Raw genomic sequence first — 55,485 nt, forward strand, 5'->3', positions numbered from 1 at the left:
CCCGTCGATCAGGCTCATCCGCTCATTCCTTGTTGCCAGATATGGGAAAGGGTCTCAATCACCGCTGCCCGGTCCCGGCTGATGCGGGCCAGATCGGAGTCCGATCCGAAATGCAGCATGATCAGGTATTGATCGACCATCCCGCCAAGCGCATGGGCGCGGCGCAGCAGTTCATCGCGCGGCGCATCGCTGCGCCGGACCCAGGCGGCGACCACGGTTTCGGTCCATTCGCGGTTCAGACGCTCGAAGGCGGCGCTGGCCTCGGGGAAGGGCTCCATCCGCGTCACGAGACAGCGCATGAGACCCCGGTTCTCCTCGAAAAGCCGCACATAGGCCGCCGTTGCCTGCCGCGCCCGGTCCTCTTGCGTCTCTCCCGCCCGCGCGGCGTCGCGCATCTGCGCTTGCAGAAAGCCCACGAAGCCGGTCAGCGTCTCGGCCAGGGCGGCCCGGATGTCGGGGAAATAGGTGTAGAACGTGCCATGGGCGCTGCCCGCCGCGCGGGCGATATCGGCCACTTTCAGATCGGCGGGCGCGGTTTCGTCCAGAAGCACGCAGATGGCAGATTGCAGCCTGGCGCGGGTGCGCTCTGCCTTTGGTGCCGTGCGCGTTCCATGGATCAGCGCATCGCCAAAACGGGCGCTTTCGGGGGGGCGGTCGGGGGCAGGGGCAGTCAGGGTCATTTATGAAAATGATATCATAATCAAAAATGAGTCAAGCGATTTCGCTTTGCATCGAGCCCCCTAGCTTTCGGGGCGCTGTGCCGCCACCGGATCCCAGACCGCTAGCCCCAACAGCCTTGCGCCCGCCAGGGACAGAACCCCCGAATCCAGCCCTTGTGGTTCCTGAAATTCCCGGATCGCCCGTTCGGTGCGCCGGTCCATGACGCCGGTGACCGGCCCTGTATACTGCCCGCGCGCGGCGAGCGCCCGTTGCAGCGTGGCGATGAAGTCGGGGTCGGTTTGCGCCTCACAGGGGGTTTCGAACCAGATCTCCTGACGTTCCTGCACGATGCGCTGGCGCGTGTCGGTGCGGAAGATCGCAGGTGCGCGCACGGTGCCGTCGGTCGCAATCTCCGGCGGCTGGACGATCACCTGTTCGGTCACGGTCTCGATCACGGCGGGCGTCACGTCCTGCGCGTAACAGGCATCGGGGCGGGCATCCTCCGGCCCTTCGCCCCGCGTCACGATGGTGCCGTCGCGTTCCAGCAGGCGGGCCACTTCGGCCCCCGGCATCGGTCCGCAGGCGGCAAGGCTCAGGACGCCCGCGATCAAGGGAAAGGTCGGTTTCATCGAAATGCCTGTTCTGCTGGCCCCGTTTCGGGCCTTGTTCGCGTCAGGATACAGGGTTTTGGCGCGCAGGCAAAGCGCTCAGGCGTCGCGCGTCTCTGGCCGGGTCAGAAGCGCATCCAGCATGGGCGAGATATCCTCCACCTCCTCGGCGATCACATTGACCACCCCATGGCCATGCTGCACCCGCCCCGTGACCCGCAAGAGCCGGCCCGAGATCACCGCCCGGCGGAAGCGGTCATAGATCTTGCGCCAGACGATGACGTTGCAGGTGCCGGTCTCATCCTCCAGCGTCAGGAAGATCACCCCGTTCGCGGTGCCGGGCCGCTGGCGGATCAGAACCAGCCCCGCCACGGTGACGCGGGCCCCCTGCGGTGGCCGGGTCAGCCAGGCATGCGGCAGGGCCACGGGCGGGCGTGGCCAGTTGGGGGGGCGGACATCGGGCTCCATGGAAACAAATATAGAACATTCACGCCTCACGGCAAGCTGACGGATTCGCTTTGCAAAAGTGACGCATTCAGACTGGCAAAGCCGGGATGGGATCGCTACGTAATGGCCCGACAAGTGAATGAGGACAGGCTGACCATGGCTAAGATCACCTATATCGAGTTCGGCGGCACCGAGCATGTCGTTGATGTTCCCAACGGGCTGACCGTGATGGAAGGCGCGCGCGACAACAACATCCCCGGCATCGAGGCCGATTGTGGCGGCGCCTGCGCCTGCTCCACCTGCCACGTGCATGTGGATGCCAGCTGGAAAGACAAGCTGCCCGCCATGGACGCGATGGAAGAGGACATGCTGGAATTCGCCTATGAACCCGATGAGAATTCGCGCCTGACCTGCCAGCTGAAGGTCACGGATGATCTCGACGGTCTGATCGTGCGGATGCCCGAAAAGCAGATCTGATGATCCGGGGGCTGGCATATGCGCTGGCCCTTGCGATCTGGGCCGGCGGGGCAGGGGCCTGCACGGTCGATCTCGCCAGCACCACGGCCTATCCCGGCAGCGTGACCGTTGACGGCACGACGCAAGGCGCCATCGCGCGCGCCTGGTTCGATGACCCGGTCACGCGCTATCGCCATTTCGTGCTGGGGCGACGCCATGAGCCTGAAACGCTCCGGGTCGATGCCCTCGGCAATCAGGGGCTCTGCGGCCACGCGCTGACGCTCGGTGCCGATCATGTCTTCGAGGATGTGGCCCCGCATCTCGCCGATCTCGACGGGGATGGAACCAATGAGGTCATCGTGGCCCGCAGCCATCACAGGCTCGGCGCGCAGCTTGCCGTCTACCGCTGGACCGGCACGGATCTGATCCTCGCGGCCACCACCCCCTATATCGGCCGCAGCAATCGCTGGCTGGCCATCATCGGGGCGGCGGATCTCGATGGCGACGGGGCGATGGAGATCGCCTTTATCGACCGCCCGCATCTGGCCCGCACCCTGCGTATCTGGCGCTATGCGGACGGATCGCTCACCGAAGTGGCGGCGGCCACCGGCCTCACCAATCACCGCATCGGCGAGGGCCACATATCCTCCGGCATCCGCGATTGCGATGGCGGCCCGGAGCTTCTGACCGCGGACACCGACTGGACCCGCCTCATTGCCACCCGCTTCGACGGTCCAGGCCTCACCGCCCGCGATCTCGGCCCCTGGTCACCACAGATGCTCGACGCGGCCCTGAGCTGCTCCTGACCCTTTCATCTTGGCAACAAATACCTCCGCCGGAGGCATCCCGCCCGTGCCACAACAGCAGAGGCCGGGGTTGGCGCGCCGCTACCGGGTTGACGCCGGCAGGCGGCGAAACCGCAATTTCGTCTGCACGGGGGGCGTATGGGGGGTGCACGCAGGGTGTACGGGCGGTGACAGGCGACAAACCCCGACATCGCGTCCGCGTCAGCGGACGCGCCGGTCGACGTGGCGCAGCCACGGCGAAACCACCGATGCCCCTTGCAGCCAGCCCCGATCCCCCCTAGTCCGGGCCCGCACGGAAAGGACGACGGCCATGGGCGAGGTTGCACAATTCTGGATCGTGGCGGGGCTGGCGGCCTACCTGATGGGGCTGTCCAAGGGCGGCGTTCCGATGATCGCGATCCTCTCGGTGCCGCTTCTGTCGCTGTTCATGGATCCGGCGCTGGCGGCGGGTCTTTTGCTGCCGATCTACATCACCACGGACATGTATGCGGTCTATCTCTTCCGCAAGGCCTTCTCGGTCCGCAACCTGAAGATCCTTCTGCCCGCCGGGGCCTGCGGGGTCGGGCTGGGGTTTCTTGCCGTTTCCTACGTGCCGGGCGACGCGATCAAGCTGCTGGTGGCGGGGATCGCCATGTCCTACCTGCTTTACTCGCTGCGTCGGCGCGTCTCGAAACGGGAATTTCCGCCCAAACCCGCCGACATGCCGCGCGGACTGATCTGGGGGGCGCTCTCGGGCCTGACCAGCTATATCAGCCATGCGGGCGGCCCGCCCTACCAGGCCTATGTCCTGCCGCAGCGGCTCGACAAGCTGACCTATCTGGGCACCACCACGATCTTCTTCTCGGCCGTCAACCTGTTGAAAGTCCCGCCCTATATCGTCGCGGGCCAGATCACCTGGGACAGCGTCGGGCAGGCGGTCTGGCTGATCCCCTGCGCGCTGGCCGGAGCCTGGAGCGGCGCGAAGATCGCCCGCCTTCTGCCCGAGCGCGTCTTTTTCCTGCTGGTCGAAATCGCGCTGGCCGGGGTGTCGGTCAAGCTCGTCTGGGAAGTGCTGGCGGGCTGACCTCAGCCCTCCTGGAAGCCACCCAGAACGCTGGTCAGGTTCGCTCCCAACCCGTCGCAGATATAGCCGCCCTCCTGCACGAACAGAACGGGAAGTCCGAGTGCCGCGATTGCCGCGCCGATGCGGGCGAAGCCCGGTGTGGAGACGGCAAGCCCTTGAAACGGATCGCCTTCATAGGCGTCCAGACCAAGCGCCACGACGATCACATCGGCCCCGAAACAAGCTACCCGGTCCATCGCCGTATCCAGCGTGTTCAGAAAAGCCTCATCCCCCGTGCCGCGCGGCAGCGGCAGGTTCAGGTTGGCCCCCAATCCCTCGCCTTCCCCGCGTTCCTGCGCATGGCCCCAGAAGAACGGGTAGAACCGCTCCGGGTCGGCGTGGATCGACACGGTCAGCACGTCGCCGCGCCTGTAGAACATGCCTTGCGTGCCATTGCCGTGATGCACGTCCACGTCGAGGATCGCGGGGCGCAACCCCTTGGCGCGCAGGCGTTCTGCCGCGATGCCGGAATTGTTGAGAAAGCAGAACCCGCCCGCGAGATCGGCAAAGGCGTGGTGCCCCGGAGGGCGCGACAAGACGTAGGCCGCGCGCTCCCCGCCTGCGATCAGATCGGCCCCGGTGATGGCGGATTGCGCCGACCAATAGGCGGCGTCCCAGGTGCCTTCCGCGATCGGGCAGGCGGTGTCGGCCTGGTGGTAGCCTGCCTGCCCCACGGCGGATTTCGGGTAGCCGTCGGTCCGGTTCGCCGGGTGGATGTTCGGGATCACCTCCTCGCCCGCGCCCTCGATGCGCTGCCAGCGGGGATAGATGTGGCGCAGGAATGTCAGGTATTCCGCTGTGTGGACGGCGGCAATCGGCCCGAGCCCGGCATCGCCCGGTGCCTCGAACACGCAGCCCGCCGCCTCTGCTCCCGCTTTCAGGATGTCGATCCGGGCGGGCTGTTCGGGGTTGGGCAGAATCGCCCCATTGGCCATGAAATGCTTGGGGTCGTGCCGCCATTGCCGCTTGTCGAAAACCGCTTTCATGCCTCACCTTTCAGTTTGTCGAACCCCGCGCCCGACAGGGCCAGCGTGCGCTGTCCCTCCAACGGGGCGAGGCCGAGTTTCGTGTAGAATCCAAGGGCCTCCGGGCTGCTGTCATAGACATCGAGCCGCAGGTAGCCCGCCCCCCACAGTGCCCCGGCCCGCGCCGTGGCCGCCGCCAGCAACCGCCGCCCGAGCCCTGTGCCACGCGCCGCGTCAGAGACCCACAGATCGGAGACATAGAGCCCCGGCATGCCCCGCACCGTAGAAAAGACCGGCGAGAACATCACCACGCCCCGCGCCCTGTCCCCCGACAGGGCGAGCAACGCGTGAAACGCGGGGCAGGGGCCGAACCCGGCCTGTCGCAGCGCGTCCACATGCGCGCGATGCGTATCACCCAGATCGCCTGATAGCGTGCGAAGCGCCGTGTCCAGCATCGGTATGTCGGCCGTGTCCACGGGCCGGATCGTCACATCATCCATCGCTCAGATCGCCGTCCGGTCCGCGCCCTTGAGGTCCAGCATCGCGCGGGCCTCGGCGGGTGTGGCGACCTCTCGGCCCAGATGCTCGACGATGCGACGGATCTTGGCGACCTGTTCGGCGTTCGACTTGGCCAACTGTCCCCGCGCGATCATCAAACTGTCCTCCAGCCCGACGCGCACATGCCCGCCCATGGTGGCCCCCATGGTGATCAGCGGCATCTGGTGACGCCCGGCTGCCAGCACCGAAAAGGCATAGTCCGATCCGAAGAGCTTGTCGGCGATCAGCTTCATATGCATCAGGTTTTCCGGGTCCGGGCCGATGCCGCCAAGCACACCGAAGACGAACTGGACGAAGACAGGCGCCTTCACCAGCCCGCGATCCATGAAATGGCGGAGCATATAGAGGTGGCTCACGTCATAGCATTCGAACTCGAACCGCGCGCCACGCTCTTCGCCCATCTCGGTCAGGATGCGGGCGATGTCGCGGGGGGTGTTCTTGAACACCAGATCGTCAGAATTGCGCAGGAAGGGCTCTTCCCAGTCATGTATCCACTCGCTGATCCGGTTGGCGGCGGGGTAGAGCGCGAAATTCATCGTGCCCATGTTGAGGCTGCACATCTCGGGTTCCGCCCGTTTCGGCGCGGCAAGGCGCTGATCGAGCGTCATCACCGCGCTGCCGCCGGTGGAGATGTTGAGAACCGCGTCGGTGGCCTGCTTGATGCGCGGCAGGAACCCCATGAAATGATCTACCTCGGCAGAGGGCTGCCCGGTCTTGGGATCGCGGGCATGGAGGTGCAGGATAGACGCCCCGGCTTCTGCCGCATCAACGGCTTGCGTGGTGATTTCCTCTGCCGTGACAGGCAGGTAGGGCGACATGGAGGGGGTGTGGATCGACCCCGTAACCGCGCAGGTGATGATGATCTTGGACATGGGGCCTCAGGCGGTTTTCGGCAGCTTGTGGTGGATTTCCTCCATGAACTGCCGGAGCGATGCGTCAAGCATGTGGGTGATTTCATCCAGATGCGTTTCCGTCACGATCATCGGCGGGCAGACGAGGATATGGTCGCCCTCGGTCCCGTCACGGGTGCGGCGGGAATAGACAATAAGGCCATTCTCGTAGGCGATCTGCACGAAGCGGTCGAAGGCGCGCAGGTCGGTCGGCAAGGGGGCTTTGGTGCTGCGGTCCGCCATGAACTCAAACGCCAGAAGCAGCCCCTTGCCGCGCACATCGCCGATGATCGGGTAACGGTCCATCAACCCCTTGAGCCGCGCTTTCAGGCCCATGCCCATCACCTCGGCATTGTGACACAGGTTGAGCCGCTCGATTTCCGACAGCACGGCCACGCCTGCGGCACAGGCCAGCGGGTTGCCGGCATAGGTAAACCCGTGCTGGAACCCGCCATCGTCCAGCACCGGTTCCACCAGACGTTCATGGGCGACCATGGCACCGAGGGGCACGTAGCCCGCCGCATACCCCTTTGACATGACGATGATATCGGGGGTGATCCCCCAGTGATCCCCCGCCAGGAACTTGCCGGTCCGCCCTGCGCCGGTCATGACCTCGTCCAGGATCAGCAGCACACCATGGCGCGTGCAGATCTCGCGCACCCTCTCCATATAGCCTGCGGGCGGAACAAGCGCGCCGGTGGAGGCGCCGCCGACCGGTTCGACGATGAAGGCCAGCACGGTTTCGGGGCCTTCCTCAAGGATCTTCGCCTCCAGCATGTCGGCGTAATGGTGGCCGGTCGCCTCCTCCTCCGGGTCCAGCCCGTCGAGATAGGCGCGCGGGGCCGGAACCTTGGGCATCGGCTGCATCATCGGCTCGAACGGCCTCGTCAGAGGCGTGTAACTGGTGATCGCCAAAGCCCCCAGGGTGCAGCCGTGGTAACAGGGCGCGCGGCTGATCACCTTCCAGCGGCTGGCCTCGCCCGTTGCCACCGCGTATTGCCGCGCTAGTTTCATGGCACTTTCCACGGCCTCTGACCCGCCCGAGACGAAGAACACCCGGTCCAGCCCCTCTGGTGTCAGTTCCGCCGTCTTGGCGGCCAGAGCCTCCGACGCTTCGGTTTCGAAATGCAGCCGATAGCCGAAGGTGGACCGTTCCATCTGGCGGCGCATGGCGTCGAGCACATTGTCATTGGAATGGCCGATATTACAGACCATAGCGCCGGAAGACCCGTCGAGATAGCGCTTGCCCTCCGTATCCCACATGTAGACGCCGCGCGCCTGATCCAGAACGGGCTTGCGGCCGCGACCCTGGTAGAACAGGTGGCTCTTGCCTCTTTCGGTCATGGGGTCATGTCCCCGGCAGGGCCGCGCAATCGCGCGGTTTGAACTGGATGGAAACGTTGTCGCCCTCGGCGAAGGGTCTCGTGTCGATCATGTTGATGGCCTGAAGCTGGGTGTCGCCTGCGCGTACGAAGTAACGCACGGCTTGCCCCTGATAGTCCACGGTTTCGACAACCGCCTCGATGTTCATCTGGTCGGGGTCGGTCTGACCTGTCTGAACGAGTTGAAGTTTCTCGGCCCGCAGCACCAGCTTCGCGGGGCCGGTGCCGGGCACGTTCGGGGCCTTCTCGGCGGGAACGGGGACGGTGCCGAACAGGGGCGTATCCACAGCCACGGTGCCTGCTTCGCGACGGATGCACTGGCCCGGCAGGATATTCGACGCGCCGAGGAAATTCGCCACGAATTCGCTGGCGGGGGCGTTGTAGACCTCCTCCGGCGGGCCGACCTGTTCGACGCGGCCATCGGACATCACGACGATCTGGTCGGACATGGCCAGCGCCTCGGCCTGGTCATGGGTGACGAAAATCGACGTCACGCCGATGCGATGCTGAATGCGCTTCAGCTCCACCCGCATATCCTCGCGCAGGTTGGCGTCGAGGGCTGACAGCGGTTCATCGAGCAGCAGGACATCCGGCTCGATCACGATGGCGCGGGCCAATGCGATGCGCTGCTGTTGCCCGCCTGACAGGGCCGACGGGTAGCGGTCGCCGACATGGGGCAGTTGGACAAGCTCCAGCGCCTCGCGCACGCGGCGGGCGGCGTCGTCCTTGGAAACATTGCGGTAGCGCAGGCCGAAACCGACATTGTCGGCAATCGTCTTATGGGGAAACAGAGCGTAGTTCTGAAAGACAATGCCCAGATTGCGCTTGTGAATGGGCAGGTCGTTCACACGGCGGCCCTTGATGGTGATCTCGCCGCCCGAGGGGTCCAGAAGCCCCGCGATCATGCGCAGCGTCGTGGTCTTGCCGCAGCCCGAGGGGCCCAGAAGCGTCACGAACTGGCCTTCGGGAACGTCCAGCGACATCGGCTCGACGGCGGTGAAACTGCCGAACGTCTTGGAGATATTGCTCAGGGTGACGGCGCTCACGGGGGGGATCCTTTCGGGAAAGGGGGCGAGACGGCGCAGGCAGCGCCGCCCCGAGTGTCAGGCTCAGTATCCGCGTTGCACGCGGCTGAAGGTCTCGGACCATTCCTGTTCGTTGCCGTTCCAGTACTCCGGGTTGGCAAAGGTCAGGCCCGACAGGGTGCCGGTCGGATCGAAGGCCGGCAGGGTCGGGATCTTGTCGCCAAGGTCCACCTGAGTGGGGTCCAGCGCGGGCGGATAGTTCTGCCCCTCGGCCACGGCGATGGAGGTTGCGGGTTCCAGCATGAAGTTCAGCAATTCCTCGCAGGCCTCCATCGGCGATCCTGCCAGCACGAACAGGCATTCCTGCCAGCCGAACCCGTTTGGCGGGTCGATATAGCCGATGTCGTGGCCCTGTTCCTGAAGCGCGAAGATGCGGCCCGACCAGGCCTCGGTCACGTGGATTTCCTCTTCGGCCAGCAGGCTCATCAGTTCCGCGCCCGACGTCCAGTAGCGCAGCGCAAGGTCGCGGTGCTGACGCACGGCGTCCCAGACGGCCTCGATATCGGTGATGTTGTTGGGGTCCTGCCCGGTCTGCAACGCGCCGTACCAGATGCGCGTGCGCCAGTCGGCCCATCCGCCGATCTTGCCGGAGTAATCGGGGTTGATCAGCAGACCCGCGCCCTGTGCCTGAGCCTCTTCATCCGAGATATAGGCACGGTTATAGGCGATGCCGGTGGTGCCGTAGTCATAGGGCACGCAGGACAGCGTCCCGCTGCTGATCGCGCGGAAGGCGTTGGACAGGGCCGGGATGCAGAGCCCGAGATTGGGAATGTTGGCCTCGTTCAGTTCCACCGACAGGCCAAGGTTGTGATAGCGCGCGTAGTCGAAGACGCCGGACAGGTGGGCGATGTTGTATTCGCCGGGCTGGCTGGTGCGCACACGGGCGAGGTATTCGTCGCCGCCGCCGAAAGTGCCGTCGACAACGTTGATGCCGGTCGCGGCGGTGTAGGGGTCGAAGGCGTGTTCACGGAAGGCCTCGGACACGATCCCGCCCCAGCCGTCGAAACGCACCTGCGTCACCTCCTGCGCGCTGGCAAAGCGGGCGAAGGGGGTCTGAACGCCGTAGGCCAGACCGGCCGCGCCGATCAGGCCGAGAAAGCTGCGCCGTTCAAGGTCGCCGTTCTGATAGCGCTCCAGAAGTCTTTGATAACGAGTGGTATTGTCCATTTTTCGATCTCCCTGTTGGTGAGGTCTGGTTGGCTTGGTGGTGGTTGGTGGATCACTCTGCCCGGTCCCGCCGCATGGCGAGCTTTCGGGAAATGGCCAGCCCGATCAGGGGCAGGCCGGCGGTGATCAGGATCATCAGCGTGCCGAGCGCGTTGATCTCGGGGCTGATGGAATTGCGCAGCATGGCGAAAATCTGGGTCGGCACGGTTTCCACGCCGCCCGGCTTCCAGAACAGCGTGCCGGTGATGTCGTCAAAGCTGATGGTGAAGGCAAAGAGCGCGCCTGCGGCCACGGCGGGCATCAGCAGCGGCAGCGTTATGGTGAAAAACGTCTGAATGGGCGAGGCGCCAAGGCTCATCGCCGCTTCCTCCACGTCGCGTCGGATGCCGACAAGGCGGGCCTGCACCACGAGGATCACGAAGGGCAGGGTGAAGATGACATGACCGAAGAGCAGCAGGGTAAAGCTCTTGTGGATACCGAGGAATTGCAGGAACAGCAGCAGCGCCACCGCCAGCACCACCTCCGGCACCAGAATGGGCGCGATCAGGATGGTGGAGATCGTGTTGCGGAACGGAATGTCGTAGCGCACCAGCGCGAGGCTCGCCAGCACGCCCAGAGTTGTGGAAATCAGCGCCGTCAGCGCGCCAAGCGTCAGCGAGGTGCGCAGCGCCCTCAGGATCGCGTCATTGTCAAACAGTTCCCCGAACCAGCGAAGGGAAAATCCGGTCATCGGGAAAGACCCGAACTGGTTGGCGTTGAACGACAGCAGCACCACGACCGCAATCGGCAGGAACATGAACAGGTAGACCAGGACGGTCCAGAAGCGGATCAGATGCCAGCCCATCAGCCCAGTCCCTTCATCAATTGGGCCATGCCCAGGAAGTGGTTGTAGAGCATCACCAGAATGCCGAGCACCGCCAGCAGCAGCAGCGACAGCGCGGCGCCAAGGGGCCAGTTGAGCTGGGTGATGATTGCCTCGAACACCAGATTGGCGAACATCGCATCGCGCGGCCCGCCAAGCACGGCGGGGGTGATATAGGTGCCCGCCCCAAGGACGAAACACAGAAGGCCCCCGGCGGCCAGACCCGGCAGCGACAGGGGCAGGGTGACCTGCAGAAAGCTTTGCCACTTGGTCGCGCCGAGCGAGCCTGCCGCGTCCTCCAGCGTTTCGTCCACGCCATCAAGGCTGACATAGACATTCAGCACCATGAAGGGCAGCAGGAAGTGGACGAGGCCGAGGATGACCGTCGTCTCGTTATACAGCATCTGGATCGGTTCCGACGTGATCCCCAGCCATTGCAGCGCCGTGTTGAGCGCGCCATTGGTGCCGAGGATGTAGATCCAGCTCATCGTGCGGATGATGTAGCTGATCCAGAACGGCAGCATCAGCAGCAGCAAAAGCAGCGCCTTGTTGCCCTTGGCCCGCGCGATGAAATAGGCGGCCGGATAGCCCATCAACGCACAGACCAGGGTGGTGATCGCGGCAATGCGCAGCGTGGTCAGCAGGATGTCGCGAAAGAAGCGGTCGGTCAGCACGTCCTGCCAGTTATCCGTGTAAAATCCCGGCTGCACGTCCCCGACCGAGGTTCTCAGCCAGAAGGAATAGACGAGGATGAACAGCACCGGCACGATCAGAAGCAGCGTGATCACCACAAGCGAGGGTGACAGCAGGATCCAGGGCTGGCGGGCCTCTCGGGCTTCGATGGACATGCGCTTCCTCGGTTGCGGGATTGGCTTGAGGATGCGAATGCTTTAAGCATAGATCAAATAGATAATTGGTATTCTAAAAATAGGCTGAATCTATTGTCTGGTGAAGACAGGCTCTCCCCCGACCGCATTCTCAGGGAACTGGACTGGAACCTGCTGCGGACTTTCGTGGTTCTGGCGCGCTCGCGCTCCATTACCGACGCGGCCCGCAGGCTCAACCTTGCACAGCCCTCGGTCTCGGCGGCGCTTCAGCGGCTGGAGGACCGGTTGGGGCGGCGGCTGATCGACCGAAAGCCGGGGCATTTTCAACTGACAGAAGCGGGCGAGCGGCTGTTTGCCGAGGCGTTGGACATTCAGGGGTCCATCCTGCGGCTGACGACGCTCATGCGCGACATGACCGACGAGGTGCGGGGCCATGTGCAGGTGGCGCTGGCCAGCCATGTCGTGTGCCCGCTGCTCGATCAGGCCTTGGCAGAGTTTCACGCGGCCCACCCCAAGGCGACGCTGTCCTTCGACGTCAGTACAAGCGTGGAAACCGTCGCTGCCGTCAGTGCCCGCAGTGCCAGTTTTGCCATCTGCCTTGTGCGCGATCGCGATCCCAAGCTGGAATACCGCAGGCTCTACCGGGAATTTTTCGGCCTGTTCTGCGGCCCGCCCCATCCGCTGTTCGGCAAGCGCGGCCTGACGCGCGGCGACCTGTCGGGGCACAACACGGTCAGCTTCCAGACCGACCGCCTGCAGGACGTGCTGAAACCCGTGGCCCTGCTGCGGGCGGAATCGGACATCGGCGAACAGGTTGTCGGCACCTCCAGTCACCTCGAAGAGGTGCGGCGGATGATTGTCGCGGGGCTTGGCATCGGGCCATTGCCCGTGCATGTGGCGGCGCGCGATGTGCAGGACGGGCTGTTGTGGCGGCTTCCGCCCTATGACAATCCGCCCGCCGTTGATGTTCATGTGGTCTGGAACCCCCGGACCCGGATGAACCGGGCCGAGGAATCCCTGTTGCAGCGCATTCTCGACAAGATCGAGGAGACCCCGATCGAAGATCGCACCTATCGCTGATCGGCCTCAGCCGACAACCGCCTGAATGCCGAAGAACAGGACGGCCGACATGATTGCTGCCGCCGGCACCGTGATCACCCAGGCCGCGATAATAGTCATGAAATGCGACCGGCGCACCAGCTTGCGGCGGCGGCGTTCCTCGGGCGCGATGCGGTTTGCATCGGGCATGCTGCCGCGCGCCAGGCGCAGGCGGCGTTCAGCGTCCCATTCCCGGAAGAACCCCACACCGAACACGCCGCCCACGGCGATATGGGTGGAGCTGACGGGCAGGCCGAGCCAGCTGGCCACGATCACCGTGATCGCTGCCGACAGCGCCACGCAATAGGCGCGCATCGGGTTCAGCTTGGTGATCTGGCTGCCGACCATGCGGATCAGCTTGGGCCCGAACAGGAACAGCCCGAAGGAAATGCCGAACGCGCCGATGATCATCACCCAGGTCGGAATGCTGACCGCATGGGTGAAATCGCCGGACTGAGAGGCCTGAACGATGGCTGCCAGCGGGCCGACCGCATTGGCCACGTCATTGGCGCCATGCGCGAAGCTGAGCAGCGCGGCAGAGACCACGAGCGGAATGCCGAACAGGACCTTCAGCGACTTGTTGCGATTTTCCAGCCCTTCAGACTGCTTGCGGATGACCGGGATCATGCCAAGCCAGGTCACGATGGCCACGCCGACCCCGATGGACAGCGCCAGCCCGAGTGACACCCGCATCAGGTGTTTCAGGCCCTTGAGCGCCAGGTAGGCGGCGAAGGTGCCCGCCATGATACCGACCAGCACCGGCACCCATTTGCGGGCGGCGGCGATCTTGTCGGGGGTGTAGATGATGTTGGCCTTGATGAACCACAGGAACAGCGCCGCGATGCCCCCGCCGAGGACCGGCGAGATCACCCAACTTGCGGCAATCGCGCTCATCGTGGGCCAGTTCACGGCGGTGAAACCCGCCGCCGCAATGCCCGCGCCCATCACGCCGCCGACGACGGAATGGGTGGTGGAGACCGGTGCGCCGACCCAGGTGGCGAGGTTCACCCAAAGGGCGGAGGACAGAAGTGCTGCCAGCATCGCCCAGATGAAGATCTCGGCGGTGACCATGGATTCGGGTTCGATAATTCCCTTGGCGATGGTCGAGACAACGTCGCCGCCCGCAATCAAGGCGCCCGCGCTTTCGAAGACGGCGGCAATGGCGATGGCGCCACCCATGGTCAGCGCGTTGGCGCCCACGGCGGGGCCCATGTTGTTGGCGACATCATTGGCGCCGATATTGATCGCCATATAGGCGCCGAACCCGGCGGCCACGACGACAATCATGCCGTTGGTATCCTGCCCGAAGAAGATCGCAGCCAGCAGCCCCGCCAGCACGATGAAGATCAGGGCGACACCCGGCCCGACCATCGGACGCGCCACATAGCTGGTGGCGGATTCCAGGTAGGACAGGCGATGGAGGTCGCGGTCCAGTGTTTCAAGATGGCGTCTGTCGCCGGACTCGTTGCTCATGCCTCAGGCTCCCCTCGCTCTGCGGGACGGGCCTAGGCAAGAGCGTGTCGCAAATCAACCGCCCTTGTTACAAATTCTTCACAAAAGGGTTACAAATCCCTCAGGATCGACTGAAGCTCCGGCTCGCGGACCATGTTGGCCGCCTCCGATGGCTCTACCCAGGTTCGTTTGCGCTGATGCGCCTCGGGGAAGTCCTTGCGCATATCCTCGACCTCGACCGGGTAGACCAGCGTTTCGATCTCGATGCTCCAGCCCTCGTCCAAGGCCTTGTCGTAGGTGTAGGTGCCGATCGCCTTGCCCTCGACCGCGCCCTTGCGCACCCCGGCCTCTTCCCAGGCTTCCTGAAGCGCGGCTTGGCCTGCATTCAGGCCGCTGATCGGCCAGCCCTTGGGCAGGATCCAGCGCCCGGTGCCACGGCTGGTGACCAGAAGAACCTTTTTCCCTTGTTCGTCCGTGCGATAGCACAACGCAGCCACTTGCAATCGCTTGGGGCGCTGCAGCATGGGATGGAGCACTTCGCTCCAGGCTTTCTTCAAAAAATCGACCATAGTGGTTAAACGACTGCTCTGGCTTTTGTTTTTCTTGGGCTCGAAACCTTTACATAGGATAAAGCTATGGGGATTGCAAATCGCGCCCCCCGGGGATGTGGCTTAAAAGAGTCAGACCTACCAGCACAAACCACAGGATTGCCCCGAGGCCGAAAAGGGCTCCGGCCAGTTCGCCCAGGGCCGGAATGACGGTCAACAGGCCCGCCACCCCGACCAGAACCGCCAACAGCGCCGTCACCCGGGGCAGGGCACCGGCGCGCAAGGCTGCCAGCCCGACGCATAGCAGCCAGACGCCGCCTGCTATCTCGTTGCCGCCGCCAAGCCCAAGCTCGACCGCATGCAGCAGCGCCCAGGCCTGTGCGGCGGCCTCTGTGTCGGTCTGCGACAGGGTCAGGGCCGTCTCGACCGAGACATTCGCGATCATGCCTGCGCCAAGCACGAGCGCCGCCCAGATCAGCCCGAAGGCGCGGCTCGCTTCTGCCCATCCGGGGGTCGCTTTTCGCAACAGGTCGTGGACAGCCAGAACCAGAAGCACCAGCGCAAGGGCATTGGCAATGTAGATCGTGCTGTTCCAGGCGATCAGCAGGTGCGGTCGTTCGGCGATGAAGGACACAACCGCCACCGGGTCGATCTGGTTGCTGCCAAAGCCAAGCGGGGCCAGCAGCGTCAGCAGCAGGGCAAACCCCGCGATATAGGTCAGGGCGCAGACAAGGGCGGCGAAGCCTCCGGTCTTGATCAGGGTCATTGGGTCATCCTTTCGCTATTCGCCGAGAGGGTCAGAAAGTGGTCAGCCAGCCGTTTCGTGCCGTGGCACTCGCCCACCATGTCGCCGCCCATGGCGGTCAGGAAGAACTGCGCTGGCCCGTGGATGCGGGCGGGTGTCACCCAGGGCAGCAGGCGAAGTGCGATCCGGCGCAGGGCATCCGGCAGGCGGGTGATGCGTGCGGGCCGGTCCAGCGCCTCGAAGGCCAGCCGCGCCAGCGCCTCATGCGTGAAGACCTCGGGTCCGCCCACGTCAAGCCAGTCGCGCCCCGCCTCGATCGCTTCGGCCGTCGCGGTGGCAAGGTCGGCTCCGTGGATCGGATTGAGCCGGTGCTGACCGTCCCCGAACAGCCACGCCCGCCCGGCCTGCGCCATCGACAGGAAATCGCCCATGTCCGAGAAATAGCCGGAGGGCGCGATCACGGTCGAGGCTATGGGGCTGGCCCGAAGCCGGTCCACGAAGGCCGATTTCGCCGCGACAAGCGGCACATCCGCCATGCGGTCGGCGTTCAGCACGTGGATATATGCGAAGCGGCCCACGCCCGCGCGCAGCGCCTCCTCCAGCAGGTTTACATTGGCTTGATAGTCCACGTCGCGATAAGTCAGCCCGTCGGTCTGGCGGGTGATACCGAGGGCAGAGATCACCAGATCGACGCCCTCCATGCAGCCCGTCAGCGTCTCGGGCCGGGTGGCTTCGGCATGGATCAGCTCGGCAGGAAGGTCGGTGTCGCGGCGCACGAGGGCGCGCACACGCCAGCCACGGCGCGCGTATTCGGCGGTAAGGTGCCGCCCGAGATAGCCGGTCGCACCTGCGATGAGGACGGTTTTCGGGGCAAGGGCTTCGGTCATGGGACGCTCTTCTCTGGCTTGGTCGGGATTCAACCTAGTCAGGATGGGTGCGTATCGCCATGGCCGCTCGTATCAGCCTCATGTCCATTCGTTTCACACGGGTCCGTTTTGGCGGCCTGTCAGGGGCGAAGCCCCCTGATGACCGCCCGCGCGGCCTCGCATAGCGGGTCGTGAAGGGCTGAGAGGATGGCGATGCGGTCGTAGACCTCCGGGTCCGTGGCCAGCGTCTGGCGGATGGCCGCGCCGAAGACCTGCCTCAGTTCCGTGCCGATATTGAACTTGCAGATGCTGGTGCCGGTGGCGAGGCGGCGGCGCTGATCATGCGGCACGCCCGATCCGCCATGGATGACCAGCGGAGTTTCGGTTAGTGCAGCGATCTCGGCGATCCGTGCCTCGTCCAGCCCGTCGCCCGCTGTGGTCTGCAAATGGGTGTTGCCCACGGAAATGGCCATGGCATCAACGCCAGTTTCCCGCGCGAACCGCGCCGCGTCCTGTGGGTCGGTGCCGCGAGAGGCCTCCCCCGCCGCATAGCCCACGAAACCGATTTCCCCCTCGCAGCTGATGCCTGCGGCATGGGCCATATCCGCGATGCGGGCGGTGGCGGCGATGTTGTCCTCCAGCGACAGGCGCGAGCCGTCATACATGACCGAGGTGAAGCCTTCTTGAATCGCAATCCGGCAGTCTTCCGGATCGGTGCCATGGTCTAGATGGGTGACCACGGGAACCGAAGCCCCCTCCGCCAAGTCCCGGAACATCGCGCCCCAAACGGGCAGGGGGGTATGCGCCCGCGCGCCGGGACCGGCTTGCAGGATCAGCGGCGCGCCCTCGGCCTCCGCCGCGGCCACATAGGCGCGGGCGTCTTCCCAGCCAAGGCAGACCACCCCCGCCACCGCGTAGCCCCCCGCCAATGCCGGTTGCAGAACCTCTGACAGCGTGGCGCGGGTCATTTGAACTTCGCCACCATGTCCATGATGCCGGGGATCGTGTGCAGCTGCTCCGCATGGGTGGGCTGGAAGTATTGCTTGAGACCGCGCTGGCTCAGCCCGCCGAGAATGGTGAAATAATACATCTCATAGCCCGGCAGCGCGCAACAGGGGTGATAGCCCTTGTCGATCAGCACGGTCGAGCCATCCATGATGTGATAGGCGTCGCCCGGCTCGTTATCGACCCTTTGCAACATCTGCAGGCCGGAACCGTAATTGGGCTTGAAGCGGAAGTTGTAGCATTCATCGTGGCGGGTTTCGATCAGTTCGTCGCTGTCGTCGCGCCGGTCGGTGTCGTGCTTGTGGCTGGGAAAACCCGACCATCCGCCCGCACCGACGGTAAAAAGCTCGCTGACCAGCAGCCGCCCGACCCGGTCATGATGGCCCGCGCCGAGGATATGCTTGATCTTGCGATGCGTCTTGGTGTCGTCCGATCCGTATTGAACGAGGTCCAGGTCGCCCTTGCGCACGGCAAAGGGTTTCAGCGTCTGGGCGTATTTCGCGCCCGCGATGAAGGTCTCCGTATCGGTCCGGGCGGTGATCCGGCAGCCGGTGTCGGTGGGGACATAGACGCCCTCCGGCTCCCCATCCCAGACATCCGCGCCCCGGTTGCCGATTTCGGTGAAGGTCTCGCCACCACATTCCACGGTCACCGTTCCGGTCGCGGGAACGACGCAGGTCTCATAGCCTGCCAGCCGATAGTCGAATGTCTCACCCGCCTTAAGCTTGACGATGTTGAAATAGGTCAGCGGCACGTTGGCGTCGTCCACGTCCACGATGGCTTTATTGTGATTGTCGAACGGGGGGATGTGCATTGCGGTATCCTCTTAAGAATCGGCGTTGGCCATGAAATGGGCCAGCTCGTCAGGGGTAGGCATGGCGGGGGCGCAGCCAACGCGAGAGACCACGATGGCGGCGGCGGCGGACCCGGTTTGAACGGCGGTTCTGACATCGCTGCCAGCGGCTAGAGTGGCCAGGAATCCGGCCATGAAACTGTCACCCGCGCCGGTGGGTTTGAGGGCCTTGGTCTCGTAGATGCCGGTTTGCACCTCGCCCTCTGCGGTGATCGTGATCGCCCCGTGTTCGCCCATCTTGTAGACGACGATCTGTGCGCCATCCCCGATCAGAGACCGGGCTTTGTCGAGCCCCTTTTCAATACCACCCGCCATGAAGCCGAATTCCACGTCATTACCGATGATGATGTCGCAGATCGCGGCGGCGCGGGAATAGACCTCTTCCGCTTCCCGGGCAGAGGCCCAGGAATAGGGGCGGTAATCCACGTCGAAGATCAGTGGCAGACCGGCGGTGCGGGCAAGCTCGAAGGCGCGGAAACAGGCGCTGCGGGAGGGCTCTGCCGCCAGAACGGTGCCGGTCGTGACGAGGGCGGAATAGGCGCTGTAGTCCACCGCCTCTACATCCGCCAAGGTCATCGCGAAATCCGCCGCGCCGTTGCGGTAGATCACCGATTGGGTGTTTTCCAGCCGCGTTTCCACAAGCGCCAGTGAATTGCGCGCCTCGCCGCCTTCGCTGTGCACATGGGTCCGGTCGATGCCATAGAAATCCAGCTGGTTCACGCAGAAGCGGCCAATCGCATCATCCGAGACCCGCGTGACCAGCGCCGCCTTGCATCCAAGACGACACAGACCGGCGGCGATGTTTGCGGAGGATCCGCCAAGGGCTGTGGTGAAGGCGGTGGCCTCTTCCGTGCGCGCGCCGGGTGGATCGGCATAGAGATCCATTCCCGCTCGCCCGATCACGAGGAAGGACTTGCTGGAAAGCCGCGCCAGATCTGCCATTTTCACCACCCTTCCGGAATTCTCTGTTGCAAGAAGCCTGCTCCGAGGATAACAATTTTGCAACCGGTTGCAATATGCGAATATGGGAGGTCCGAAGCGATGAGCGAGATCGGGATCGGAATTGTCGGGGGCGGCTATATGGGCAAGGCCCATTCCGTGGCTTTTGCCTCGGTCGGGGCGGTGTTCGAAACCCGCCTGAAACCGCGTCTTGCGGCCATCGCAGCCTCGACCCCCGCCAGCGCAAACCGCTACGCAAAGGCCTTCGGCTTCGCCCGCGCGGCGCAGGATTGGCAGGATCTGGTTGCCGACCCCGCGGTTCAGGCCGTTGTCATCGCCGCGCCGCAAAACACGCATCTGGACATTGCAAAGGCCGCGCTGGCGCTGGGCAAACCGGTGCTGTGCGAAAAGCCCATGGGGCTGGATGTGGCCGAGGCGCGGGCCATGGTGGCCGCGGCCAAGGCAGCAGGTGTCGCCAATATGGTGGCCTATAACTACATCCGCACGCCCGCGTCCCAATATGTGCGGCAGTTGCTGGCAGAGGGCGCACTTGGCCCGATCACCGGGTTTCGCTGTGTCCATGACGAAGATTTCCACATCGCGCAGAAAACCCCAGCCTGGCGCTGCGAGGGCGAGGCGAATGGCTGTTTGGGCGATCTTGCCCCCCATGCGATCAACGCGGCGCTGGCGCTGATGGGTCCGATTGCGGAGCTGAACGCAGTGATCGAGACGGTCTATCCGGATCGCAATGGCATCCCGGTGACGAATGACGATCAGGTGCAGATGATGGTGCGGTTCGAGAGCGGTGTGATGGGCCATATCAGCGCCTCTCGCGTCGCCACGGGCCGAAAGATGGGCTATGCCTACGAGATCACCGGAACCGACGGCGCGATCCGCTTCGATCAGGAGGATCAGAATGCGGTCTGGCTCTATCGCAAGGATGATGCGACCGGCCAGAAGGGCTTTCGCAAGATCCTGACCGGCCCCGATCACCCCGATTACCTGCCCTTCTGCCAAGGTGCGGGCCATGGCACCGGCTATCAGGACCAGATCATTATCGAGGCGCATGATTTCCTGACCGCCATCGACACCGGCAAACCCGTCTGGCCCACCTTCGAGGCCGGGCTGGAGGTGCATCAGGTCATTGCCGCGGCGCGGGCATCGAACGCCGCGCGCAGCTGGCAATCCCCGTCAGGGTTCTGAGGTCCGCTGATGATCCAGATCGGCAATGCGCCCTGTTCATGGGGCGTCGAGTTTCCGAACGATCCACGCAACCCGTCCTGGCGGCAGGTGCTTCAGGACTGCGCCGCCGCCGGATACAAGGGCATCGAACTGGGTCCCGTCGGCTTTATGCCCGAAAACCCCGAGGTGCTGGCCGAGGCGCTGGATGAACATGGACTGACCCTGATCGGCGGGGTGGTGTATCGGCCCTTTCATGACCCGGACAAATGGATGGACGTGGTCGACGGGGCCGAGCGGACCTGCAAGGCCCTGGCGTCGCACGGGGCAAAGCACCTCGTTCTGATCGACGCGATATCCCCCCGGCGCGCGTCTGCGGCAGGTCGGGCTGCCGAGGCCGAACAGATGGACGGGGCGGAATGGACCGCCTTCCGCAACCGGATCGTGACCATCGCCAAGATGGGGGCGGAGGTCTATGGGCTGGATGTGTCAATCCACGCTCATGCGGGCGGGTTCATCGAGTTCGAACCGGAACTGGAGCGGCTGCTGGACGAGGTCGCCCCGGAGGTTCTGAAAATCTGTTTCGACACCGGTCACCACGCCTACGCGGGCTATGACCCGGTGGCCTTCATGAAGCGGCATCTGGACCGGATCAGCTATCTCCACTTCAAGGATATCGACCCGGGCGTTAAGGCTGAAGTGATCGCAAGGCGCACCGGGTTCTATGAGGCGTGCGGGCAGGGGATCTTCTGCAACCTGGGCAAGGGCGAGGTGAATTTCCATGCGGTGCGGCGCCTCCTGCTGGAACGGGGCTATCGCGGCTGGTGCACGGTCGAACAGGATTGCGACCCGACGCTGGACATTTCCCCGATTGCCGATGCAAAGGCGAACCGGGACTATCTGACATCCATTGGCTTTGATTGAGGGAGACCTGCCATGGGAAAACTGAACTGGGGCATGATTGGCGGCGGTGAAGGCAGCCAGATTGGCCCGGCGCACCGGCTTGGGGCGGGGCTCGACGGGGAATTTGTCTTTGTCGCGGGCGCGTTGGATCACCGTCGGGAGGCGGGTCGAGACTATGGCAAACGGCTCGGGCTGGCGGCGGACCGCGCCTATGGCGACTGGCGCGAGATGCTGGAGGGCGAGCGGACCCGCGACGACCGCATCGACCTGGTGACCGTGGCCACGCCCAATGCCACCCATTTCGAGATCACCAAGGCCTATCTGGAAGCGGGCTTTCACGTGCTCTGCGAAAAGCCGATGACCATGACCGTGGAGGAAGGCGAAGAGATCGTGAAGATCGCGCGCGCCACAGGCCGGATCTGCGCGGTGAATTACGGCTATACCGGCTATCCGCTGGTCCGGCACATGCGCGCGATGGTGGCGCGCGGCGATCTGGGGGCGATCCGCTTGGTGAAGGCAGAGTTCGCCCATGGCCACCACGCCGACGCCGCCGATGCCGACAACCCTCGGGTGCGCTGGCGCTATGACCCGGCGCAGGCGGGCGTGTCCGCGCAATTCGCCGATTGCGGCATCCACGCGCTGCATATGGCGAGCTTCGTGATCGGGCAGGAGGCGGAGCGGCTGTCCGCCGACACCGTCAGCTGCATCGCCAGCCGCGAGCTGGAGGATGACGCGATGGTCAACCTGCGCTTTGATGGCGGGGCCGTGGGGCGGCTCTGGACCTCTTCCGTGGCGCTTGGGCGTCAGCACGGGCTGACCCTCCAGGTCTTCGGCGAAAACGGCGGTCTCCGCTGGAGCCAGGAACAACCGAACCAGCTCTACTGGATGCCGCTGCGGGGGCGCTTGCAGGTGATCGAACGCGGGGAAGGGGGGCTTTCGCCCGAGGCCGACCGGTCGAGCCGCGTGACCGTGGGCCATGCCGAGGGGATGCCCTTGGCCTTCGCCAATATCTACCGCGATCTGGCCGAGGCGATCCGGGCCGGGAAAGAAGGCCGCGCGATGGACCCCGCCGCCGATCTCTATCCGCGTGCGGAGGATGGGCTGCGGTCGATGGCAGCGGTGTTCGCCGTGGCCGAAAGCGGCAAGGCGGATGGCGTCTGGGTCGATGCCCGCCCGCCAATGTTTCGCTAGGGTCGCGTGATGCGCGGGGACGCGTTTTCGAAAACGCGTTGAAAAGGCCCTTCGAAGGGCCTTCCCCCGCTCACATCCTCGGGCGGAGCGTGCCACGTTCAATGAGGGTCAGGGGCAGCAGGGTCTGCGTTACAGGGGTCTCGGGCCGTTCCGACAGAGCAATGGCCTGCCCCACCGAGACCTCAATGATCTCATCCAGAGGCTGGCGAATGGTGGTCAGGGTCACCAATCCCCAGGAGGCCGCCTCCATATCGTTGAAGCCGATCAATCCCACATCTCCGGGCACGTCACGACCGGCCTTTCGCAAAACCCCCAGCGCGCCGATGGCAATCACGTCATCGCCGCAGAAATAGGCGTCGGCCAGGGGGCCGGTGTCAATCAGTCGTGACATCTCGGCCGCCCCGGCGTCATGCGAATAGGTGCTGGCAAAGCTTTCTCGCAGACGGCAACCGGGATGCCGGGCCAGTTCCTGACGAAAGCCCGCAAGCCGGTCTTGCGTGGTTGTCGCCCCGGCGGGGCCACCCAGAAACCCGATGTCGCGATACCCCCGCGCCAGCAGCGCCCGCGCCGCCATGCGGCCTGCCTCGACATTGTCGATGCACACCACCGGCACCTCAGGGTGTTGAGTCGCCCGTCCGAACGCGTGGACCACGGGTAGCCCTGCGGCCTTGCAATCTGCCGCGAAGGCAGGCGACAGGGTTGAGGACGCCACAATCACCGCATCCACCGAATATTGCCGAAGCATGCGAATGGCGGCTTCCGGGTCAGTATCCTCCGACAGGTTCACCAGCAGCGGGCGCAATCCCCGGTCCTGGATGGCGCGGGTAAACAGGTCGAAGACCTCCAGAAACACCGGATTGTGGAAGTTGTTGGACACCAGCCCGATCAGCTTGGTGCGCCCGGTGGACAGGCCCGAGGCCAGCGCGCTTGGCGCATATCCAAGCTCTGCCGCGGCCTGTTCCACCTTGGCGCGGGTCTTGGCCGACACCGAGGCCCCGGGCGTGAAGCTACGCGACACGGCCGAGCGCGAGACACCCGCCCGCTCTGCCACGTCCTTCAGGGTTACCGTCATTCCGGCCCGCTGCCTTCCGTTTTACATCGTTCGGGAAATCAGACAGCGGGACGGGGCAAATTGCAACCGGTTCCTAAACCGGTCAGCCGACCGATTGTTCGGAGACGATCTCGCCGAAGCGGGTGAAGAACTTGCCCGACAGTTTCTTGGCGGTGCCCGCGATCAGCCGGCTGCCAAGCTGCGCGATCTTGCCGCCGATATCGACCGTGGCGGTGTAGGCGAGGATGGTCTCGTCGCCGTCCTCGGTCAGGGTTACCTCTGCCCCGCCCTTGGCGAAGCCCGCCGCACCGCCCTTGCCTTCGCCGCTCAGCGTGAAGCCATCCGGCGCGTTCGACGTGTCCAATGTCACCTCTCCTGCAAAGCGCGCCTTCACCGGGCCGATCTTCAGCACTACCTTGGCTTCGAGGTTTTCCGGCGAATGCTGGATCAATTCCTCGCAACCGGGGATGCATTCACGCAGGATCTCGGGGTCATTGAGCGCGCGGTAGACCACGTCGCGGGGGGCTTGGATACGAATTTCGTCACTCAGGTCCATCCTGGGGTTCCTCTTGTCAGCAACATCTGGGGTAGGCGCGAAGGGTGGCCTCGGCCTGTTCTTCGGGGGTCATGTCGGGTGGCGCTGGCCAGCGGGCCCTAAGCCAGTCACGCAAGCTTTTCATCATGGCTGCTTTCCCTTTCGCTATCGGTATTTCGCCACAGCACGATCTCGGCAAGGATCGACAGCGCGATCTCCTGAGGGTCGATGGCGCGGATATCGAGCCCGGCGGGGGATTTGAGCCGCGCAGCGCAGGCGGGGTCCATGCCCGCATCCACGAGCTTGGCCAAAAGTACCTCGGCCTTGCGGCGACTGGCCACCATCGACACGCGCCGCGCGGGCGTGTCGAGCGCCGCCTTCAACGCCACGCCATCGCCCTTGCCCTGCGAGGCCACGACGACGAAATCGCGCGGTTCGATGCCCAGACTGTGGATCTCTTCGGGATCGAAGCGCGTCATGTTCGCCCCCTCGATAGCCCCCGACACGAAGACGCGCAGCCCGGTCAGGGCCGCATGGGCCGCGAGCGCCTCTGCAATCGGGCTCTCGCCAAAGATCACCAGCCGGGGCGCGTGCTGGTAGGGTTCGATCAACAAATCCACCGTGCCGCCCGAGGGGCAGCCGCTCTTGTAGGTCTGCACGCCGTCGGGGTCGGTCATGGCCACCACCTTGCTGGAGGGTTTTACACGGATCATGCGGGGGGCGCCCTCGGCCAGCGCCTCGCCCGCCGCCGTGCGCACCGCGCGCTGCACGCAGGCCCCGCCAAGATGCCCGAGGATGTCGCCACCCCGCGTCACGGCGGCCTTTGCCCCGGCCTTGGCACTGGTCGCATCGGCGGTGCGCAGCACGGTTGCAACGCAGAAGGCATCGCCTTCCTTGCGCAGCCGCTCTACCGTGTCGAAGATGTCGAAACCTGCCATGGGATGTCCTTTCACAGCTTCCGGAATTCGGGTTCCAGCGCGGCCAGCGCGTCGAGCGTATTGGCCGGCAGATGGGCGTCGAGATGGGGCAGGGCGGCCTGCATGGCGGCAGCCACCGGGGCGTAATCCTTCCAGCCTTTCAGCGGGTTGAGCCAGACGATGCGGCGGGCCTTGCGGCGGATGCGGGCCAGCACATCGGCCAGCGCCTGCGGCTCTCGCGTGCAGTAGCCGTCGGAGAGGATCAGAACCACCGTCCGGCCATTGAGCGCCCGTGCGCCGTAGCCAGCGAGGAAGCTTTCAAGGCTGCCGGAGATATCCGTGCCGCCGCCGAACCCCTCGGCCATCAGCGACAACCGCCCGGCGGCGCGGATGCTGTCATGATCGCGCAGCGCGTCCGTCACCCGCATCAGGCGGGTGTGGAAGAGGTAGGCATCCGCCTCGCAGCCGCTACCGACAAGCCCTTTCAGAAACGCCAGGAACACTCGGGAATAGACGGTCATCGAGCCGCTGACATCGCATAGTGCCACGATCCGCATGGGCCGGGGCGGGCGCGCGCGGCGGAAAAGGTCCAGCGGCTCGCCGCCCCGCGCGAGGCTCGCCCGCTGGATGCGCCGCATGTCGAGCGCCGGGCCACGCAGCGCCTGCTTGCGGCGGCGCGACCGCCGGTCACGGATGGCGCGAGCGATGGAGAGGGCTGCGGCTTCTGCCTGCCTTAACGCCTCCTCGTCCATCAGCTCGCGCAGGTCCCGGCGATTGAGGTTGGCCGTCCGGGTCGCGATGAGCTTCCCGTCTGTCCCTTCGGCCTCTCCCTCGCCGGGATCGGGGGTGGTGGCATCGTCGTTCCGTGAGTGACGATCCTCAGCCCCGTCCCCCTGTTCACTGTCCTGCCAGATTTTCGGCTTGGCGGATTGCACCCGCACATGCGCGTTCTGTGCCGTCCCAGCACGCTGTTTGCCTGCGTTGAACCAGTAGGAATCAAAGAGCTTGTCGAACCTGCGCCAGTCCTCCGCATCGCCCGCCAGAAGCGAGCAAAGCGCCTGACGGGCCTCGTCCCGATCCGTGGCGTCCACGGCGGCAAGCGCCGCCAGCGCATCGCCGGTTTCGCGCGGGCCGACGCGCAGCCCGTTCATCCGCAGATGGGCGATGAAGCCCGACATGCGGTCGGCCAGCCCGTCCGCGCGGGAAGGGAAGCGCGTGACCTGCATCACGCGACTTTCCCGATCAGCCGATCCATCACCTCGGGCGGCGCGGCGTCGTAGTCGGCGGCGGTTTTCAGCAGGCACACGAGCGTCGCCCGCACCTCGTCGCGAGATTTGGCAAGGTCATTGACCCCGAGGCCGGACAGCGCCGCCGCCCAATCCAGCATCTCGGCGATGCCCGGCGTCTTTTCCAGGTCTTCCTTGCGCAGCGCCTGCACAACGCCCACGATCTGGCGGGCGAGCAATCCTTCAACTGCGGGCATCCGGGCCTTGAGGATCGCCAGTTCGGTCGCTTTGTCGGGGTAGTCGAGGAAGGAATACAGACACCGCCGCCGCAGCGCGTCGGACAGGTCGCGGGTGCCGTTCGCGGTCAGGATCACGATGGGTTTGGACCGCGCCTTGATCGTCCCGAGCTCGGGGATCGTGATCTGGAAATCGGACAGGATTTCGAGAAGGTAAGCCTCGAATTCCTCATCCGCCCGGTCGATCTCGTCGATCAGCAGAACCGGCGGAGTGTCCTGGCTGATTGCCTCCAAGAGCGGGCGTTTCAGCAGGTATTTGTCGGCGAAAAGCTGGTCCTCGCTCGCGTTGCCCTCGGCGGCGCGAATGGCCAGCAACTGCCGCTGATAGTTCCATTCATAGATCGAGTGGGAGGCATCGAGCCCTTCGTAGCATTGCAGCCGGATCAGCCGCGTGTCGCGCAGGGCGGCCAGGGCCTTGGCCACCTCGGTCTTGCCAACGCCTGCCGGGCCTTCCAGAAGCAAGGGCCGCCCCAACACCTGCGCCAGATGCAGCGCCATCGCCAGACGGTCGTCGGCAACATAGCCCTCGCGGGCGAGACCCTGCTGAAGCTCCGAAACACTCATGAAACCCTCCCCGGTGCGGGCCGCCGCAAGTTCCCCCGCGGCGGCCCCGATCACGATCAGCCGTGCAGGCCGAGCCCGTTGGCGATCTTCCAGATGCGCCAATGGTCATGCGGCATATGGCTTTGCACCAGACCGAAAGGCCGGAAGGCATCGTGCACCGCGTTCGAGAAGGCAGGCACGCCGCCCACGTTGGGGCTTTCGCCCACGCCCTTTGCGCCGATCGGGTGATGCGGGCTTGGCGTTACCGTGTGGTCGGTGGTGTAGTTGGGCGTTTCCCACGCGGTCGGGATGAAGAAATCCATCAGCGTGCCGGTCTTGACGTTGCCCATCTCGTCATAGGCGATCTCCTGCCCCATGGCGATGGCCAGCGCCTCGGTCACGCCACCATGGACCTGCCCCTCGATGATCATCGGGTTGATCCGGGTGCCGCAATCGTCCAGCGCGTAGAACTGCCGGATCTCCCATTCGCCGGTGTCCACGTCGATTTCCATCACGCAGATATAGGCCCCGAACGGGTAGGTCATGTTCGGCGGATCGTAGTAGCTGACCGCCTCCAGCCCCGGTTCCAGTCCGGGAATGGCCTGGTTGTAGGCGGCGAAGGCGATTTCCTTCATGGTCTTGAAGCGCTCGGGCGCGCCCTTGACCGCGAAACGATCCACGTCCCATTCAACGTCGTTGTCATGGACCTCCAGCAGATAGGCTGCGATCATCTGCGCCTTGGCGCGGATCTTGCGGGCGGCCATGGCGGTTGCCGCCCCTGCGACCGGGGTCGAGCGCGAGCCATAGGTGCCCAGACCATAGGGCGCGGTATCGGTGTCGCCCTCCTCCAGCGTGATGTCATCGGCGGGAAGGCCGATCTCGCTGGCGATGATCTGCGCGAAGGTCGTGGCATGGCCCTGACCCTGGCTGATGGTGCCAAGCCGCGCGATGGCCGATCCGGTGGGGTGGATGCGGATCTCGCAGCTGTCGAACATGCCAAGCCCGAGGATATCGCAGTTCTTGACCGGCCCCGCCCCGACGATTTCCGTGAAGTGCGTGAGGCCGATGCCGAGGAGCTTGCGCGTCTTGCCGGCCTTGAAGTCCTCGACCCGCTGCGCCTGTTCCTTGCGCAGGTCCTCATACCCCACGGCCTTCAGCGCCTTGTCCCAGGCGGTGTGGTAATCGCCCGAGTCATATTCCCAGCCAAGCGCCGACTGGTAGGGGAACTGGTCCTTGCGGATGAAGTTGATCCGGCGCAGCTCGGCCGCGTCCATGTTCAGCTTGATCGCCAGAACCTCGATCATCCGTTCGATGAAATAGGCCGCTTCCGTCACCCGGAAGGAACAGCGATAGGCCACGCCCCCCGGTGCCTTGTTGGTATAGACCCCGTCCACCGCCAGATAGGCGGTCGGGATGTCATAAGACCCGGTGCAGATGTTCATGAACCCGGCCGGGAACTTGGTGGGGTCGGCGCAGGCGTCGAACCCGCCATGGTCCGCCGTGGTGTGACACCAGAGCCCGGTGATCTTGCCCTCTTTCGTGGCGGCGATCTTGCCGTGCATCCAGTAGTCGCGGGCGAAGGCGGTGGACATCAGGTTTTCCATCCGGTCCTCGACCCATTTCACCGGCTTGCCGGTCACGATGGAGGCCACAACTGAACAGACATAGCCCGGATAGGCGCCCACCTTGTTGCCGAAGCCGCCGCCGATATCGGGGCTGATCACGCGGATGTTGTGTTCCGCGATGCCGGAGATCAGCGAGACAACCGTGCGGATCGCATGCGGGGCCTGGAAGGTGCCGTAAAGCGTCAGCTTGCCGGTGACCTTGTCCATGCTGGCCACGCAGCCGCAGGTTTCCAGCGGACAGGGATGGGTGCGGTGGTAGTAGACCATCTCCTCTGCCACCACGTCGGCGCCGTCGATCACCGCCTCGGTCGCGTCCTTTTCCCCGGCTTCCCAGGTGAAGATGTGGTTGTGATGCTTGCGCGGGCCATGGGCACCCTCGGTCTGACCGGCAAGGTCTTCGCGCAGCACCACGTCCGATTTCAGCGCTTCGAACGGGTCGGTCAGAACGGGCAGTTCCTCGTAGTCCACTTCGACCAGTTCCACCGCGTCCGCCGCGATATAGCGGTCCTCGGCCACCACATAGGCGACCTCCTGGCCCTGGAACAGCACCTTGCCATCGGCCAGCACCATCTGCTTGTCGCCCGCAAGCGTCGGCATCCAGTGCAGGCCAAGCGGCGCAAGATCCTCGGCGGTCAGAACCGCGATCACGCCGGGCAGCGCCAGCGCGGCCTCCTTGTTCACGCTCTTGATCCGCGCATGGGCGTAGGGCGAACGGACGAAATCGCCGAACAGCATCCCGTCCATCTTTATGTCGTCGACATAATTGCCCTTGCCTTGGGTAAAGCGCACGTCCTCCACCCGCTTGCGCGAGCAGCCCATGCCCTTGAGATTTGCGGTGCGTTCTTCGGGGGTAAGAGTCTGGTCGTTCATTCCGCAGCCTCCTTCTGGGCGTTCAGCATGTCGGCCGACGCGAGGATTGCCTTGACGATGTTCTGGTAGCCCGTGCAGCGGCAGAGGTTCCCGGCCATGCCGAACCGCACCTCTTCCTCGGTCGGGCTCGGGTTTTCCTGCAGCAGGCGATGCGCGCGGGTGATCATCCCCGGCGTGCAGAAGCCGCATTGCAGCCCGTGATGTTCGCGGAACATCTCCTGGATCACGCCGAGGCTGCCATCCTCGTTCACCAGACCTTCAACGGTGGTCACATCCGCGCCATTGGCCTGCGCCACGAAGACCGTGCAGGATTTTACCGACTTGCCGTCGATATCGACGGTACAGGCGCCGCAATGGCTGGTTTCACAGCCGATATGCGGGCCGGTGATGCGCAGGTTTTCCCGAAGGAAGTGGATCAGCAGCGTGCGCGGTTCCGCAAGGCCTTCAACCTCGCGCCCGTTCACGGTCAGTTTTACGTGCATCTTTGACATCTGTGTTCTCCTCAGCCCGCGCGGCTCACGGCGCGCGCGATGGCGCGGCGCAGCATGACGGCGGCGACATGTTTCTTGAATTCGACCGGGCCGCGATTGTCCTCGACCGGGTCGATGGCGTCGAGCATGGCGGCAACGCAGCCCTCCACGTCGCCACCCGCAAGCGCGGCGCTGGCCTCTGCCGACCAGATCGGCGTGTCGGCAAGGTTGGTCATGGCGACCGAAGCAGCGCCGTTCCCCACCATCACGGCGGCGGCAGCGGTGGCGTAGTCGCCGATCTTGCGCTTCTGCTTTTCATAGGCCTGACCGGTTCCGGCGATTGGCACCGGGATCATGATCCGGGTCAGGATCTCTTCATCGTCGCGGGCGGTGAAATAGGCGGCCTCGTAAAACTCACGCGCGGCCACGGTCCGGGTGCCATCAGGGCCCACCAGTTCGAAGGACGCATCGAGGCACTGCATCAGCCCCGGCATGTCATTGCCCGGATCGCCATTGGCGACATTGCCGCCGATGGTGCCCACATAGCGCACCTGAGGGTCGGCGATCTGCAAGGCGGCCTCGCGGATGATCGGCACCGCTGCCGCCAGCCCGTCATGGGTGATCAGCTCGTGCTGGGTGACCATGGCGCCGAGCGTGACGCTGTCCGCGCCGATCTCGATCCCCTTCATCTCTTGGATATCCTGAAGGTCGATAACATGGGCCAGATCGGCCATGCGCAGTTTCATCATCGGGATCAGGCTGTGCCCGCCCGCGATGACCCGCGCTTCATCTCCATGTTCCTGCAAGATGCTGATGGCCGACGCCGTATCGGTCGGCCGGTGATACTCGAAACCGGCTGGTATCATATCTGTTTTCCTCCCTGCGTCCGTGGCCTTGGCCAATCGGATCTGGGAACAGGGATTGATCAGTATGCGGTTGCATTCCAGCAGCCGGGAACAGGCCGCGCCATCTGTTTCACGAAATGCGAATAGGCTGCACGAGTTGCGATCAGAGCCCGAGCGCGTCTCGGATGTCGCTCAGGCGTGACCGGCTGACGGGCACCTTGGGCAGCGAGGCGACTCCCTCGAAATAACAGGTGCCATTGTCCTTGTGCCGCTCGAAGCTGGAGACATGCGCGGGGTTCACGAGGTAGCTGCGATGAACACGCAGGAAGCCCGCAGGTGCCAGACGCTCTTCCGCCTCGGATATGGTCCACGGGCAGAAAAGCTTCTCGGCATCTACATAGAGCACCGTGTAATGCCCTTCCGCACGAATGGCGGCGATGCGGGTCGGGGTGGCAAAGACCGTCTTTCCGTCGCGCTCATAGGGAACGCCCGCCGTAGCGCTTGCGGTTGCGCGTGGTGCCGGGGAAGGCGACGGGGCGGACGGGGCAGGCATCGTGGCAACGGGGGCAGGCTCTATGAAGGTGATGCCGGTCAGCAGGAAGGCCCCGCAGATCAGGAAGGCCGAGACCGTGACGCCCATGGCCAGTACCTGGTTGCTCAGCGTCGGCCCGGCCCCGCCGCCCGCATCCGTGGCAGTGAACCCGGTCAGTCCCGTCGCCACGAAATGCATGGTGAACACCGCCAGCCCGAAGCAGGCGGTGCCAAGCAGGATATTGCGATGCGTGCGGCTGTCATAGGCGACCCAGATCGCCAGCACCGACAGCACGACCGACGCCAAGGTCGCTATAGCGACATCCAGAGCCGTGTAGACCGGTCTGCACAGCTGCATCCCGGCCATGCCCACGTAATGCATCACCACGATACCAAGCCCCACGATCGTGCCCGCACCGACAATGACCGGTAAAGACCGGGCGCGGAAATGCAGCAACAGCAGCGCCAGCCCCACCATCAGGATCGCGATCAGGGCCGAGGCGAGCGTGATCAGCGCGTCATAATAGAACAGGATCGGCAGTTGCAGCCCCAGCATCGCCACGAAATGCATCGACCAGATGCCGCCGCCCAGAACCACTGCCGCCAGCGCCACGATGATCTTGCGCCTTGGCCGGTCCAGCCGCGAGGCGCCATGGGTCAGGGACAGCCCAGTGAAGCCTGCCATCAGGGCCACGGCCAGAGAGGCTGCAACAAGCCAGCCATTATGTGTGTAGTCGAGCATGATGTCCCTGCACCCTCCCCGGTGCTGGCTGCAGGCTAGCAAACTGGTGGGGGGCGCGCAATTTGCCAGATGGAGTCAGTCTTGCGCAAATGCTTCGGCGATCCAATCCCAGGTGCCTTTCGCGGCCTCGGGCATCAAAAGATAGCTGCCAAGGGAGAAGAGCGGGGCATCGGCGATGTCATACAGCCCCGCGGCATCGGCTCGGGCCGTGACCAGCGACCGGGGCAGATAGACCGATCCGCCCACTTCCAGCAGGTAATCCAGCGCTGCGCTGGCGGCGTTGAAGGTGGTGCGTGCAGTGCCTGCGTCGTGATATTCCTCGCCATGGCTGCGGCGGAAATCCTCTCCGTAATCCACGAAGATATAGTTCGATCCGCTGCGCACAGGCGTATCGGGCCGGTCGGAATAGAGCGCCAACTCGTCGGCAGGCAGCGCCAGCACAGTCTGCCCTTTGCGGGCAACCGGTTCACGGGTCAGGCACAGGTCGATCTGCCCCGCCGCCATCCATCTGTCCAGCACCTCGGGGCTGCCGTGATAGACCGAGAGGGCAATATCTGGCTGACGCGCGCGGATCATGTCGAAGATGCGCTTGCCGCCAATGGGCCAAAGCTCTGGCGTGCAGCCGAAATTGCAGATCATGTTGACGCCCGTGGGCAGACCCGCCTCCAGCTTGGCCTGACGCCACAGCCCGATCATGATCTGGGCGTAGTTCAGCAGCTTGGTGCCGGCGGGCGTCAGGGTGACTCCGGATTTCTGCCGGTTCAGCACCGTCTGGCCCAGGTCGGCTTCCAGTGCCTTCAGGCGCATGGTCACGGTCGATTGCGTGACATGCAGCCGTTCCGAGGCACGAACCAGCGACCCGGTTTCGACGATGGCGACGAAGGTTTGCAGGGCGGCGAGGTTCATGGCACTTCACTTCAAGAAAGTTGAATTTATCGCTTAAAATAATTCGTTATACAGATATGTCAGAATCTGCAACTCTCCCCTTACGCGAAACAGCAGAGCAAGGGAGGTTGCGATGCAGGGAACGCCCCCAACATCCGCCGTCGCGCGGTCCGATTTCATCACCGCCATGCGCCGCGTGGCGTCGAGCGTGACCGTGGTCACCACCGACGGCACCGCAGGCCGCCACGGCGCGACCGTCAGCGCCTTTTCCTCGGTCTCCGCCGATCCGCCGACAGTTCTGGTTTGCCTTCACGCCAAAAGCCGCATTGCAGCGGCGGTCGAGGGCAACGGGCGCTTCTGCGTCAACGTTTTGCCCGATCACAGCGACAGCATTGCCGACCGCTTCGCCGGGGCCCATGATCGAGAGATCGCGGATCGCTTCACGGGCATCCCCTGCCAGGGTGCCAAGGGCATGCCGCCGCAGATCGAGGGCGCGACCAGCTTTGCCTGCACTGTCGACAACGTGGTGCAATCGGGCAGTCATCTGGTGGTCTTTGGCCGGGTCGAGGCCGTGGGGCAGGGCGACCGGGAGCCGCTGACCTATCTGGACGGGGCTTATCACCGCGTCACACCGAAAACCGTTCAAACCATGGGGGCCGTGAACTGATGGGCGAGTTGCAGCGATATGACATGCTGATCGGCGGGGACTGGGTGCAGGCATCGGACGGCACCCGCTTCACCACGTTTGATCCCGCCACTGGCACCGACTGGTGCGAGGTGCCGGAGGCGAGCCCCGAGGACGTGGATCGCGCCGTCCGGGCGGCCCATGCGGCGCTGGATGGTCCCTGGGGGCAGATGACGCCGACCGAGCGCGGCAAATGCCTCGGACGGCTGGCGGATCTTCTGGCGGCGAATTCAGAACATATCGGCCGGATCGAGACCCGCGACACCGGCAAGATGTTCAAGGAAACCCGCTGGCAGGCAAACTACATCGCGGAATTCCTGCGCTTCTATGCGGGGGCTGCCGACAAGATCCATGGCGAGACCCTGCCAATCGATAAGCCCGACATGTTCGTTTTCACCAACCGCGAACCGCTTGGGGTGATCGCCGCCGTGATCCCTTGGAATTCGCAGATGTTCCTGTCTGCCGTGAAGATCGGCCCGGCTCTGGCCACGGGGAATACCATCGTCCTGAAAGCGTCCGAACACGCCTCCGCGCCCTTGCTGGAGTTCGGCAAACTGGTCGCCGAGGCGGGCATTCCCGATGGCGTGGTCAATATCGTCACCGGCGGCATCGCCTGCGGCGAGGCGCTGACGAAACATCCGCTGGTGGCGCGCATCGCTTTCACCGGCGGCCCCACGGCTGCGCGGCACATCGTGCGCAACTCGGCGGAAAACTTCGCGGAAGTGTCGCTCGAATTGGGCGGGAAATCCCCCTTCATCGTGTTTGACGACGCGGATATCGAAAGTGCCGTGAATGGCTCCGTCGCGGGCATCTTCGCGGCCTCGGGCCAAAGCTGCGTGGCGGGCTCTCGGCTCTACCTGCACGAGGATATCGCCGACGAATTCCTCGCCCGCATGGTCAAGATCGCCCAAGGCATCCGCATCGGCGACCCGCAGGCGGATGAAACCGAGATGGGGCCGCTCTGCACGCAAGGGCAGCTCGACCACATCACGCGGCAGGTGGCCCTGGCGCAGGAAGAGGGCGGTACCGTTCTGGTGGGCGGCAAGCGGCCCGAGGGGCTGGCGGGGCTCTACTTCCAGCCCACGATCATCGATTGCCCGCGCAATGACCTGACCATCGTTGACACGGAACTCTTCGGTCCCGTCCTCGCCGTGCAGCGCTTCCGTACCGAGGAGGAAGCGCTCGCCATGGCCAATGACACGGTCCACGGCCTTGCCGCGGGCATCTTCACCCGCAACAACGCCCGCGCCCTGCGCATGTCCAAGCGCATCAAGGCGGGCATTGTCTGGGTCAACACCTACCGCGCGATTTCCCCGATTGCGGAATTCGGCGGCATGAAGAACTCCGGCTACGGGCGCGAAAGCGGCTTCCAGGCGCTGTGGGATTTCACCCGTCCCAAGACCGTCTGGATGAACATGTCCGAAGACCCGATCGCCAGCCCCTTCCAGCCAAGGTAGCGCCATGAAGGATCACGCCGACTGCCAGTATTCCATAACGCCCGAGGCCTACACGTCCCCGGCCTTCCACAGGCTCGACAAGTCGCTCTTTGCCCGGCACTGGATCGGGATCGGGCGCGCCGATCTTGTGCCTGACGCGGGCCGGTTCCGCACGCTCGACATCGCGGGGCAGTCCATCCTGCTGCTGCGCGACCGCGAGGGCACCCTGCGCGCCTTCGCCAACACCTGTCGCCACCGCGCGGCGCGGCTGATGGAGGGCGAGGGCGAGTGTCGCGGCATCCGCTGCCCGTTCCATTCCTGGGCCTACCGGCTGGACGGATCGCTGGTCGCCGCGCCGCAGATGGACGCGGTCGCCGGGTTCGACAAGGCCGAAAACGGGCTCATCCCCTACCGGGTTGAGGAACGCGCGGGCTTCGCCTTCCTGTGCCTGTCGGAGGAGGCGCCGGAGCTGGATGCGGTCCTTGGAGATTTCGATGCGGTCCACGCTTCCTGGCCCCTGGCCGATCTGGTGACGACCCGCCGCCGAGAAATCGAGGTCGCCTGCAATTGGAAGGCCTTCCTCGACGTCTTCAACGACTATTACCACCTGCCGTTCGTGCACCCGGACTCGATCAACAGCATCTACGGCCAACCCGACGACCAGACGCCGACGAAAGGTGCCTACGCCAGCCAGTTCGGCGCGACAGAGGGCACCGGCGGGCTGCTTGAAACGCAGCAGGCTCATGCCCTGCCGACGATGCCGGGCCTTGCAGGGCGCGAAGCCCATGGCGCGCGCTACTCTTGGGTGTTTCCGAACATGACCTTCGCGGCCAATTCCGACGCGCTCTGGGTCTACGAGGCCTATCCGCTGGCGCCCGACCGCTGCCATGTGGTGCAGTCCGCCTGTTTCCACCCTGAAACGCTGGCACGCCCCGGCGCGGACGCCTCTGTCGCGGTCTACCATGACCGGCTGGACGCCGCGCTCGACGAAGATCTGGCGGCGCTGGAAAATCAGCAACGGGGGCTTGCCTGCCCCTCGGCCCGGCCGGGCGTGTTGCACCCGCTTCTGGAAGCCAACGTCGGCAGCTTCGCCCGCTGGTACGACTCCACCACCCTTTCCCTCACCGCCTTGAAGGAGCCTCAAGGATGAAATTTCACCTCGCCATCAATCTCGAACGCATGACCCCCGATGTCGATATCCGCGAGGTCCGCGACCACACACTGGAAATGGTCAAGATGGCCGACGAAGCGGGGTTCGAGATTGCCTGGGCCGCCGAGCATCACGCGCTGGAAATGACCATCGCGCCAAACCCGTTCCAGATCCTGACCTGGTGGGGTGAGCATGCGAAGAACATCCGCCTCGGGGTGGGCGTGGTGAACGCGGCCTACTGGCACCCCATCGACCTCGCTGGCGAAGCGGCCTTCCTGGACCTCACCAGCGAGGGGCGGCTGGAATTCGGCATCGGATCGGGCGCCTATCAACGCGAATTCGACCGGATGAAACCCGGTCTCGATCAGCGTGACAGCTGGCGGTACATGCAGGAAATGCTCCCGGTGGTGAAGGAGCTGTGGAAGGGCGATTACGAGCACAACGGCGAGTTCTGGCACTTCCCCAAGGCGACCTCCTGCCCGAAGCCCCTGCAGGACGACGTGCCGATCTGGGTCGCCGCCCGTGCGCCGATCACCTTCGATTATGCGGTCGAGCATGGCTGCAACATCATGTCCTGGCCGCTGACCATGCCGATGAGCGAGGCGGAAAGCTATCGCGGGCGTCTCGATGATGCCATCGCCAAGCACGGACCGTTCAAGGGCCAATGGGCGATGATGCGCCACACGGCTGTCTATGAAACCGAGGAGGACCGCCAGCGCGCGCTGGCCGCGATCCGGGTGCAGCTGGCCATGTTTGGTAACCTCATGACCAAGACGGGTGAGGTCCATAACGGCTTCCCCGACACGGTGAATGCCGAGGAACTGGAAGGCAATTTCCGCGTCGATCCGGTGATGCTGGAAGAAAACCTGATGTTCGGCACGCCGGAAACCGTGATCGAAAAGCTCAAGCTTTATGAGGCGATTGGCGTGGATTCCTTCATCTACTACGCCTCCATGGGCATGGATATGGACCAGCAGAAGGAGAGCCTGAGGCTCTTCATCGACAAGGTCATGCCGGCCTACGCCTGACCCAAAGACACACACGCGAACAGGACAAGATAACAATGGCCGTAGAAATCCGCCGTATCCTTACGATGACGCAAATCACCCATGTGGAAGGGGGCCGCGAGGTGCCCGAACCCACCCGCATGTTCGCCGCGATGGCGGTCATTCGAAACCCGTGGTTCGGGCGTGGCTTCGTGGAAGACATGAAACCCGAGATCCGCGAACATTGCCCGGTCATCGGCAAGCTCTTGACCGAGGAACTGCTGCGCCTCTCCGGCGGCACCATCGAGGGCGTCGGCAAGGCCTCCGTCGTCGGCATGGGCGGCGAGGTGGAACATGCGCAGGCGCTGACCCATTCGCTGTGGTTCGGCAACCAGCTGCGCGAGGCGATTGATGCCAAGACCTATCTGGTCTTCTCCAACACCCGTGGCGCGGCGGGTTGCACCATCACCATCCCGATGATGGACAAGGACGATGGCGGGCGGCGGTCGCACTACCAGACGCTGCAAACCACGATCCCCGATGCCCCTGCCGAGGATGAGATCATCGTGGCCCTTGGCGGCAGCCTCGGCGGCCATCCCCATCACCGGATCGGCAACCGCTACGAGGATCTGGAGGAAATGGGCCGCTCCGTCGACAACCCGGCGGGGGTGTAGGCGATGGCGACGGCGCCCGATGGCACCGCCTATGACCTGACCGGCCCCGAGGGCGCGCCGGTGGTGGTGCTGATCCACGGGCTCGGCCTGACGCGGGCGACGTGGAAGGACCACGTCCCGGCGTTCTCTGACCGCTTCCGGGTGCTGACCTATGACCTCTGCGGCCATGGCGACAGCGCCCTGCCGGGCGAATCCCCAAGCCTGACGGTGCTGTCTGACCAGATCGTCCGGCTGCTGGATCATCTGGGCATCGACAAGGCCGCGCTTGTTGGCTTTTCGCTTGGCGGCATGATCAACCGGCGCTTCGCCATGGACCATCCCGAGAGGGCCACGGCGCTTGTCATCCAGAATTCACCGCATGAACGGGGGCCGGAAGCGCAGGCGCTGGTGGAACAGCGCACGCGGGATACCGGGGCAGGGGGGCCTGCCGCGACCATCGAGGAGACGCTGAAGCGCTGGTTCACGCCGGGGTTTCTGGACAGCGACCCGGACACGGTGAATTGGGTGCGCGATACCGTGCTGGCGAATGATCCCGACAATTACACCGGTCACCGCTACGTGCTGGCCGCTGGCGTCACCGAACTGATCCGGCCAGAACCGCCCATCACCCATCCCACGCTGGTCATGACCTGCGAGAATGACACGGGCAGCACACCGGCCATGAGCCACGCCATCTCCGGCGAAATCGCGGGGGCGGAAACCATCATCGTGCCGGGCTTGCAGCATCTGGGCCTTCTGGAGCGGCCCAAGCTCTTCACCGCCCCGACAAGGGATTTCCTCATCCGCCACGCGGATTGAGGACAGGAAAGGACACAGGACAATGACGAAACTGACAGGCGGACAGGCGGCGGTTGAGGCGCTGAAGGCCGAGAAGGTGGATCATATCTTCGGGCTGATCGGCTCGGCCACGATGGAGATGTTCGACGCGCTCTATGACGCGCCCGAGATCCGCTTCATCGGCGTGCATGACGAACGAACCGGCACCCATATGGCCGACGGCTTCGCGCGGGCCTCTGGCCGCGCGGGCGTGGTGCTGGCGGGACAGAACGGGCCGGGGGCCACCAACCTCGTGACAGGGCTCGCGCAGGCCAAGGCGGCCTATTCGCCGGTCGTGTCCATCGCGGGGATGCTGTCCTCGGGCCACAAGTACCGCGATGCCTTCCAGGAGGTTGATCAGGAAGCGCTGTTCAAGCCCATCACCAAGCAGACATGGACCGCGACCAGCACCGACCGGGTGCCGGAAATGGTGCGCGAGGCCTTCCGCGTGGCTCAGGCCCCCCGCAAGGGGCCGGTGCAGCTGAACCTGCCGCGCGACGTGCTGTCGGGTGAGGCCGAGTTCGGCGCCTTCCCCGGCCCCGAAACCTACGCCCACGCCCCCGCTGCCGGGGCTGACGACGCGATTGCCAAGGCCGCGGCCATGCTGCGCGGGGCGGACCGCCCGGTGATCGTCGCGGGTGGCGGCATCAAGATGACGGGCGCGGCGGACGTTGCGCTGGCGCTGGCCGAGGCGGCGGGCTGTCCCATCGTGACCTCGCCCGGCCATGGCGACGCGCTGCCTTTCGGCCATCCTCTGAATGCTGGCCAGATGGGCCCGCGCGGCAACCCGGTGGCCTCTAGGCTGGTGAAAGAGGCCGACGTGATCCTCGCGCTTGGCACGCGGCTTGGCTTCAACTCCACCTTCTACAGCTACGACAACATCAATCGCGACGCCGCGATCATCCAGATCGAGCAGGAACCGACCGCGATCGGGCGCCATTTCCCCGCGACCTTGGGCATTCTTGCCGACGCGCCAACAGCCGCGCGGCAACTGGTGGCGGCGCTGGCCAAGCTCGACGACCGAAAGCTGGCAGAGGCCTGGACGGCGGCCTACAAGACCGAACGGCAGGCCTACCTCGCCAAGCGCGACGAGGATGCCGATACGGCGACGATGCCGATCCAGCCCTCGGGCCTCTTCAAGACGCTGCGCGACGTGCTGCCGAAAGAGAGCGCGCTGACCATGGATGCGGGCACGCTGTGTTTGCAGGCCACGGACGCGATGAACTACTGGCAGCCCAAAAGCCTCTTCACCCCGCTCGATTTCGGCCTTGTGGGCTTTTCCTTCGCCTGCGGGCTTGGCGTGAAACTCGCCATGCCCGACCGGCCGGTGGTGAGCCTCATGGGCGATGGCGGTTTCGGCATGACCGTGTCGGAACTGTCCACCGCGGTCGATTACGGGATCAACACCGTGACCGTGGTCATGAACAATGGCTGTTGGGGGGCGGAAAAGGCCTATCAGCGCGACTTCTTCGGCCAGCGCTATATCGGCGCGGACATTTCCAGCCCGCCCTTCGACAAGCTGGCGGAGCTTTACGGCGCGGCAGGCTTCAAGGCGGAAACGCTGGACGAAACCGCCGATTGCATCAAAGCCGCGCTCGATTGCGGCAAGCCTGCGGTGGTGGACGTGTCGGTTGACCCCGCCGCGCTCTATTCCTTCCGCCGCGACAGTTTCAAGCACCGGGGAGGCTAAGACATGACCGAGAAAAAGTACCCGTACACCGAGGCGCAGCGGCAGTCCGATGACTGGAACCCGGTCTGGGACAAGATGGCCGAGATGGACCCGGAGTATCTGGAAGGCTTCCTTCATTTCCGGTCTGTCCCGCAAAACCACGGGCCGCTGGAGCAGAAATACAAGGAACTGATCTTCATCGCGATCAACGCGGCGACGACCCACCTCTGGGCGCCGGGCGTGCGGCGGCACATCCAGAATGCGCTCCGCGCAGGCGCCACGCGGGAGGAGATCATGGAGGTGATCCAGCTGACCACCATCATGGGCATTCACGCCATGACCATGTCCACCCCGATCCTTGAAGAGGAACTGGCGAAGTTCGAGGAGGAGGCCTCGCTCTGACCGCATTGGGCGCAAAGGCTTGATACAGGGCGGTTTCGCTGCCATTAGAAGGCGAAAGCCGCCCCTCATGCCCCGGAAAGACCCGATATGAGCCAGACCATCTACATCCTGAACGGCCCGAACCTGAACCTTCTGGGGCAGCGTCAGCCGGAGCTTTACGGCCATGACACATTGGCGGATGTGGAACGCAATTGCGCGGCAGAGGCGAGGGGCTTCGGGGTCGCGGTCAGGCAGATGCAATCAAACCACGAGGGCCAGTTGGTCGACTGGATCCATGAGGCGCGTGAGCAGGCCGCCGGGATCGTGCTGAATGCCGGGGCCTATACTCACACGTCGATTGCCATCATGGATGCGCTGAACACTTTCGAGGGCCCTGTGGTCGAAGTGCATGTCAGCCAGATCCACAAGCGCGAAAGCTTTCGCCACACCTCTTATGTGGGTCTGCGGGCGGATGCGGTTCTGATGGGTTTCGGCATCAATGGCTACACGCTGGCCGTGCGCCATCTGTGCGAGATGCTGACGGCCAAGGCCTGACCGCAGCCATCCCCCGCGAGGGCAGGGGAGGCTGCTTTTTTTCTACATGACCCGCCGATCAGGTTGCGACGTGGCTGACCTCGCTGTCGGGCGAATAGATGTCAAGGATGTTCCAATGCCCCGTTGTGGGCGTCGGGTTGTTGATCATCGCCACATCCAGAACCGTGGGCTTGCCGCTGGCAATCGCCGCCTGCAATGCTGGCAGCAGCTCATCGGCGGACCTCACTCGCACCCCTTCCGCGCCATAGGCCCGCGCGATGTCCGCATAGCCCGGCCCGTTGGTGGGCGCGGCGGCGGTGCCGGGGAAGGTGGTGCCATAGGTCAGCCCGTAATGCGCCTTTTGCAGCCCGGCGATGGTGCCAAACGCGTTGTTGTTCATCACCAGCCAGATGATGCCCAGATCAAGCTCCACCGCCGTGGCCAGCATCGCAGGGTTCTGCCCGAACCCGCCATCGCCCACGAGGCTCAGCACCACGCGGTCGGGTTCAGCCAGCTTGGCGCCGATGGCCGCAGGCGGGCCAAAGCCCATGGTGGCAAAGCCCCCCGGCGTCAGGATAGACCCCGGCGTCAGAATGTCGAACTGCTGGCCCACGCCGTTCTTGTTCCAGCCCACATCGGTGGTGATGATCGCGTTTTCCGGCAGCGCCTTGCGGGTGTCGGCCAGAATGCGTTCGGGCATCATCGGGAAGGCCGGGCTCTCTGCCATCGCGGCATTTGACGCTTTGAAGGCGGCGCGGAATTCGGCAATTTCGGCCTTCTTCTCCGACCGTGCAAACCCGTCCGGATACATCTCTTTTGCCACGCGGGTCAGCACGCGCAGAGCGGCCTTGGCATCGGCCACCACGCCGATCTCGGTCGGGTAATTGCGGCCGATTTCCTGCGGTTCGATGTCGATATGGATGACTTTCGAGCCGGGGATGTTGAAGGTGTAGCCGGGATACCAGCTGGAACAGTCTGCTTCCTTGAACCGCGTGCCCACCGCGAAGACATAATCGGCGTTGAGGCAGGACTGGTTCACCAGTTCCGTCCCCCAGAATCCGGTCATCCCCATGACCAGCGGATGATCGTCGCGCAGCGCGCCTTTGCCCATCAGGGAATGCGCCACGGGCAGGCCCATATGGTCCACGAATTCCCGCAATTCTTCGCTCGCCTTGGCCAGCAGGATGCCGCCGCCCACATAGGCCACGGGGCGATCCGCCTTTGCCAGCCGCTCCACGATTTCCCGCGCTGTGTCATCGTCGATAGAGGGTTTCACCAGCGCGCGGGTGTTGTCCCTGATCCGGTCGAAACAGTCCGCCGGGATGCGCTGGCTGAAAATGTCCATCGGCACATTGACCAGCACCGGACCGGGCTGGCCGCTTTCGGCCAGATGGAACGCCTTTTCGAGGATCTCCGCCATCAACTCGGCCCGGTCTACGCGCCAGGCGCGTTTGACGAAGGGGCGGTAGATCTCCCATTGGGCGGCATCGGCATGCAGGTTGACCTCCTGATGCGGGTGCTTGCCGTAGTAATGCGTCGGGATGTCACCGGCGATCACCACCATCGGAATGCAATCGAGCGCCGCATTGGCGACCCCGGTGGCGCAGTTGGTAAGCCCAGGCGACAGGTGCGACAACACCACAGAGGCCTTGCCCGTCACCCGCGCATAGGCATCTGCCGCGTGGCTCGCGATCTGTTCATGGCGCACGGTGACGAAGTCGATGGGGCTGTCCGCAAGCGCCGCCAGCACCGCGATATTGGTGTGGCCGCACAGGCCGAACACATGCCTGACCTCGCGCCGTTCTAGGAAGTCGACGATATGTTCGGCGACGGTCTTGTCCTGTACTGCTGTGCCGTCCATCACGCGACCTCCTGTCCGAAGAACTCACCGAACAGCTCTTCCTCCGAGGGGCGGTCCTCGGGGATCGGGCGGCTGACCCAGGTGTAATTCATCATGTGTTTCATGGTGACGTTTTCATTGGTGATGTTGCCGCCCCAGATCCCGCAGCCGAGGCTGGAGGTCATCGGCATCCCGTTGGTCCAGGCACCGGCATTGGCCTTGGATTGCGGCTGGCGGACCATCATGCGGCTGACGGGGGCCAGTCGCGCTAGACGGTCGATGTTGTCGTCATTATGGCTGTAGATGCCGCAGGAATGGCCCTTGCCTCCGGTCTCATAGATGGCCCGCACGGTTTCCAGCGCGCCGTCGAAGGTCTCGAAGTGGTAAAGCGCCATCAGCGTGGTCAGCTTTTCCTTGGAAAACTTGTGTTCCGGCCCGATCTGGCCCTGGTTCTCGACCATCAGGAACTTTCGATCCTCGGGGATTTTGAACCCGGCCACCTCTGCCGTTTGCTGCGGGCGGCAGGCGATGGTGGGGAAGGTGCGGTTGCCCTTTTCGTCCCACATGGCCGCCTCTAGCATTGCCTTTTCCTCGGACGAACACAGATACCCGCCCTCAGCCTCCAGCGCCTTGACCATCGCGTCGTAGATCGAGCGCTGGATGATGATATTGCCATCCGCCGAGCATCCGGACCCGAAATCGGAGGTCTTTGAAATCCGGGTGTTCGCCGCCGCAATCTCGATATCCGCGGTCTCGTCGATGACGATCGAGGAATTGCCCGCACCCACGCCATAGGCCGGACGCCCCGAGGAATAAGCGGCCTTCACCATCGGTTTCCCACCCGTTGCCAGCGTCAGGTCGCAGACCTCCATCAGGTGCTGCGTCAGGGGGATCGAGGGCCTGCGGATCGCCTGAAACAGATCCTCCGGCGCGCCCACGGCCCGGCAGGCGGCGCGCATCACTTCGACCATCTCATAGGTCGTCTGCGCGGTGCGGGGATGGGGGCTGAAGATGACCGCGTTACGCGCATTGGCCGAGGACACGCCCGTCACCGGCGGCGTCATGGCAGGGTTGGTCATCGGGATGAGCGAGGCAATCACACCGGCGGGTTTGGCGTATTTCACCAGCCCGCGCGCCTCGTCCACCTCCACGACCCCGGTCGAGGGCGTGCGCAGCACGTCGCGCAGCACCATGTGGATCTTGAACCGCTTTGCTGGTCGCCCTTCCCGGTCGCCGATGCCGCTTTCATCGACACCCTTTTGTGCAAGCCGGGTAAACGTCTTCTCGTTCCCCGCATACCACGCAATCGCCTGGCTCAGACGATCCAGGTCGGTCTGACTCCAGTCCTCGATCTCTGCCATGGCCGCGCGGGCACGCGTCAGCATGCCCATCACAAGCTGTCGGTCGTCTTCAGTCAGGTCTTTGCCCATAATGGCCCTCGTTAGCTGTGTTGGCTTGCGCCGGAACAGGATCGGGGTGCAGGCGCTTGGATCGCGCCGCCCCGAAGGTGCGTTTCGCCTGAATCAGACAGCGGCGGGCGTGCTCTTCGAGCCCGAGCTCCGCCACGCGGCTCTGATTGGGAAGTTCGATGGAGTAGTCGACCGGCGGCATCCGCTCGATAATGCCTGTGAAGTCGATCCAGCCCTCGCCGGGGTAAAGGCGCGCATCGCGGGCCAGTTGGATCATCCCCTCGCGCGTGTCGGCGATGCCGGGCAGGCAGTCGGAGATGTGGAGGAAATGCAGCAGCTCGCTTGGCACATGCAAAAGCTCGCCAATGTCGACGCGGCTGAGATGCAGGTAGAGCGTGTCGACCAGAATGCCGCCATTGGGCCGGTCGGCCGCGCGCACGATATCGAGCGCTTCATCCAGGGTTCTGAGCCGCGAGAAGGAGGGAAATTCCAGATCGACACTCAACCCATATTGCGCGGCGATATCGCAGGTTTCGCCATAGCAATCGACCAGAAAATCCCGGTCGTCCCGGTCGGTTGTCCAGGCGCTCATGATCAGGCGCTTGGCGCCCAGTTCACCGCCCAGTTCCAGCGCGGGCTCAAAGCTGTTCGGGTCGCAGTCGTCGGTGATCCGCGCCAGTTCTATATCCAGAACCTTCAGGCCTGTGGTTTTCAGCGCCAGCTTGGTCGCGGCCACCAGCGCCTTGTCCTCGGGCCGGTTCGCAAACTCGCCGGGCACATGCATGGGGATGAAACGCGGGCTGACCGCGTCATAGCCGGCGCGCGCCGCGATATAGACCAGCTCGGGCGCGGAACAATCGATCAGCGTCAGATGGGCCAGCGAATAAAGCGGCTCTGGCCGGGGCGTTTGGTCTGTCGTCGCCATCGCAGAAGCTCCGCGGAATCATTATACAGGTTTATATATATGTGATGAAATCAAAAATATAGGATATTTTAGGATTCATCAATCATTTTGCGAAGCCAGGGCGCTATCCTCTGGGGTTTCGTTTGATTTTCAATGATTTGAGAGATGCGATCTGCGTGCCGTCCGACCTGAGGCGACAGGCGGGACAGCGGTTCCGGTTACATCGGATCACGTTTTGAGTGCGCAGCTGTTCGAAAGCCGCGCGCGGTGAGGGCGCGGCTGCATGCGCTCGATCCGGCCACTTCGCAGGGCAGGTTGCGGTTAGCTGGTGACGTCCTTGGGCTCGTATTCCGGAAGGAATTTCGGCGGCATCGGCCCCTTGTTGCGGCCACCTTGCTGCATCTGTTCCCAGCCATGGGCCAGAACCCCGACAGATCGGGACAGGCAGAACAATCCGCGTGACAGGGGTGGGGGGAAGCCAAGCTCGCAGAAGATCACCGCCGTGGCCCCGTCGATATTCATCGCAATCGGACGCCCTCCGCGCTGGCGGCCAAGCTCGTCCTGCACGGCCTCACCGATGGAGGCGAAGCGGCCCGACACAGTGCCCGCCTCGGCGGCCTCCCGCACCAGAGCCATCAGGCGCGGCGCGCGTGGATCGACCGGTTTGTGAAAGCGGTGGCCAAAGCCCGAGACGATCTTGCCATATGCGGCCCGCCATTCGTCCAGGCCATCGCGCACCGCCTGATCCAGACCCGCGCCTCCCTCCATCCGGGCGGCAATGTTTTCGTAAAGCTCGGCGCATTGTTCCCCGGCACCGCCATGCACATCGCCAAGCATGTTGACGCCCGTGGCCATCACGTTGTTCAGCCCCACGCCGCAGGTCGCGGCCATGCGGGCGGCAGCGATCGAGGGGGCCTGCGGCCCGTGATCGACCCCCGCCACAAGGGCGCATTCGAACAGCGCGGCTTGCTCTCGTGACGGCAGGTCGCCGCGCAGCATCAACCAGATCATCTGCGGGAAACTGACGGTCCCGATCAGATCCTGAACGGGATGCCCGCGAAAGGCAATCTTGCCCGGCTCCATGTCGATGATGGAGGTGCGCCACCAATGGCGGATCTCGTCTGCGTCGGTCATCTGAGGTTATCCTGAAGATTCTGCTGAAACTATATCAGGTGCGGTCAGCCTGTCGAACTCAGCGGCCAGACGGTCGGCATCCGCCTGCTGTCCGGTGATGATCTGAAAGGCCTGGGCGGCCTGATGAATGGCCATACCGGCCCCGGACATGGTGCGGCATCCCATGGCCCGCGCGATCCTAAGCAGCTCGGTTTCCAAGGGAAAATACACGATATCCGACACCCAGATATCGGGGCGCAGACACTCGGCGGCAATCGCGGTGCCGGGATAGGCGTCCATTCCCATGGGCGTGGCATTGACCACGCCGCTCACGTCGCGCAGCGCCGCGCGGTCAAGCGCGTCGGGCGCTTGCAGGCGGCAAGCGGGGTATTGCGCAGCGAGCCTGTTCAGCAATGCCCGCGTCCGGTCGGGCTCCTTGCTGAAAACGGACAGCGCCCGCACGCCAAGCGCAATCAGCGCATGGGCCACTGCGGCCCCCGCGCCGCCAGCCCCAAGCAGCAGGACATGATCCAGTCCCGCACCCGGTAAAGCGGCGCGAAAGGCTGTGGCAAAGCCGCTAATGTCGGTGTTGTGCCCGATCCGGCTGCCGTTGTGGAACTGGACGGTGTTCACCGCGCCGATCGCCTTGGCCTCAGGCGATAGTTGATCCAGCAAGGGCAGAACCTGCACCTTGAAGGGGTGGGTGATATTGAGGCCCCGAAAGCCCGCCTGTTCCGCGGCGTCGATCATCTGGGCAAGGCTCTGGTCCCGATAGGGGGGCAGGGCGGTGTCCATCCGGGTGTAGCGATAGTCAAGGCCATGGGCACGCCCTTCGGCCTCGTGCATCGACGGCGTGAGCGATCCCGCGATCCCGTGCCCGATCAACCCGGCCGTCATGGATTGCCTCAGGCTCATCTCAGGGGCATCCCGGCAGGGCGCAGCAGACGGCTTTGCGCGGCGATGCGAACCGGTGCGTTGCGCGCGCCGTAGCCTGTGTAGCCGTTCCTGCGTTCGACGATCTCGAAGAAGAACCCACCAAGGATCGGCAGGCTGTAGATCTGAAAGAACTCTCCGCCGTCAGTGCGGGAATACAGGATGTTTCCGGCCTTGATGCGCGCCACCATGGCTTCGTCCAGATCGTAGGTTGACTGGATATGAGCGTAGTAATTGGCGGGAATGGCCAGTCGCTGAAAGCCGGACGCGGCCAAAAGGGCGGAGGTCTCGAAAATATCGTCGCTCAGAAGCGCAATATGCTGCACCCCCGCGCCGAACTTGTCGGCGATGAAGGCCCCGGCCACGGTCTGTCCCGGTTCGGTGCCGTTCAGGTTGAGCCGGATCTCGCCCTCAGGCGTCTGGATCGCCTGCGAATGGACATGGCCTGCCGGGTCGTGCACATCCACAAAGGGCGATTTCCGCATGTCGAAGGTTGAGAGGTAGAACAGAAGCCAGCTCTGCATGTCCTCATGGCGCATGGTCTGGGCCAGATGGTCGATCCTGCGCAGGCCCGCGGGTTGCGTGGCCTCGGTGCGGGGGACGGGCAGGAACTCGATGTCCCAGACCCGGTGCAGGTCGGATTTCTCGTCGATGAAATGCACGACGCTTCCGCCGACACCGCGCACGGCGGGGATGTCCAGCTCTCCCGCGCCCACGGGCTGAGAGAACAGCGACCCGCCAAGTCCCGTTGCGCGTTTGGCGGTCAGCGTCGCATCCTCCACCCGCAGACCCATGTCGCAGACGGTCGGGCCATGGGCGAGGAATGCGGAATGGGCAAAGCCGCTTCGTTCGGTGTTGATGACGATATTGACGGCACCTTGCCGCCACAGCTCGACCGATTTGGTCCGATGCTGACGTTCGCGCCGGAACCGCATGGATCGCAGCGTGGTCCGCATGTCGTCGGCGCTGCGTTCATCGGCGGCAAATTCGACGAATTCGAAGCCCGTTGCGCGGACCCGTTTGGGCAGGGCGGGAATATCGAAATTCATCCCCGGTTCGGGGCCCTCGACCTCATCCAGCAGGTTGACGAGCGCCCGAAACGCGTCAGAGGCAACAGCAGCCGCGCCGTTGCGGGTGGTCACGTCAGTGGCAGTATCAATGGACCAGGGCCCGCAATACCCCGCGCGTGCCAGAACCCTGACGAAGCCCCCAAGGTTCAGATCGCCCTGACCGGGAAGCATCTGGTAGTGATGCGCCAGATATCGCAGTCCCATATCCAGCCGGGGCGCATCCGACAGCTGAACATGAAAGACCTGATCGCCCTGAACACCGCCCAATCGCGCCGGGCGAGAGCCGTCGGCAAGGGAGAAGAGGCTGTTCAGGCCAAGCCCGAGCGCCGGGCTGTCGATCGCGGCAATCAGCTCCGCCGCGTCGGTTTCACGGGTCAGGGTGCGCGCCCAGGGCAGGGCCTGATAGGCGACGCGTAGGCCGCGGGCATCTGCGCGTCGTGCCAGTTCGCCCAGATCCTCGGTCAGTTTGTCCGGGTGCGACTGCGCCAGCGGATGGGTCGATGCGCGGACCATCAGCATCTCGGTTCCCAGATCCCCCATCAGATCGAAGGTCCGTTCCAGCCGGTCAAAGGCAGATGCGCGGGCATCGTCCGACAGCCCTTCCAGCCCCTCGAAGGACTGCATCATCGAGATCTTCAGCCCGTGCCCGTCAACAAGTCCCAAAAGGTCGGCGGCGTTGCCATCGAAGCCGATAAAATCCGCGCGCGCCAGATCGATCCCCGCAAAACCTGCCTTGGAAATGGCCTCAAGTTTCCGCGGCAAGTCCCCGGGGACGGCAGAGGTGGCAATTGTCAGTGGCATGGCGTGGCCCCTCAGCCTCCGTATCCAAGCAAGCGTGGCAGGAACAGCACCAGATCGGGGAACAGGATCAGCAGCAGAAGCGCGCCAATCAGGACGGCAAGGAAGGCCCAGATTTCCCCGATGATCTCTTTCAGCGGGATGCCCGTCACGGCGTTGATCACGAATAGCAGGATGCCATAGGGCGGCGTGATCAGCCCGATCATGGAATTGACCACGACCAGAACCCCGAAATGTACCAGGTCGATGTCAAGCTCCCGGCAGGCGGGAATGAACAGCGGCACGATCACAAGGATGATCGTCGTGGCATCCAGAACGCAGCCAAGGGCCAGGATCAGCAGGTTGACCAGTAGCAGGAAGACCAGCGGGTGAATGTCGATGCCCACCAGCGAGTTGGCGACCATGGCGGGGATGTTTTCCGACACGACCACGAAATTCAGGATCAGCGCACCGCCGATCACAAGGCCCACGGCGGCAGAGGACCGGGCGCTTTCGACAAAGATGTTGTAAAGCGCGCGCAGCGACAGGGCGCGGTAGAACAACCCGGCCAGCAGCAACGCATAAAGGGCGGCGACGGCAGCGGCCTCGGTCGGGGTCGTGACACCGCCATAAATGCCATAGAGCAGGATGACGGGCATCAGCAGGGCCGGGAAGGCATTGGCGGTGTGGCGGGGTAACTGCTTCAGCGGCACCGGTTCTTCCAGCGCGAAGCCGCGCTTCGATGAGATGTAGTAATTCATCGCCATCAGAACGACGCCCATGATCAGGCCGGGCACGATCCCCGCAAGGAATAGCGCCCCGATGGAGGAGTTGGAGACCAGCGCGTAAAGCACCATGGGGATCGACGGGGGAATGATCGGCCCGATGGTGGCCGAGGCGGCGGTGATCGCGGCGGCATAGCCGGGGGCATAGCGCCCGCCCTTGGTCATCATCTGGATGATGATCTTGCCGATCCCGGCCGCATCCGCCACGGCCGAGCCGGACATGCCGGAAAAGATCAGCGACGCCACCACGTTCACATGGCCAAGCCCACCCCGGAACCGGCCCACGGCGGCCACACAGAATTGCAGCAACCGGTCCGAAATGGTGCCCGCGTTCATGATATTGGCGGCGACGATAAAGAGCGGCACGGCGAGCAGGATGAAGCTGCGGTAGAGCCCTTGCAGGATCTTTTCACCCGCCAGCGCAAGGTCGAGTCCGGCAAAGCCCAGATAGACCAGCGAGGCGAGGATGATCGAATAGCCGATCGGCGTTCCGATCCCGGCCAGAACGAAGAGCGTGACGAGGCAGGACGCAAGCTCGAAGCTCATGTCGCGTCCTCCCCGTGGCGGATATGGGGCGGCTCGGGCTCGTGCCCCGGAATCTCGTGGTCATCGTCGGGCGGGCCATTGCGCAGCACGTCGATGAACCGCCAGGCATAGCGGCCGATGACTGCCACCATGAATATGGCATAGACGGAAAAGATCGTGCGCAGCGGGATGCGGTCGCCGGTGAAGGGGTTTTCCACGGTCGAGGTGCGGCGCATCCGCATCCAGTCGATATAGTCCCAGGTTGGTAGCAGGGAAATCCCCATGCCGATGACGATGGCAGCGGCGGCGGCAAGCGCCAGCACCTGACGCACTCTGCGCCCGCCGGCGAGATAGAAGATGTCAAACGTGACGTGGTCGCGTTCCTTCACGATGAAGGCGCACCCGAAAAAGACGATCCAGACCCAGAGGATCAGGCACAGTTCCAGCGTCCAGCCGAACGGGTTCAGCATCACGTAACGCGAAAAGATCTGGATCAGGAAAGTGACAAACATCGCCGCGAGCATGGCCGCGGCGATGAATTCCGTTCCGTGGGTGAACCACTTGCGAAGCTTGTTCAGCATGAGATGACCTCCGGAACGGAACCTGTGTCAGCCAATCAGTTGCCGAGCGCGTTGATCTGTTCAAGTACGCCTTCGGGCCAGGTCTCGGCGAATTCGCTGTCAAGATACATCGCCTGCACCTGGTTGCGGAACGCGGCCAGATCGGGCTCGTAGACTTCCATGCCCTGCTCTTCAAGGAAGGCGACAAGTTCGTCCTCCAGTTGCAGCTGACGCTGACGGCCCAGTTCCGCGGCATCATCGGCGGCTTGCTGGACAATGGCCTGTTGATCGGCATCCATGCTTTGCCAGACCGCTTCGGAGATGGCGATATAGTTCAGGTCCACCAGATGCGAGGTCAAAACGATCTGATTGGTCACTTCATAGAAGCGCGCATCGACGACCGTTGGCAGCGGGTTGTCCTGCCCGTCGACTGCGCCGGTGGACAGGGCGGTGTAGACCTCGCTGAAGGACATCGGCGTCGGGCTGGCCCCCAGGGCACGACCCAGGAACTGCCATGCGTCGGTGCCCGGCATCCGCAGGTTCACACCGGCCAGATCGGCGGGGGTCATCACCTCCAGCTCGTCGCGCGTCTGGCGCAGGTTCACCTGACGACGGCCCAGATACATGACCGACAGAAGGCGGACGCCAAGATCGTCGATCACCCGCTGGCTGAACGGCTCGAACAGCGGGTCGTTGAAGACGGCGACCTGATGGGCTGCATCCTGATGAACATAGCCTGCGGTGAAGATCGAGAATTCGGGGAAGAACTGCGCCAGTTCCTGCGCCGAGGTGATTGACATTTCCAGGTTGCCCCGGCTGATGGCTTCCAGTTCGGTGCCCTGCGCGAAGAGCGTCGCGTTATAGGCGGGCTCGTAGCTGGCGAACCCGGATACGGCGGGGCCGAAGACCTCTGCCATGGCAACGGATCGCTGGTCGGTTTCCGACCCGGACATGGACAGCCGCAGCTGGATCATGTGGCCATCTGCGAAAGCGGTGCCTGAAACGCCGGCCATAAGGCCCGCGGCGAGAGTGGCCGACATGGCGGCTCTGCGTGTGATGTTCAGTTTCATGATGTGTCCTCCCTGACACTGGTTTTGCTGGATGCTCAGCGGTTTGGGTCGTGCCGCCCGTGACAGCCGCAGCTGTCCTGAAGGGGCGTAGTGAATTTCTCCTGCCTCTTGCCTGTCGTCATATTGCCACCCCGACAGAGGGTGTGTCCGCAAAGGTTTCCGGCACCTCCGCTTGTCCGGTTCGCGCGGATTTCTGAATGGCTTCGATCACGCTCAGCGTCCGGGTGCCTTCCCGGCCAGAGACCAGAGGCTCCGCCTCTCTGGCGATGACCGACAGGAAATGCTTGATCTGGTTGTCCAGCGGGTCGGAGGAGGGGCGCGCAACCGTGGTCGCGTTGATCGGTTCCCACCAGTCGCGCTTGCCGGTCTGGTTCCACAAGGTGCAATCGGGCAGCGAAAGGGACGCCTCGCTGCCGCCGATCAGGTAGCAGCTTTCGGATGTGGGGGGATAGACCGGATGTTCGCGCGCGGTCAGCTCCCAGCTCCACGGCGCGACAATGCCATCCGACAGGGTCAGAGTGCCGATTGCGCCATTGTCAAACCGCATGACCGCGCCGGCGACTTCCTCGTTCTCGAAGCCGCGGCTCGACGGGGCGACCTGTGCCTGAACGCTGGTTATCTCGCCGCAGAGATGGCGCAGAAGGTCGATGTCATGCACCAGATTGACCGAGATCGGCCCGGCCCCTTTGCGGGTCCGCCACGGGGCGATGTCGAAATAGTGGTCGGGCTTGTAGAACCAGCACTGCGAATGCACCGCGCGGATCGCGCCAACGGCGCCGCTGTCGATGATCTGCTTGGCCTTCTGGACCAGCGGATTATGGCGGCGGTGATGGCCGACGAGCAGCGGCACATCCGCCTGCTCTGCCGCCCGGACAAGGCGCATGGCGTCCTGGGCACTGGCAGAGATCGGCTTTTCGACCAGCACGGCACAGCGGTTGCGAATGCACTCCAGCCCCTGATCCACATGCATCAGGGTCGGGGTGGAGAGGATGACCCCATCGGGGTGGTCGGCGGCAAAGAGCTCCGCAAGGCTGCTGTGGCAGGGAATTCCGTGCTCTGCCGCGAATTGGCGGGCCTCATCACTTGGGTCGACGATCGCGGAGACGTCCGCGCCCGGATTGCGCCAGATGGCCTCTGCGTGACGTCGACCGACCAATCCCGCGCCGACAATCGCAATGCGTGTCTGGCCATTCATGGCTCTGCATGTCCCGAGCCGGGGCAATCGGTGCTTGTGTGTGGTGTGTCGGGCGCTACTGTCACGTCTGTTCTGGTCCGGTCTGTCACAGAGGCATTGCGCCCTGTCCTTGTTTGTCGAATCGACGATAGACACGCTAGCAGATAAAATCAATAATCTATGATATTTTGAAAAACGTAAAAAATCCTGCTAGATTGAAGCTTGTCAGACAAGTTGCTACTTGTCGGGAAAACGAAGGAATACCGGGCAGGAGATCGGTATGGTCAAGACGCTGAGCACTGTGGGCTCAACCACTTATGACGCGATCAAACGCGACATTATCTTCGGTCGGCTTGCGCCGGGATCGAAGCTGAAGCTGGAGCCGCTGAAATCGCGCTATGCCGCGAGCGTGTCCACCTTGCGCGAAACCCTGAACCGTCTGGCCAGCGAAGGCTTCGTCTCCGCCGAGGAACAGCGCGGGTTCTTCGTGACCCCGGTCTCGCGCGAGGATCTGATCGAGATCGCCGATTTACGGGTGCTGCTGGAATGCTCCGCTCTCAAAGTCTCAATCGAGAACGGGGACGCGGATTGGGAAGGCAATCTGGTGGCGGCCCATCACAAGCTGCATCTGATGGAAAAGCAGATGCTGTCCGGGGATGAAACCAACAAGGAACAGTGGAAGCGCTATGACTGGGAATTTCATCTGGCGATGATCCAGGCCTGCAATTCCCGCAATCTGCTGTCGCTTCACGCCACGCTCTTCGACAAGTATCTGCGCTACCAGATGCTCGTCCTGACCCATCGGGGGGAGATCGCAGCGCAGGAACATCGGGCGATGTTCGAAGCGGCGCTCGCGCGGGACGCTGCGAAGGCCCAGGCCATTCTGGAAACCCATATCCGCAATGGCCTGTCCCACGCGCTGGCCGCTTTTTCCTAACGCTCCCCACGCCGGTAGGGGGCCATCAGGGCGGCGGGGACCTCTGCACGGCGGGCCACGAGGATCAGCGCGACGATCGACAGGACGTATGGGGCCATCAGGAACAGCTGATAGGGCACGCCCTCGATCGCCGTTTGCAGGCGCAGCTGATAGGCGTCGAAGAACGCAAACAGCAACGCGCCGATCAACGCCTTGCCCGGCCGCCAGCTGGCGAAGACCACCAAGGCAATGCAGATCCAGCCGCGCCCCTGTACCATGCCGGGGAAAAAGCTGTTGAACGCCGCCGTGGTCAGGAAGGCCCCGCCAACGGCCATCAGCGCTGACCCCGCCACCACGGCCCCGATGCGAATGCGGATCGGGTTCAGCCCCTGCGCCTCGACCGCATGGGGGTTTTCGCCGGTCATCCGTATGGCCAGCCCAAGCGGGGTGCGCGCCAGCACATAGGCCATGACCGCCACCGACAGCAGGGCCAGATAGGTCGGTACGCTTTGCGAAAACAGGATCGGCCCGATCACCGGCAGGTCCGACAGGACAGGCAGATCCAGAGGCTGAAACGCCTCGATTGCGGGCGGGGTTTCGCCCACCACGACGATCAGCCGGTAGAGGTAATAGGCCAGCGCCGAGGCAAAGAGCGTGATGCCAAGCCCCGAGACGTGTTGCGACAGCCCAAGGGGAACGGTGAGAGCGGCATGGAGCAACCCCATCAACGCCCCGCAAATGGCCGCCACCATCAGCCCCACCAGCAATGGCGCGCCCATATAGACGGCGAGCCAGCCGCTCATCGCGCCCATGGTCATGATACCCTCGATCCCAAGGTTCAGCACGCCCGAGCGTTCACAGAGCAGCGCGCCGAGAACCCCGAAGATCAGTGGCGTCGCGATGCGCAGGACGGCGGCCCAGAGGCTCGTATTCATCAGAAGGTCAATC

General features: G+C 64.2%; 57 protein-coding genes (2 of these 57 only partly in view). 17 read left to right on the forward strand and 40 right to left on the reverse strand.

The genetic code is table 11. The annotated features are described in order from the left end of the window. The 4 genes from EP237_RS08340 to EP237_RS08355 all read right to left on the reverse strand — a co-directional run. Nucleotides 1-18, reverse strand: the 5' portion of a protein-coding gene (locus tag EP237_RS08340; protein ID WP_127560047.1) for a phenylacetate--CoA ligase family protein. 1,278 nt of this gene lie to the left of the window's left edge; 18 of the gene's 1,296 nt are visible here — the first part of the coding sequence; its start codon is at nt 16-18; its stop codon lies beyond the left edge, outside the window. After that, on the reverse strand, nt 15-680 hold the full coding sequence (locus EP237_RS08345) for a TetR/AcrR family transcriptional regulator (RefSeq protein WP_127560049.1): 666 nt from the start codon (nt 678-680) through the stop codon (nt 15-17). The genes EP237_RS08340 and EP237_RS08345 overlap by 4 nt, the downstream gene beginning before the upstream one ends. 60 nt (nt 681-740) lie before the next feature. After that, a complete protein-coding gene (locus EP237_RS08350; RefSeq protein WP_127560051.1) occupies nt 741-1,289 on the reverse strand; it encodes a peptidoglycan-binding domain-containing protein in 549 nt (182 codons plus the stop codon). A 78-nt stretch (nt 1,290-1,367) separates the two neighbouring features. Continuing rightward, on the reverse strand, nt 1,368-1,736 hold the full coding sequence (locus tag EP237_RS08355) for an OB-fold nucleic acid binding domain-containing protein (protein WP_127560053.1): 369 nt from the start codon (nt 1,734-1,736) through the stop codon (nt 1,368-1,370). Between the two features lie 135 nt (nt 1,737-1,871). Here EP237_RS08355 and EP237_RS08360 point away from each other — a divergent pair, with 135 nt between their 5' ends. From EP237_RS08360 to EP237_RS08370, 3 genes are all read left to right on the forward strand, one after another. Further along, complete coding sequence (locus EP237_RS08360) at nt 1,872-2,192, forward strand: 2Fe-2S iron-sulfur cluster-binding protein (protein ID WP_127560055.1); 321 nt, start codon at nt 1,872-1,874, stop codon at nt 2,190-2,192. Beyond that, nucleotides 2,192-2,977, forward strand: coding sequence for an FG-GAP repeat domain-containing protein (locus tag EP237_RS08365; RefSeq protein ID WP_127560057.1), 786 nt, complete (start codon nt 2,192-2,194; stop codon nt 2,975-2,977). The genes EP237_RS08360 and EP237_RS08365 overlap by 1 nt, the downstream gene beginning before the upstream one ends. A 310-nt stretch (nt 2,978-3,287) precedes the next feature. Further along, nucleotides 3,288-4,040 (forward strand): sulfite exporter TauE/SafE family protein, encoded by a 753-nt coding sequence (locus EP237_RS08370; protein ID WP_127560059.1) that lies wholly within the window; start codon nt 3,288-3,290, stop codon nt 4,038-4,040. A 2-nt stretch (nt 4,041-4,042) separates the two neighbouring features. Here the strand turns inward: EP237_RS08370 and EP237_RS08375 are convergent, their stop codons facing one another. The 8 genes from EP237_RS08375 to EP237_RS08410 form a co-directional block, all read right to left on the reverse strand. After that, the gene (locus EP237_RS08375) at nt 4,043-5,065 is read right to left on the reverse strand and encodes a histone deacetylase family protein (protein ID WP_127560061.1); all 1,023 of its coding nucleotides are present in this window, start codon (nt 5,063-5,065) and stop codon (nt 4,043-4,045) included. Continuing rightward, a complete protein-coding gene (locus EP237_RS08380; protein WP_127560063.1) occupies nt 5,062-5,544 on the reverse strand; it encodes a GNAT family N-acetyltransferase in 483 nt (160 codons plus the stop codon). The genes EP237_RS08375 and EP237_RS08380 overlap by 4 nt, the downstream gene beginning before the upstream one ends. A gap of 3 nt (nt 5,545-5,547) precedes the next feature. Continuing rightward, nucleotides 5,548-6,474: a 3,5-dioxohexanoate:acetyl-CoA acetone transferase gene (kce, locus tag EP237_RS08385; protein WP_127560065.1), complete on the reverse strand. Its 927-nt coding sequence runs from the start codon at nt 6,472-6,474 to the stop codon at nt 5,548-5,550. Nucleotides 6,475-6,480: 6 nt separating this feature from the next. Then, on the reverse strand, nt 6,481-7,836 hold the full coding sequence (locus EP237_RS08390) for an aminotransferase family protein (protein ID WP_127560067.1): 1,356 nt from the start codon (nt 7,834-7,836) through the stop codon (nt 6,481-6,483). A gap of 4 nt (nt 7,837-7,840) precedes the next feature. Continuing rightward, nucleotides 7,841-8,920, reverse strand: a complete 1,080-nt coding sequence (locus tag EP237_RS08395; protein WP_127560069.1) for an ABC transporter ATP-binding protein — start codon at nt 8,918-8,920, stop codon at nt 7,841-7,843. 63 nt (nt 8,921-8,983) lie between these two features. Then, nucleotides 8,984-10,126: an ABC transporter substrate-binding protein gene (locus tag EP237_RS08400; RefSeq protein ID WP_127560071.1), complete on the reverse strand. Its 1,143-nt coding sequence runs from the start codon at nt 10,124-10,126 to the stop codon at nt 8,984-8,986. A 52-nt stretch (nt 10,127-10,178) separates the two neighbouring features. Beyond that, on the reverse strand, nt 10,179-10,970 hold the full coding sequence (locus EP237_RS08405) for an ABC transporter permease (protein ID WP_127560073.1): 792 nt from the start codon (nt 10,968-10,970) through the stop codon (nt 10,179-10,181). Beyond that, complete coding sequence (locus EP237_RS08410) at nt 10,970-11,836, reverse strand: ABC transporter permease (RefSeq protein ID WP_127560075.1); 867 nt, start codon at nt 11,834-11,836, stop codon at nt 10,970-10,972. The genes EP237_RS08405 and EP237_RS08410 overlap by 1 nt, the downstream gene beginning before the upstream one ends. 93 nt (nt 11,837-11,929) lie before the next feature. Here EP237_RS08410 and EP237_RS08415 point away from each other — a divergent pair, with 93 nt between their 5' ends. Further along, nucleotides 11,930-12,895: a LysR family transcriptional regulator gene (locus tag EP237_RS08415; protein ID WP_240661577.1), complete on the forward strand. Its 966-nt coding sequence runs from the start codon at nt 11,930-11,932 to the stop codon at nt 12,893-12,895. A 6-nt stretch (nt 12,896-12,901) separates the two neighbouring features. Here EP237_RS08415 and EP237_RS08420 read toward each other — a convergent pair whose 3' ends face one another. From EP237_RS08420 to iolC, 7 genes are all read right to left on the reverse strand, one after another. Further along, entirely contained in the window at nt 12,902-14,386 is a 1,485-nt protein-coding gene (locus EP237_RS08420; RefSeq protein WP_127560077.1) for an inorganic phosphate transporter, read from the reverse strand. Nucleotides 14,387-14,475: 89 nt separating this feature from the next. Next, complete coding sequence (locus tag EP237_RS08425; RefSeq protein WP_127560079.1) at nt 14,476-14,934, reverse strand: NUDIX hydrolase; 459 nt, start codon at nt 14,932-14,934, stop codon at nt 14,476-14,478. A gap of 64 nt (nt 14,935-14,998) precedes the next feature. Next, nucleotides 14,999-15,679: a DUF4386 family protein gene (locus EP237_RS08430; protein ID WP_127560081.1), complete on the reverse strand. Its 681-nt coding sequence runs from the start codon at nt 15,677-15,679 to the stop codon at nt 14,999-15,001. Then, nucleotides 15,676-16,545, reverse strand: a complete 870-nt coding sequence (locus EP237_RS08435; RefSeq protein WP_127560083.1) for an SDR family oxidoreductase — start codon at nt 16,543-16,545, stop codon at nt 15,676-15,678. Before EP237_RS08435 ends, EP237_RS08430 begins: the two co-directional genes overlap by 4 nt. A gap of 119 nt (nt 16,546-16,664) precedes the next feature. Then, nucleotides 16,665-17,492, reverse strand: coding sequence for a class II fructose-bisphosphate aldolase (locus EP237_RS08440; RefSeq protein ID WP_127560085.1), 828 nt, complete (start codon nt 17,490-17,492; stop codon nt 16,665-16,667). Continuing rightward, complete coding sequence (locus EP237_RS08445; RefSeq protein ID WP_127560087.1) at nt 17,489-18,343, reverse strand: 5-deoxy-glucuronate isomerase; 855 nt, start codon at nt 18,341-18,343, stop codon at nt 17,489-17,491. Before EP237_RS08445 ends, EP237_RS08440 begins: the two co-directional genes overlap by 4 nt. A 12-nt stretch (nt 18,344-18,355) precedes the next feature. Then, nucleotides 18,356-19,324 carry a 5-dehydro-2-deoxygluconokinase gene (iolC, locus tag EP237_RS08450; protein WP_127560088.1) on the reverse strand — a complete coding sequence of 323 codons (969 nt, stop codon included), beginning with the start codon at nt 19,322-19,324 and terminating at the stop codon, nt 18,356-18,358. Nucleotides 19,325-19,423: 99 nt separating this feature from the next. Between iolC and EP237_RS08455 the strand changes: the two genes are divergently transcribed. Genes EP237_RS08455 through EP237_RS08465 form a run of 3 tightly spaced genes read left to right on the forward strand, consistent with a single transcriptional unit; the run spans nt 19,424 to nt 22,594 of the window. After that, complete coding sequence (locus EP237_RS08455) at nt 19,424-20,524, forward strand: Gfo/Idh/MocA family protein (protein ID WP_127560090.1); 1,101 nt, start codon at nt 19,424-19,426, stop codon at nt 20,522-20,524. A gap of 6 nt (nt 20,525-20,530) precedes the next feature. Then, on the forward strand, nt 20,531-21,424 hold the full coding sequence (locus tag EP237_RS08460) for a sugar phosphate isomerase/epimerase family protein (protein ID WP_127560092.1): 894 nt from the start codon (nt 20,531-20,533) through the stop codon (nt 21,422-21,424). 12 nt (nt 21,425-21,436) lie between these two features. Further along, complete coding sequence (locus EP237_RS08465) at nt 21,437-22,594, forward strand: Gfo/Idh/MocA family protein (protein ID WP_127560094.1); 1,158 nt, start codon at nt 21,437-21,439, stop codon at nt 22,592-22,594. A 70-nt stretch (nt 22,595-22,664) separates the two neighbouring features. Here the strand turns inward: EP237_RS08465 and EP237_RS08470 are convergent, their stop codons facing one another. From EP237_RS08470 to EP237_RS08515, 10 genes are all read right to left on the reverse strand, one after another. After that, a complete protein-coding gene (locus tag EP237_RS08470; RefSeq protein ID WP_127560096.1) occupies nt 22,665-23,666 on the reverse strand; it encodes a LacI family DNA-binding transcriptional regulator in 1,002 nt (333 codons plus the stop codon). A gap of 82 nt (nt 23,667-23,748) precedes the next feature. After that, nucleotides 23,749-24,201, reverse strand: coding sequence for an SRPBCC family protein (locus EP237_RS08475; RefSeq protein WP_127560098.1), 453 nt, complete (start codon nt 24,199-24,201; stop codon nt 23,749-23,751). Nucleotides 24,202-24,308: 107 nt separating this feature from the next. Next, nucleotides 24,309-25,118, reverse strand: coding sequence for an XdhC family protein (locus EP237_RS08480; RefSeq protein WP_127560100.1), 810 nt, complete (start codon nt 25,116-25,118; stop codon nt 24,309-24,311). Between the two features lie 11 nt (nt 25,119-25,129). Then, the gene (locus EP237_RS08485) at nt 25,130-26,323 is read right to left on the reverse strand and encodes a vWA domain-containing protein (protein ID WP_206052270.1); all 1,194 of its coding nucleotides are present in this window, start codon (nt 26,321-26,323) and stop codon (nt 25,130-25,132) included. Then, on the reverse strand, nt 26,323-27,183 hold the full coding sequence (locus EP237_RS08490) for an AAA family ATPase (RefSeq protein ID WP_127560104.1): 861 nt from the start codon (nt 27,181-27,183) through the stop codon (nt 26,323-26,325). Before EP237_RS08490 ends, EP237_RS08485 begins: the two co-directional genes overlap by 1 nt. Before the next feature lie 56 nt (nt 27,184-27,239). Continuing rightward, nucleotides 27,240-29,657: an aerobic carbon-monoxide dehydrogenase large subunit gene (locus EP237_RS08495; protein ID WP_127560106.1), complete on the reverse strand. Its 2,418-nt coding sequence runs from the start codon at nt 29,655-29,657 to the stop codon at nt 27,240-27,242. After that, entirely contained in the window at nt 29,654-30,148 is a 495-nt protein-coding gene (locus EP237_RS08500; RefSeq protein ID WP_127560108.1) for a (2Fe-2S)-binding protein, read from the reverse strand. The genes EP237_RS08495 and EP237_RS08500 overlap by 4 nt, the downstream gene beginning before the upstream one ends. Nucleotides 30,149-30,159: 11 nt before the next feature. Continuing rightward, on the reverse strand, nt 30,160-30,993 hold the full coding sequence (locus EP237_RS08505; RefSeq protein ID WP_127560110.1) for an FAD binding domain-containing protein: 834 nt from the start codon (nt 30,991-30,993) through the stop codon (nt 30,160-30,162). A gap of 142 nt (nt 30,994-31,135) precedes the next feature. Next, nucleotides 31,136-32,245, reverse strand: a complete 1,110-nt coding sequence (locus tag EP237_RS08510; protein WP_127560112.1) for an MHYT domain-containing protein — start codon at nt 32,243-32,245, stop codon at nt 31,136-31,138. A 75-nt stretch (nt 32,246-32,320) separates the two neighbouring features. Next, complete coding sequence (locus EP237_RS08515; RefSeq protein WP_127560114.1) at nt 32,321-33,151, reverse strand: LysR family transcriptional regulator; 831 nt, start codon at nt 33,149-33,151, stop codon at nt 32,321-32,323. A 112-nt stretch (nt 33,152-33,263) separates the two neighbouring features. Between EP237_RS08515 and EP237_RS08520 the strand changes: the two genes are divergently transcribed. The 9 genes from EP237_RS08520 (at nt 33,264) to aroQ (ending at nt 41,482) form a co-directional block, all read left to right on the forward strand. Beyond that, the gene (locus EP237_RS08520; protein ID WP_240661578.1) at nt 33,264-33,797 is read left to right on the forward strand and encodes a flavin reductase family protein; all 534 of its coding nucleotides are present in this window, start codon (nt 33,264-33,266) and stop codon (nt 33,795-33,797) included. After that, a complete protein-coding gene (locus EP237_RS08525; RefSeq protein ID WP_127560116.1) occupies nt 33,797-35,272 on the forward strand; it encodes an aldehyde dehydrogenase in 1,476 nt (491 codons plus the stop codon). Before EP237_RS08520 ends, EP237_RS08525 begins: the two co-directional genes overlap by 1 nt. Before the next feature lie 4 nt (nt 35,273-35,276). Further along, on the forward strand, nt 35,277-36,401 hold the full coding sequence (locus EP237_RS08530; protein ID WP_127560118.1) for an aromatic ring-hydroxylating oxygenase subunit alpha: 1,125 nt from the start codon (nt 35,277-35,279) through the stop codon (nt 36,399-36,401). Next, entirely contained in the window at nt 36,398-37,429 is a 1,032-nt protein-coding gene (locus tag EP237_RS08535) for an LLM class flavin-dependent oxidoreductase (RefSeq protein ID WP_127560120.1), read from the forward strand. The genes EP237_RS08530 and EP237_RS08535 overlap by 4 nt, the downstream gene beginning before the upstream one ends. Before the next feature lie 35 nt (nt 37,430-37,464). Further along, nucleotides 37,465-38,061 (forward strand): amino acid synthesis family protein, encoded by a 597-nt coding sequence (locus EP237_RS08540; protein WP_127560122.1) that lies wholly within the window; start codon nt 37,465-37,467, stop codon nt 38,059-38,061. Nucleotides 38,062-38,064: 3 nt separating this feature from the next. Continuing rightward, nucleotides 38,065-38,859: an alpha/beta fold hydrolase gene (locus EP237_RS08545; RefSeq protein ID WP_127560124.1), complete on the forward strand. Its 795-nt coding sequence runs from the start codon at nt 38,065-38,067 to the stop codon at nt 38,857-38,859. Between the two features lie 22 nt (nt 38,860-38,881). After that, complete coding sequence (locus EP237_RS08550; protein ID WP_127560126.1) at nt 38,882-40,567, forward strand: thiamine pyrophosphate-binding protein; 1,686 nt, start codon at nt 38,882-38,884, stop codon at nt 40,565-40,567. Nucleotides 40,568-40,570: 3 nt separating this feature from the next. Then, nucleotides 40,571-40,948: a carboxymuconolactone decarboxylase family protein gene (locus tag EP237_RS08555; protein WP_127560128.1), complete on the forward strand. Its 378-nt coding sequence runs from the start codon at nt 40,571-40,573 to the stop codon at nt 40,946-40,948. An 87-nt stretch (nt 40,949-41,035) separates the two neighbouring features. Next, nucleotides 41,036-41,482, forward strand: a complete 447-nt coding sequence (gene aroQ, locus EP237_RS08560) for a type II 3-dehydroquinate dehydratase (protein WP_127560129.1) — start codon at nt 41,036-41,038, stop codon at nt 41,480-41,482. 58 nt (nt 41,483-41,540) lie between these two features. Here the strand turns inward: aroQ and EP237_RS08565 are convergent, their stop codons facing one another. From EP237_RS08565 to EP237_RS08610, 10 genes are all read right to left on the reverse strand, one after another. Then, nucleotides 41,541-43,322 (reverse strand): thiamine pyrophosphate-binding protein, encoded by a 1,782-nt coding sequence (locus tag EP237_RS08565; RefSeq protein ID WP_127560131.1) that lies wholly within the window; start codon nt 43,320-43,322, stop codon nt 41,541-41,543. Continuing rightward, entirely contained in the window at nt 43,322-44,731 is a 1,410-nt protein-coding gene (locus EP237_RS08570; RefSeq protein WP_127560134.1) for an aldehyde dehydrogenase family protein, read from the reverse strand. Before EP237_RS08570 ends, EP237_RS08565 begins: the two co-directional genes overlap by 1 nt. After that, complete coding sequence (locus EP237_RS08575) at nt 44,712-45,635, reverse strand: sugar phosphate isomerase/epimerase family protein (RefSeq protein ID WP_127560136.1); 924 nt, start codon at nt 45,633-45,635, stop codon at nt 44,712-44,714. The genes EP237_RS08570 and EP237_RS08575 overlap by 20 nt, the downstream gene beginning before the upstream one ends. Nucleotides 45,636-45,935: 300 nt before the next feature. After that, nucleotides 45,936-46,748, reverse strand: coding sequence for a citryl-CoA lyase (locus EP237_RS08580; protein WP_127560138.1), 813 nt, complete (start codon nt 46,746-46,748; stop codon nt 45,936-45,938). Nucleotides 46,749-46,754: 6 nt separating this feature from the next. Next, entirely contained in the window at nt 46,755-47,642 is an 888-nt protein-coding gene (locus tag EP237_RS08585; protein WP_127560140.1) for a shikimate dehydrogenase, read from the reverse strand. After that, a complete protein-coding gene (locus EP237_RS08590; protein WP_127560143.1) occupies nt 47,639-49,531 on the reverse strand; it encodes a bifunctional sugar phosphate isomerase/epimerase/4-hydroxyphenylpyruvate dioxygenase family protein in 1,893 nt (630 codons plus the stop codon). Before EP237_RS08590 ends, EP237_RS08585 begins: the two co-directional genes overlap by 4 nt. Nucleotides 49,532-49,542: 11 nt before the next feature. Beyond that, on the reverse strand, nt 49,543-50,838 hold the full coding sequence (locus EP237_RS08595; RefSeq protein WP_127560145.1) for a TRAP transporter large permease: 1,296 nt from the start codon (nt 50,836-50,838) through the stop codon (nt 49,543-49,545). Beyond that, nucleotides 50,835-51,398 (reverse strand): TRAP transporter small permease, encoded by a 564-nt coding sequence (locus EP237_RS08600; RefSeq protein WP_206052271.1) that lies wholly within the window; start codon nt 51,396-51,398, stop codon nt 50,835-50,837. Before EP237_RS08600 ends, EP237_RS08595 begins: the two co-directional genes overlap by 4 nt. Nucleotides 51,399-51,433: 35 nt before the next feature. Further along, nucleotides 51,434-52,447, reverse strand: coding sequence for a TRAP transporter substrate-binding protein DctP (dctP, locus tag EP237_RS08605; protein WP_127560147.1), 1,014 nt, complete (start codon nt 52,445-52,447; stop codon nt 51,434-51,436). Between the two features lie 118 nt (nt 52,448-52,565). Next, complete coding sequence (locus EP237_RS08610) at nt 52,566-53,642, reverse strand: Gfo/Idh/MocA family protein (RefSeq protein ID WP_127560149.1); 1,077 nt, start codon at nt 53,640-53,642, stop codon at nt 52,566-52,568. A gap of 259 nt (nt 53,643-53,901) precedes the next feature. Here EP237_RS08610 and EP237_RS08615 point away from each other — a divergent pair, with 259 nt between their 5' ends. After that, the gene (locus EP237_RS08615) at nt 53,902-54,558 is read left to right on the forward strand and encodes a GntR family transcriptional regulator (RefSeq protein WP_127560151.1); all 657 of its coding nucleotides are present in this window, start codon (nt 53,902-53,904) and stop codon (nt 54,556-54,558) included. Here EP237_RS08615 and EP237_RS08620 read toward each other — a convergent pair. Continuing rightward, nucleotides 54,555-55,485: the 3' portion of an ABC transporter permease gene (locus EP237_RS08620; RefSeq protein ID WP_127560153.1), read on the reverse strand. Its footprint extends 11 nt past the window's final position; 931 of the gene's 942 nt are visible here — the last part of the coding sequence; its start codon lies off the right edge, out of view — the gene reads right to left on this strand; it ends in the stop codon at nt 54,555-54,557. The two genes, EP237_RS08615 and EP237_RS08620, sit on opposite strands and share 4 nt — an antisense overlap.

Source organism: Nioella ostreopsis (assembly GCF_004000255.1).
GTDB classification, from domain to species: domain Bacteria; phylum Pseudomonadota; class Alphaproteobacteria; order Rhodobacterales; family Rhodobacteraceae; genus Nioella; species Nioella ostreopsis.

What these genes read in the sequence shown, in the direction of transcription:
- EP237_RS08345 (WP_127560049.1), bottom strand. Translation starts at nt 680, where the DNA reads ATGACCCTGACTGCCCCTGCCCCCGACCGCCCCCCCGAAAGCGCCCGT.
- EP237_RS08350 (WP_127560051.1), bottom strand. Translation starts at nt 1,289, where the DNA reads ATGAAACCGACCTTTCCCTTGATCGCGGGCGTCCTGAGCCTTGCCGCC.
- EP237_RS08355 (WP_127560053.1), bottom strand. Translation starts at nt 1,736, where the DNA reads ATGGAGCCCGATGTCCGCCCCCCCAACTGGCCACGCCCGCCCGTGGCC.
- EP237_RS08360 (WP_127560055.1), top strand. Translation starts at nt 1,872, where the DNA reads ATGGCTAAGATCACCTATATCGAGTTCGGCGGCACCGAGCATGTCGTT.
- EP237_RS08365 (WP_127560057.1), top strand. Translation starts at nt 2,192, where the DNA reads ATGATCCGGGGGCTGGCATATGCGCTGGCCCTTGCGATCTGGGCCGGC.
- EP237_RS08370 (WP_127560059.1), top strand. Translation starts at nt 3,288, where the DNA reads ATGGGCGAGGTTGCACAATTCTGGATCGTGGCGGGGCTGGCGGCCTAC.
- EP237_RS08375 (WP_127560061.1), bottom strand. Translation starts at nt 5,065, where the DNA reads ATGAAAGCGGTTTTCGACAAGCGGCAATGGCGGCACGACCCCAAGCAT.
- EP237_RS08380 (WP_127560063.1), bottom strand. Translation starts at nt 5,544, where the DNA reads ATGGATGATGTGACGATCCGGCCCGTGGACACGGCCGACATACCGATG.
- kce (WP_127560065.1), bottom strand. Translation starts at nt 6,474, where the DNA reads ATGTCCAAGATCATCATCACCTGCGCGGTTACGGGGTCGATCCACACC.
- EP237_RS08390 (WP_127560067.1), bottom strand. Translation starts at nt 7,836, where the DNA reads ATGACCGAAAGAGGCAAGAGCCACCTGTTCTACCAGGGTCGCGGCCGC.
- EP237_RS08400 (WP_127560071.1), bottom strand. Translation starts at nt 10,126, where the DNA reads ATGGACAATACCACTCGTTATCAAAGACTTCTGGAGCGCTATCAGAAC.
- EP237_RS08405 (WP_127560073.1), bottom strand. Translation starts at nt 10,970, where the DNA reads ATGGGCTGGCATCTGATCCGCTTCTGGACCGTCCTGGTCTACCTGTTC.
- EP237_RS08410 (WP_127560075.1), bottom strand. Translation starts at nt 11,836, where the DNA reads ATGTCCATCGAAGCCCGAGAGGCCCGCCAGCCCTGGATCCTGCTGTCA.
- EP237_RS08420 (WP_127560077.1), bottom strand. Translation starts at nt 14,386, where the DNA reads ATGAGCAACGAGTCCGGCGACAGACGCCATCTTGAAACACTGGACCGC.
- EP237_RS08425 (WP_127560079.1), bottom strand. Translation starts at nt 14,934, where the DNA reads ATGGTCGATTTTTTGAAGAAAGCCTGGAGCGAAGTGCTCCATCCCATG.
- EP237_RS08430 (WP_127560081.1), bottom strand. Translation starts at nt 15,679, where the DNA reads ATGACCCTGATCAAGACCGGAGGCTTCGCCGCCCTTGTCTGCGCCCTG.
- EP237_RS08435 (WP_127560083.1), bottom strand. Translation starts at nt 16,545, where the DNA reads ATGACCGAAGCCCTTGCCCCGAAAACCGTCCTCATCGCAGGTGCGACC.
- EP237_RS08440 (WP_127560085.1), bottom strand. Translation starts at nt 17,492, where the DNA reads ATGACCCGCGCCACGCTGTCAGAGGTTCTGCAACCGGCATTGGCGGGG.
- EP237_RS08445 (WP_127560087.1), bottom strand. Translation starts at nt 18,343, where the DNA reads ATGCACATCCCCCCGTTCGACAATCACAATAAAGCCATCGTGGACGTG.
- iolC (WP_127560088.1), bottom strand. Translation starts at nt 19,324, where the DNA reads ATGGCAGATCTGGCGCGGCTTTCCAGCAAGTCCTTCCTCGTGATCGGG.
- EP237_RS08455 (WP_127560090.1), top strand. Translation starts at nt 19,424, where the DNA reads ATGAGCGAGATCGGGATCGGAATTGTCGGGGGCGGCTATATGGGCAAG.
- EP237_RS08465 (WP_127560094.1), top strand. Translation starts at nt 21,437, where the DNA reads ATGGGAAAACTGAACTGGGGCATGATTGGCGGCGGTGAAGGCAGCCAG.
- EP237_RS08470 (WP_127560096.1), bottom strand. Translation starts at nt 23,666, where the DNA reads ATGACGGTAACCCTGAAGGACGTGGCAGAGCGGGCGGGTGTCTCGCGC.
- EP237_RS08475 (WP_127560098.1), bottom strand. Translation starts at nt 24,201, where the DNA reads ATGGACCTGAGTGACGAAATTCGTATCCAAGCCCCCCGCGACGTGGTC.
- EP237_RS08480 (WP_127560100.1), bottom strand. Translation starts at nt 25,118, where the DNA reads ATGGCAGGTTTCGACATCTTCGACACGGTAGAGCGGCTGCGCAAGGAA.
- EP237_RS08485 (WP_206052270.1), bottom strand. Translation starts at nt 26,323, where the DNA reads ATGCAGGTCACGCGCTTCCCTTCCCGCGCGGACGGGCTGGCCGACCGC.
- EP237_RS08490 (WP_127560104.1), bottom strand. Translation starts at nt 27,183, where the DNA reads ATGAGTGTTTCGGAGCTTCAGCAGGGTCTCGCCCGCGAGGGCTATGTT.
- EP237_RS08495 (WP_127560106.1), bottom strand. Translation starts at nt 29,657, where the DNA reads ATGAACGACCAGACTCTTACCCCCGAAGAACGCACCGCAAATCTCAAG.
- EP237_RS08500 (WP_127560108.1), bottom strand. Translation starts at nt 30,148, where the DNA reads ATGTCAAAGATGCACGTAAAACTGACCGTGAACGGGCGCGAGGTTGAA.
- EP237_RS08505 (WP_127560110.1), bottom strand. Translation starts at nt 30,993, where the DNA reads ATGATACCAGCCGGTTTCGAGTATCACCGGCCGACCGATACGGCGTCG.
- EP237_RS08510 (WP_127560112.1), bottom strand. Translation starts at nt 32,245, where the DNA reads ATGCTCGACTACACACATAATGGCTGGCTTGTTGCAGCCTCTCTGGCC.
- EP237_RS08515 (WP_127560114.1), bottom strand. Translation starts at nt 33,151, where the DNA reads ATGAACCTCGCCGCCCTGCAAACCTTCGTCGCCATCGTCGAAACCGGG.
- EP237_RS08520 (WP_240661578.1), top strand. Translation starts at nt 33,264, where the DNA reads ATGCAGGGAACGCCCCCAACATCCGCCGTCGCGCGGTCCGATTTCATC.
- EP237_RS08525 (WP_127560116.1), top strand. Translation starts at nt 33,797, where the DNA reads ATGGGCGAGTTGCAGCGATATGACATGCTGATCGGCGGGGACTGGGTG.
- EP237_RS08530 (WP_127560118.1), top strand. Translation starts at nt 35,277, where the DNA reads ATGAAGGATCACGCCGACTGCCAGTATTCCATAACGCCCGAGGCCTAC.
- EP237_RS08535 (WP_127560120.1), top strand. Translation starts at nt 36,398, where the DNA reads ATGAAATTTCACCTCGCCATCAATCTCGAACGCATGACCCCCGATGTC.
- EP237_RS08540 (WP_127560122.1), top strand. Translation starts at nt 37,465, where the DNA reads ATGGCCGTAGAAATCCGCCGTATCCTTACGATGACGCAAATCACCCAT.
- EP237_RS08545 (WP_127560124.1), top strand. Translation starts at nt 38,065, where the DNA reads ATGGCGACGGCGCCCGATGGCACCGCCTATGACCTGACCGGCCCCGAG.
- EP237_RS08550 (WP_127560126.1), top strand. Translation starts at nt 38,882, where the DNA reads ATGACGAAACTGACAGGCGGACAGGCGGCGGTTGAGGCGCTGAAGGCC.
- EP237_RS08555 (WP_127560128.1), top strand. Translation starts at nt 40,571, where the DNA reads ATGACCGAGAAAAAGTACCCGTACACCGAGGCGCAGCGGCAGTCCGAT.
- aroQ (WP_127560129.1), top strand. Translation starts at nt 41,036, where the DNA reads ATGAGCCAGACCATCTACATCCTGAACGGCCCGAACCTGAACCTTCTG.
- EP237_RS08565 (WP_127560131.1), bottom strand. Translation starts at nt 43,322, where the DNA reads ATGGACGGCACAGCAGTACAGGACAAGACCGTCGCCGAACATATCGTC.
- EP237_RS08570 (WP_127560134.1), bottom strand. Translation starts at nt 44,731, where the DNA reads ATGGGCAAAGACCTGACTGAAGACGACCGACAGCTTGTGATGGGCATG.
- EP237_RS08575 (WP_127560136.1), bottom strand. Translation starts at nt 45,635, where the DNA reads ATGGCGACGACAGACCAAACGCCCCGGCCAGAGCCGCTTTATTCGCTG.
- EP237_RS08580 (WP_127560138.1), bottom strand. Translation starts at nt 46,748, where the DNA reads ATGACCGACGCAGACGAGATCCGCCATTGGTGGCGCACCTCCATCATC.
- EP237_RS08585 (WP_127560140.1), bottom strand. Translation starts at nt 47,642, where the DNA reads ATGAGCCTGAGGCAATCCATGACGGCCGGGTTGATCGGGCACGGGATC.
- EP237_RS08590 (WP_127560143.1), bottom strand. Translation starts at nt 49,531, where the DNA reads ATGCCACTGACAATTGCCACCTCTGCCGTCCCCGGGGACTTGCCGCGG.
- EP237_RS08595 (WP_127560145.1), bottom strand. Translation starts at nt 50,838, where the DNA reads ATGAGCTTCGAGCTTGCGTCCTGCCTCGTCACGCTCTTCGTTCTGGCC.
- EP237_RS08600 (WP_206052271.1), bottom strand. Translation starts at nt 51,398, where the DNA reads ATGCTGAACAAGCTTCGCAAGTGGTTCACCCACGGAACGGAATTCATC.
- dctP (WP_127560147.1), bottom strand. Translation starts at nt 52,447, where the DNA reads ATGAAACTGAACATCACACGCAGAGCCGCCATGTCGGCCACTCTCGCC.
- EP237_RS08610 (WP_127560149.1), bottom strand. Translation starts at nt 53,642, where the DNA reads ATGAATGGCCAGACACGCATTGCGATTGTCGGCGCGGGATTGGTCGGT.
- EP237_RS08615 (WP_127560151.1), top strand. Translation starts at nt 53,902, where the DNA reads ATGGTCAAGACGCTGAGCACTGTGGGCTCAACCACTTATGACGCGATC.